Annotated in this window: 39 protein-coding genes (1 of these 39 running past the window's edge); 20 read left to right on the plus strand and 19 right to left on the minus strand. The window is 54.8% G+C overall.

From position 1 onward, the window contains the following. The first annotated feature begins 2 nt into the window (after positions 1 to 2). Both NB063_RS04675 and NB063_RS04680 read left to right on the plus strand, forming a co-directional pair. On the plus strand, positions 3 to 623 hold the full coding sequence (locus tag NB063_RS04675) for an EAL domain-containing protein (protein WP_261367216.1): 621 nt from the start codon (positions 3 to 5) through the stop codon (positions 621 to 623). Positions 624 to 637: 14 nt separating this feature from the next. Continuing rightward, entirely contained in the window at positions 638 to 1,054 is a 417-nt protein-coding gene (locus NB063_RS04680) for a BLUF domain-containing protein (RefSeq protein ID WP_250927588.1), read from the plus strand. On the opposite strand, the gene floA is transcribed toward NB063_RS04680, so the two are convergent. Both floA and NB063_RS04690 read right to left on the minus strand, forming a co-directional pair. After that, a complete protein-coding gene (gene floA, locus NB063_RS04685; protein ID WP_322975063.1) occupies positions 1,023 to 2,021 on the minus strand; it encodes a flotillin-like protein FloA in 999 nt (332 codons plus the stop codon). The genes NB063_RS04680 and floA overlap by 32 nt on opposite strands. A 135-nt stretch (positions 2,022 to 2,156) precedes the next feature. After that, on the minus strand, positions 2,157 to 2,672 hold the full coding sequence (locus tag NB063_RS04690; protein ID WP_250927589.1) for a DinB family protein: 516 nt from the start codon (positions 2,670 to 2,672) through the stop codon (positions 2,157 to 2,159). A 147-nt stretch (positions 2,673 to 2,819) separates the two neighbouring features. Here NB063_RS04690 and NB063_RS04695 point away from each other — a divergent pair, with 147 nt between their 5' ends. The 9 genes from NB063_RS04695 (at position 2,820) to NB063_RS04735 (ending at position 12,274) form a co-directional block, all read left to right on the plus strand. Then, positions 2,820 to 3,629 (plus strand): inositol monophosphatase family protein, encoded by an 810-nt coding sequence (locus tag NB063_RS04695; protein WP_250927590.1) that lies wholly within the window; start codon positions 2,820 to 2,822, stop codon positions 3,627 to 3,629. A gap of 208 nt (positions 3,630 to 3,837) precedes the next feature. Beyond that, the gene (fliP, locus tag NB063_RS04700) at positions 3,838 to 4,701 is read left to right on the plus strand and encodes a flagellar type III secretion system pore protein FliP (RefSeq protein ID WP_250927669.1); all 864 of its coding nucleotides are present in this window, start codon (positions 3,838 to 3,840) and stop codon (positions 4,699 to 4,701) included. A gap of 61 nt (positions 4,702 to 4,762) precedes the next feature. Beyond that, positions 4,763 to 5,029, plus strand: coding sequence for a flagellar biosynthesis protein FliQ (gene fliQ, locus NB063_RS04705; protein ID WP_250927591.1), 267 nt, complete (start codon positions 4,763 to 4,765; stop codon positions 5,027 to 5,029). Position 5,030: 1 nt separating this feature from the next. Next, positions 5,031 to 5,822: a flagellar biosynthetic protein FliR gene (locus NB063_RS04710; RefSeq protein WP_322975064.1), complete on the plus strand. Its 792-nt coding sequence runs from the start codon at positions 5,031 to 5,033 to the stop codon at positions 5,820 to 5,822. A gap of 3 nt (positions 5,823 to 5,825) precedes the next feature. Further along, positions 5,826 to 6,896 (plus strand): EscU/YscU/HrcU family type III secretion system export apparatus switch protein, encoded by a 1,071-nt coding sequence (locus NB063_RS04715; protein ID WP_250927593.1) that lies wholly within the window; start codon positions 5,826 to 5,828, stop codon positions 6,894 to 6,896. 357 nt (positions 6,897 to 7,253) lie between these two features. Next, positions 7,254 to 9,269: a glycoside hydrolase family 127 protein gene (locus NB063_RS04720; RefSeq protein ID WP_250927594.1), complete on the plus strand. Its 2,016-nt coding sequence runs from the start codon at positions 7,254 to 7,256 to the stop codon at positions 9,267 to 9,269. A gap of 361 nt (positions 9,270 to 9,630) precedes the next feature. Then, complete coding sequence (locus NB063_RS04725; protein ID WP_250927595.1) at positions 9,631 to 10,044, plus strand: hypothetical protein; 414 nt, start codon at positions 9,631 to 9,633, stop codon at positions 10,042 to 10,044. A 24-nt stretch (positions 10,045 to 10,068) separates the two neighbouring features. Beyond that, on the plus strand, positions 10,069 to 10,989 hold the full coding sequence (locus NB063_RS04730; RefSeq protein WP_250927596.1) for an SDR family NAD(P)-dependent oxidoreductase: 921 nt from the start codon (positions 10,069 to 10,071) through the stop codon (positions 10,987 to 10,989). 427 nt (positions 10,990 to 11,416) lie between these two features. Next, positions 11,417 to 12,274, plus strand: a complete 858-nt coding sequence (locus NB063_RS04735) for a DUF1853 family protein (protein WP_250927597.1) — start codon at positions 11,417 to 11,419, stop codon at positions 12,272 to 12,274. 43 nt (positions 12,275 to 12,317) lie between these two features. Here the strand turns inward: NB063_RS04735 and NB063_RS04740 are convergent, their stop codons facing one another. From NB063_RS04740 to NB063_RS04790, 11 genes are all read right to left on the minus strand, one after another. Then, on the minus strand, positions 12,318 to 13,856 hold the full coding sequence (locus NB063_RS04740; protein WP_250927598.1) for an NAD(P)/FAD-dependent oxidoreductase: 1,539 nt from the start codon (positions 13,854 to 13,856) through the stop codon (positions 12,318 to 12,320). After that, positions 13,856 to 14,806 carry a radical SAM protein gene (locus NB063_RS04745; RefSeq protein WP_250927599.1) on the minus strand — a complete coding sequence of 317 codons (951 nt, stop codon included), beginning with the start codon at positions 14,804 to 14,806 and terminating at the stop codon, positions 13,856 to 13,858. The genes NB063_RS04740 and NB063_RS04745 overlap by 1 nt, the downstream gene beginning before the upstream one ends. 96 nt (positions 14,807 to 14,902) lie before the next feature. Beyond that, the gene (locus NB063_RS04750) at positions 14,903 to 16,240 is read right to left on the minus strand and encodes an asparagine synthase-related protein (protein WP_250927600.1); all 1,338 of its coding nucleotides are present in this window, start codon (positions 16,238 to 16,240) and stop codon (positions 14,903 to 14,905) included. A gap of 169 nt (positions 16,241 to 16,409) precedes the next feature. Then, entirely contained in the window at positions 16,410 to 17,435 is a 1,026-nt protein-coding gene (locus NB063_RS04755; RefSeq protein WP_250927601.1) for a hypothetical protein, read from the minus strand. After that, on the minus strand, positions 17,432 to 19,843 hold the full coding sequence (locus NB063_RS04760) for a glutamine amidotransferase (protein ID WP_250927602.1): 2,412 nt from the start codon (positions 19,841 to 19,843) through the stop codon (positions 17,432 to 17,434). Before NB063_RS04760 ends, NB063_RS04755 begins: the two co-directional genes overlap by 4 nt. A 20-nt stretch (positions 19,844 to 19,863) precedes the next feature. Continuing rightward, complete coding sequence (locus tag NB063_RS04765; RefSeq protein WP_250927603.1) at positions 19,864 to 23,688, minus strand: DUF4175 family protein; 3,825 nt, start codon at positions 23,686 to 23,688, stop codon at positions 19,864 to 19,866. A 36-nt stretch (positions 23,689 to 23,724) separates the two neighbouring features. After that, positions 23,725 to 25,821, minus strand: a complete 2,097-nt coding sequence (locus NB063_RS04770) for a BatA domain-containing protein (RefSeq protein ID WP_250927604.1) — start codon at positions 25,819 to 25,821, stop codon at positions 23,725 to 23,727. Beyond that, positions 25,818 to 26,813: a DUF58 domain-containing protein gene (locus NB063_RS04775; protein ID WP_250927605.1), complete on the minus strand. Its 996-nt coding sequence runs from the start codon at positions 26,811 to 26,813 to the stop codon at positions 25,818 to 25,820. The genes NB063_RS04770 and NB063_RS04775 overlap by 4 nt, the downstream gene beginning before the upstream one ends. Next, positions 26,813 to 27,823 (minus strand): AAA family ATPase, encoded by a 1,011-nt coding sequence (locus tag NB063_RS04780; protein WP_250927606.1) that lies wholly within the window; start codon positions 27,821 to 27,823, stop codon positions 26,813 to 26,815. Before NB063_RS04780 ends, NB063_RS04775 begins: the two co-directional genes overlap by 1 nt. 49 nt (positions 27,824 to 27,872) lie before the next feature. Beyond that, the gene (locus NB063_RS04785; protein WP_250927607.1) at positions 27,873 to 28,733 is read right to left on the minus strand and encodes a DUF4159 domain-containing protein; all 861 of its coding nucleotides are present in this window, start codon (positions 28,731 to 28,733) and stop codon (positions 27,873 to 27,875) included. After that, the gene (locus NB063_RS04790; protein ID WP_250927608.1) at positions 28,730 to 31,363 is read right to left on the minus strand and encodes a tetratricopeptide repeat protein; all 2,634 of its coding nucleotides are present in this window, start codon (positions 31,361 to 31,363) and stop codon (positions 28,730 to 28,732) included. Before NB063_RS04790 ends, NB063_RS04785 begins: the two co-directional genes overlap by 4 nt. Positions 31,364 to 31,714: 351 nt before the next feature. Between NB063_RS04790 and NB063_RS04795 the strand changes: the two genes are divergently transcribed. The 5 genes from NB063_RS04795 to NB063_RS04815 all read left to right on the plus strand — a co-directional run bounded on the left by NB063_RS04795 (position 31,715) and on the right by NB063_RS04815 (position 37,481). Then, entirely contained in the window at positions 31,715 to 32,968 is a 1,254-nt protein-coding gene (locus tag NB063_RS04795) for an SHD1 domain-containing protein (RefSeq protein WP_250927609.1), read from the plus strand. A 400-nt stretch (positions 32,969 to 33,368) separates the two neighbouring features. Then, complete coding sequence (locus NB063_RS04800) at positions 33,369 to 34,472, plus strand: baeRF3 domain-containing protein (RefSeq protein WP_250927610.1); 1,104 nt, start codon at positions 33,369 to 33,371, stop codon at positions 34,470 to 34,472. A 678-nt stretch (positions 34,473 to 35,150) separates the two neighbouring features. Continuing rightward, the gene (locus NB063_RS04805) at positions 35,151 to 35,510 is read left to right on the plus strand and encodes a hypothetical protein (protein WP_250927611.1); all 360 of its coding nucleotides are present in this window, start codon (positions 35,151 to 35,153) and stop codon (positions 35,508 to 35,510) included. A gap of 366 nt (positions 35,511 to 35,876) precedes the next feature. Then, on the plus strand, positions 35,877 to 36,626 hold the full coding sequence (locus NB063_RS04810; RefSeq protein WP_250927612.1) for an SDR family oxidoreductase: 750 nt from the start codon (positions 35,877 to 35,879) through the stop codon (positions 36,624 to 36,626). 111 nt (positions 36,627 to 36,737) lie between these two features. Further along, entirely contained in the window at positions 36,738 to 37,481 is a 744-nt protein-coding gene (locus NB063_RS04815) for a haloacid dehalogenase type II (RefSeq protein ID WP_250927613.1), read from the plus strand. 195 nt (positions 37,482 to 37,676) lie between these two features. Here the strand turns inward: NB063_RS04815 and NB063_RS04820 are convergent, their stop codons facing one another. Beyond that, entirely contained in the window at positions 37,677 to 38,321 is a 645-nt protein-coding gene (locus tag NB063_RS04820) for a TetR/AcrR family transcriptional regulator (RefSeq protein ID WP_261367217.1), read from the minus strand. Between the two features lie 57 nt (positions 38,322 to 38,378). Between NB063_RS04820 and NB063_RS04825 the strand changes: the two genes are divergently transcribed. Both NB063_RS04825 and NB063_RS04830 read left to right on the plus strand, forming a co-directional pair. Beyond that, on the plus strand, positions 38,379 to 40,163 hold the full coding sequence (locus tag NB063_RS04825; protein ID WP_250927615.1) for an efflux RND transporter periplasmic adaptor subunit: 1,785 nt from the start codon (positions 38,379 to 38,381) through the stop codon (positions 40,161 to 40,163). Positions 40,164 to 40,210: 47 nt separating this feature from the next. Beyond that, positions 40,211 to 43,459, plus strand: coding sequence for an efflux RND transporter permease subunit (locus NB063_RS04830; RefSeq protein WP_407652543.1), 3,249 nt, complete (start codon positions 40,211 to 40,213; stop codon positions 43,457 to 43,459). A 175-nt stretch (positions 43,460 to 43,634) separates the two neighbouring features. Here NB063_RS04830 and NB063_RS04835 read toward each other — a convergent pair whose 3' ends face one another. From NB063_RS04835 to NB063_RS04850, 4 genes are all read right to left on the minus strand, one after another. Further along, positions 43,635 to 44,915 (minus strand): glycosyltransferase, encoded by a 1,281-nt coding sequence (locus NB063_RS04835; protein ID WP_250927617.1) that lies wholly within the window; start codon positions 44,913 to 44,915, stop codon positions 43,635 to 43,637. Between the two features lie 105 nt (positions 44,916 to 45,020). Beyond that, a complete protein-coding gene (locus NB063_RS04840) occupies positions 45,021 to 46,613 on the minus strand; it encodes an ABC-F family ATP-binding cassette domain-containing protein (protein WP_250927618.1) in 1,593 nt (530 codons plus the stop codon). 454 nt (positions 46,614 to 47,067) lie between these two features. After that, positions 47,068 to 48,240, minus strand: a complete 1,173-nt coding sequence (locus tag NB063_RS04845; RefSeq protein WP_250927619.1) for a DUF3500 domain-containing protein — start codon at positions 48,238 to 48,240, stop codon at positions 47,068 to 47,070. Positions 48,241 to 48,587: 347 nt separating this feature from the next. Beyond that, entirely contained in the window at positions 48,588 to 49,169 is a 582-nt protein-coding gene (locus NB063_RS04850; protein WP_250927620.1) for a TetR/AcrR family transcriptional regulator, read from the minus strand. A gap of 467 nt (positions 49,170 to 49,636) precedes the next feature. On the opposite strand from NB063_RS04850, the gene NB063_RS04855 reads away from it, so the two are divergent. Beyond that, a complete protein-coding gene (locus NB063_RS04855) occupies positions 49,637 to 51,019 on the plus strand; it encodes a BBP7 family outer membrane beta-barrel protein (RefSeq protein WP_250927621.1) in 1,383 nt (460 codons plus the stop codon). Between the two features lie 115 nt (positions 51,020 to 51,134). On the opposite strand, the gene NB063_RS04860 is transcribed toward NB063_RS04855, so the two are convergent. Continuing rightward, complete coding sequence (locus NB063_RS04860) at positions 51,135 to 57,113, minus strand: cadherin domain-containing protein (protein WP_250927622.1); 5,979 nt, start codon at positions 57,111 to 57,113, stop codon at positions 51,135 to 51,137. A gap of 312 nt (positions 57,114 to 57,425) precedes the next feature. On the opposite strand from NB063_RS04860, the gene NB063_RS04865 reads away from it, so the two are divergent. Beyond that, positions 57,426 to 57,671, plus strand: partial view of a cohesin domain-containing protein gene (locus NB063_RS04865; protein WP_250927623.1) — the beginning only. Its footprint extends 921 nt past the window's final position; 246 of the gene's 1,167 nt are visible here — the first part of the coding sequence; it begins with the start codon at positions 57,426 to 57,428; the stop codon falls past the right edge of the window.

The raw sequence follows: 57,671 nt of genomic DNA on the forward strand, positions 1-57,671 counted from the left end.
ACTTGTGTAGATACCAATGCGCCGAAGAGAGTGAACTGATCGTGCCGCTCGGACACTGGGTGCTGCGTTCCTCATGCCTTGAGGCTGGCCGATGGAGCGACGACATTCGGCTCGCCGTCAATCTGTCCCCGGTGCAATTGCGAGATCGAAACCTCGTCAAATCAGTTGTTGCGGCGTTGGAGGTGTCCGGATTACCTGCCAACCGACTTGAACTCGAGATTACCGAAACGGCACTCATTTCGAGTACCGAACTCTCCATCGGAATGTTGCACCAGCTTCGCGAGATGGGTGTCGAAATTGCGATGGACGACTTTGGCACCGGCTACTCCTCGATCAACTACTTACGTCGCTTCCCCTTCGACAAAATCAAAATCGACCGCTCGTTCGTTTCGGGATCTGATCGCGATGAGGAGTCTTCTGCGATCGTACGCATGATCGCGTCGCTCGGCATGACGCTCGGTGTGAAGACGACTGCCGAAGGTGTCGAAACGGAGGATGAAATGAAGTCCGTTCGTCGCGCAGGCTGCACGGAGATGCAAGGCTACCTCTTGAGCCGTCCTGTCCCCGCGGGCGAGATCGGACAAATACTCGGCAATCACTCGACGATCATGGCGACTCGGTAAAAGGTCATGTCTTGATGTACCAACGCATTCTCTACACCAGCCGGGCGACTGACCAAGTCAGCATTCGCAGCGTCTACGACATCATCCGGACCGCACACAACCGCAATAGTGAGTTTGGCGTGACGGGTGGGCTGTTGTTCCTCGACGGCTACTTCATTCAGATGCTCGAAGGAACACCCTACGCGGTCCAAACCCGATTTTCGCGAATCGTTCGAGACCCACGTCACGACCAACTCACAATTCGGTTAAACGAAAAGACACCCGAACTGATGTTCCCATCGGATTGGATGGCCCTTCGCTCGAAACCTGAAATCGCCGTCGATGTTTTCATCGAACATCGATACCAACCAGGGCTACCGAGTGATCAGTTTAGCGGTGAAGAAATCAAAGCCTTCATGGCTAGCTGTTTTTTCGAACCGGCAGTGGTGTAGCGCGTCCGATGTTCCCGGCCCGAAATGCTTCTGCCAACTGAGCCGGCACTTCGGCTTGTGCGGATACGAACGCCGCCCTGTTCTCGGTAACGAGCGCCTTCATCTGTTGCTCCAACGCCGCCGCTTCGGCGCGTCGGCCTTCCGCTTTCGCCCGCGCGATCCGCATGTCAGCATCGGCCTGATCCATCTGCAACCGGGCACCGATATTTTTACCTACATCGATGTCGTAGATGTCGATCGACACGATCTCAAAGGCGGTGTTGGCATCGAGCCCTCCGGAGATCGCACCTTTCGAAATTCTCGATGGCATCTCCAAGACATCCATGTGCGATTCGGCGGATCCGATCGCCGTGATGATGCCTTGTCCGACGCGTGCAACGATCGTCTCTTCGGTCGCACCGCCGATCAATTGGTCCAGGTTCGTTCGCACCGTCACCCGCGCACCGACGAGGAGTTCGACGCCATTTTTAGCGACCGCGCTGAGCGTTGCCTGCCCGTTTTTACCAGAGGGACAATGAATCACTTTGGGCGAAACACTGGTCTGGACGGCGAGCAAGACATCCCGCCCGGCAAGGTCAATCGCTGCGGCGCGATCGAAATCCAAATCGATTCGCGCCCGATGGGCCGCAATCTGTGCCTGGACGACGTTCATCACATCCCCACCCGCGAGATAATGCGCCTGCAACCGATTGGTGCTCATGCCGGTCTTTCGATCGATCGACAACCCCGCCTGCTTTGCCATGATCTTGGCGGTGACGATCAATCGATGCTCGATCTTGAGAAAGCTCATCACGATCAGGCTTTTCATCGTCACGTCGGCTCCCGACATAAAAGCCTGGAACCAAAACGATCCCCATCGCGCGAAAACGCTGATCACCACCACGGCGATAACGCCCGCAACAAAAACCCCAGCCAGCGCTAGCTGTCCAAGACTGGGATACTCCAACGCCAAGAAACATTGCGTCACGGTTGTCTCCTAAAAGACAATAGCAGACCACCACCTGATTCGCCGGAAGAACCATCGCTCCCGACGCAATCGACTTACGCCCGTGAACACATTGTCTTCATAGACAAGAATTCGCCGTTCGAACGTAATCCCGAACTAGCCCGGCCCGAGCCCAACCGCTCGACGCCACGCACTCAACTGGCCCATGTGAAGCATCGCGTGTCCGCCTAAATAAAACGCATGAGCAGCCCCTATCGTAGCAAACTTTGGCCGCATGCGTTCGTTAGGGTTTTCGCCGGCAAACACGGCATCATCACATGTCATCAAGACTTCGATGGCAACTTCGTGGGCCTTAAAAAATTTACTCGTGATCTCATCCATCGACGGGTAAAGCGTCCCGTCGGGATCATCCAAGCACTTTGCCGACGGTGAGAAGAGTGCCTCGAACTTACTCGAGGGAGTGATCGCGGACGCGTCGCCGCCGACTTCCGAAACCACTCGACAGGGATACAAACTCAAGTGCCCGAAAATGAAAGCGGGATGGTTCGACTCGATGACTTGCCCCCCCGCCTCTGCGAAACGTGCAAATTGCGAGGGGGGAATGTCTTTCAACATCCGCTCCGCGTACGCCACACTCATTCGGGCCGAAGCCGCAATGATTGATCCAATCATTCTTGCTCTCTTTTGCTTTTCTCAAATGGAACTTTTTTCACAACAGCCGAAAGTGAAGCACAAAACACGGGAGCCTTCAATCACCACTCGATCCAAGCGATTGACCCGATCTTCAGCCCGCCGAAGGCACATGCTACGCTGTTTCTCATGACTAATGTGCAACAAATACTTCAAACCGCCATCGCCGCTTCTCACACCGGAGGCGCTATCTTGCGTCGCTATTTCGAGGAAGGCGTCATTATGCGAGATAAATCGCAAGACGGCGGCAAATCGTACGACCTGGTAAGCGATGCCGATGAACAGAGCGAGGCGGCGATCGCGACATTGATCCGCGACGCCTACCCAACCCACGAACTGCTAGGCGAAGAATCGCTGCAGGGCGGCGACGTGGACTCCGACCATCTCTGGATCATCGATCCACTCGACGGCACCAACAATTTCGCCCACCGGATCGAGCATTTCGCCGTTTCGATCGGATACTACGAAAACGGCCAAGCGGCGGCAGGTGCGATTTACAATCCGGTTCACGACGACCTCTTTACCGCAGTGCGAGGCGAAGGTGCGTTTCGAAACGGCAAACAGGTCCACGTCAGCGATGCCGATACCCTCGGACGATCCATGATCGGTTGTGGGTTCTATTACGATCGCGGTGCGATGATGAAAGCCACCCTGGCGGCGATCGAAGATTGCTTCTCACACCATATTCATGGGATCCGAAGATTCGGAACCGCATCGCTCGACCTGTGCATGGTGGGCTGCGGGAAACTCGAAGGATTCTTCGAATACAACCTGTCCCCCTGGGACTTCGCGGCCGGATCGTTGTTTGTCACCGAAGCCGGCGGCAAAATCACCGACGCTCGCGGGGGCGAATTGCCGATCGGGAGCTCGAGTGTGGTCGCCACCAACGGTCATCTGCACAACGCATTGACCGAAATCACCCGCCGCCATCATCCCTAAGCCGAACCGGCCCGGAAAACGCGTGAAACACGCCAGAGAAAACATCTTTCGGTAAAAGTCCGATTTTCTCTAAAGTCCGAGAGGTAAACCCAACCGTGACGTCCCTCTCGTCGGTATCCGCTTCGTGCTCACCTCCCCTCCCCACAACCACGTTCGCTGCCTGCCGGTGCGTTCGCCCGCCCGGCGAATCATCAGCATATGCCTGACGATGCTCGTGTTGGCGGTCTCGACGAGCACGCTCCAGGCACAAGAAACCGACGCGGATTCGCCTTCTGAAAACGTCTCCTCCGAAGACGCCCGTTTGCCGATTCGCGTGGGCGCCGGTGATCGCCTCGAGCCGCTCGAAACACCCAAATCCGACCGCGATCCACTCGATTTCATCAACGGCGGCCCCGACAACTGGACCAGCCCCGAGGGAATGTCCGGCAGCCTGCAGATCATGCTGCTGCTCACGGTTCTCTCGCTGGCTCCGGCAATTTTGCTGATGACGACGTGTTATGTCCGCATCATCATCGTGCTCGGTCTGCTGCGGCAAGCGATCGGCTTGCAGTCGCTGCCACCGAGCCAAGTGATGACGAGCGTCGCGTTGTTCATGACTTTATTCGTCATGACGCCGGTGTGGACGCGAGTCTACGACGACGCCATCGAACCGTACACCAATCCCGAAATCGAGATGTCGCTCGAGGAAGCCTATGAAGCCGGCTCGATACCCGTTCGCGAATTCATGTCGCGGCAGATCGACGTTGCGGGAAATCACGACGACGTGCATTTGTTCTACAGCTACATGGACGCCGACGCGCCGCTGCCGAGCACGTTTTCCGAAGTTCCGATGCGTGTGCTCCTACCCGCCTTCATCCTCAGCGAATTGAAGACCGCGTTCTTAATGGGTTTTCAAATTTACCTGCCATTCTTGATCGTTGATTTGGTCGTCGCCAGTGTCACGATTTCGATGGGCATGTTGATGTTGCCACCCGCCGTCATTTCATTGCCATTCAAACTGTTGTTGTTCGTCCTCGTCGACGGATGGCGACTCGTCGTCGAGATGCTCATGAATAGCTTCGGAACGGTCTGACGACCGACATTGGTTAATAAAAGACTCCTGTCCCTAATAACTTATACACTCAGCCTGTCAGATGCTCGAACCTTCCTCTGCTGTTGATCTCATCCGCGAATCGTTGATCGTGGCGGTGATCTTGGCCACACCGATGTTGCTCGTCGGCATGGCGGCGGGGCTCGCGATCGGCCTGATTCAAGCGCTCACGCAAATCCAAGATCAAACGGTCTCCTTCGTCCCTAAAATTCTTGCGATGGCAGCCGTATTGATTGTCTGCATGCCCTGGTTGATGACCCGCATGCTGGAATTCACCCGATCCGTCTTCGAAAACGCTGGCGGCCTGTGACATGCAGCCTTTCGTTGATTGGCTTATGGAACACCTCGTCGTCGGCGTTCTCGTCTTAACAAGACTGGGCATGCTGTTGATGGCGATGCCTGCCATCGGGGTCGGCGTCCCGAAGCGGGTCAAGGCATTGCTCGCACTCATCATGACAGCCCTCTTGTTGCCGACGCTCGCGGATCGTCCCTCCATGCAAAGCCTCCCGGAGATCGACCACTTGGCTACCCTCGCCATCGCGATCGCCCGCGAAGCGTTGGTCGGAATGTTGATCGGAGCCACAGTCCAAATCGTCATTACCGGAATCCAACTCGCCGGCGAAGCGATCACCAGCACCGGCGGCATGCAACTCGGCGATTCGATCGACCCGACGACTCAGAGCAGCATGCCGGCACTGGCGCGAATGGTCGGCATGCTCGTCACCGCCGTGATGCTGCTCGGCGGCGGACACCGCGTCGTACTCGGACTGCTGGTCGAAAGCTTCGATCATGTCCCGCCGGGCAATGTGGTCTTTCACAATTCCATGATGCAAGCGGTCATCGACTGCATGAGCGGGGCCCTCGCCTCGGGTGTTCGCGTCTCCGCCCCCGTCGTCGCGGCGCTCCTGCTAAGCAATTTGGTAACCGGCCTGATCAGTCGCACGATGCCGCAAATCAACGTGCTTGCGATCGGACTCAGCGTCAACTCATTGGCATTGCTCGTCGTCACATCGCTGACCATCGGCTCCGTCGCCTGGATCTTCCAAGACGACCTCGCTGCGAACGTCGAGCGACTCTCCATGATCTGGACTCGAGGCGATTAAACCATGTCTGATGGAGACAAAAAACACTTTGCAACCGAGCGGAAGCGGAGGCAAGCACGTGAGAAAGGCGATGTTCCCAAAAGCCAAGATCTCACCTCGGCATCACTTCTGCTCGCCGCTCTCGGTGCGATGTACGTCGCCGGCGGAAAAACCTGCGCGATCATGGCGGGCGGTATCGAATCGGCCCTCTCCAATTCACGGCTGATCGCCTACACGCCCCAAGAAGCCTCCAGCGAATTATTGCGACTGAGCACCCGACTCGCGATCGCAACAGCACCCATTCTCTTGCTAATGTTCGCCGGTGCCATCGCCATCAACGTCACACAAGCAGGCCTGATTCTGTCACCTGAAAAGTTGATGCCCAAACTCAGCAACATCAGCCCGCTATCAGGTGCGAAACGCATTCTCTCCGTTCGCGGGTTGATGCGATTGCTGTTTGGCATGGTCAAAGTCGGATTGATCGGCACCGTCGCCTATTATGCACTCCGCTCACACAGAGACAGCGTCGTGGCGATGGCCTCGATGTCAGTCCCGCAAATCGCATCGACCATGTTCCATACGCTGCTCGGTGTGTGCCTGTGGATCGGTTCCGGATTGTTCATTCTTGCCCTCTTGGAGTGGGCGTTCCAGAAATGGAAGAGCGAGCAAGACATGATGATGACCGATCAAGAACTGCGCGACGAAATGAAGGACACCGAAGGCGATCCGCAGGTCGCGGCCCGTCGTCGACAAGTCGCCCGACAATTGGCGATGAATCGAGCCAGCAACGACGTTCCCACCGCAGACGTGGTTGTCAGCAACCCCACCGAACTCGCCATCGCGATCAAATACGATCCCAAAACAATGCCTGCCCCCATTGTGGTCGCGAAAGGTGCCGGTCTCATCGCTCAAAAAATTCGACGCGTCGCACTCGAACACAGCATCCCGGTGGTCGAACGCAAACCGCTCGCTCAGTTTCTCTACAAGAACGTGGAGGTCGGCCAGGAAATCCCCGCCGATCAATACCAGGCGGTTGCCGAAGTGCTCCGCTACGTCTACCAGCTCCAGGGTCGCCAAATCCCTCAAGCCGCTTAACGCAGGTAGCGGCATTTTGACGCTCAGCGGTCTGCTCATCGCGCCGTGGCGCCTGCCCTCGTCGCTGCACCAATAGCGAAATTGCCAGCAATTTCGCCGCTTGAGTCGCTGGCGAACCCACCAAATCAAGCCAATACCGCGGCCCGCCTCACCAAGTTTGATCCCCCTTATCAATCTGCGAGCACGACAAAGATGATATTTGTCGTACAATACCACCACAGAACGTACTGCGGGTCGCCGGGACAGTCCCGTCGAAGACTTCCAGCACGCTTCGTGTCATAAACGGGATGCTGTTGGCCTACGAGCCTCGCGATTGAGTTCCCGTTCTTCACCAGACGCGACCAACGGAGCGAAACCATGAAATTCAGCATCGCGATCGTATTCTGTCTAGCCATCGCGGAATGGGCATCCGCTCAGACACACGGAATCATCGACAACTCCGACAGCCCGTACGTCCAACACCGTGGCATTAACATCGGCGATTGCAGATGGACCGATGGATTTTGGGGGGACAAATTCCGGCTCTGTGAAAGCGTCATGGTTCCACACATGGGCGAGATCCTCAAAGGCGACATCGGTCACGCTTACAACAACTTTCGAATCGCAGCCGGATTAAAGAAAGGTCGACACCAAGGCTTCGCTTGGCACGACGGCGACTTCTACAAGTGGATCGAAGCAGCCACTTATCTTTACGCGATCAATCATGACGAAAGCACACTGACGGAGCTTGACGAATTGATCGCCATCATCGCTCAAGCCCAGGAGCCCGATGGCTACCTACATACCAAGATCCAGATCGAGAACATCCCGCATTTCTCCAACCGTCGACATCACGAGATGTACAACTGCGGTCATCTCTACACGAGTGCTTGCATTCATCATCGCGTCACCGGCAAAACCAATCTACTCAATATCGCAATCAAGAACGCAGACCTCCTTGTCAGCTTGTTTCAATCACGTCCCACCCAATTGTCCCGTTTCGGTTTTAATCAAACCCAGATCATGGGTCTCGTCGAACTCTACCGGACCACCGGTGACAAACGTTATCTCAACGTCGCTCAGGTTTTCATCAACAACCGTGGAAAATTCCGCGACAAAGATGACCCGAGTGTGACGGGAGAATCCACCGGCGACATGGTCCAAGAACGTGTCGCCCTACGCAAAGAAACCGAAGCCGTCGGACACGCCGTGCTGGCACTTTACTTCTATGCAGGGGCAGCCGACGTTTATGCCGAAACCGGCGAACAAGCGTTGATCGACGCACTGGACCGACTTTGGGAAAACGTCGTCGACAAAAAGATGTACGTAACCGGTGCCGTCGGCCAAGCTCACCACGGTGTATCGAGTCGACATGACAAGATCTCAGAGGGATTTCTCAATGAATACGTCATGCCCAATCTGACCGCCTACAACGAAACCTGCGCGAACATCTGCAACGCCATGTTCAGCTATCGGATGTTGGGAATCAAAGGTGAATCCAAATACGCCGATGTCATCGAACGCGTGTTGTTTAACAGTTGCCTATCGGGCATCAGCACAGACGGTACGCATTACTTCTACACCAATCCACTTCGCAAAATTAACGGCGTTCTAGACTACTCGACGATGAACACGGAATTTGCGCAGCGACAGCCCTATCTCGAATGTTTCTGCTGTCCACCCAACCTTGTGCGAACGATCGCCAAGTCTTCGGGATGGGCCTACAGCCTGACCAACGACGGGATCGCGGTGAACTTATACGGAGCCAACTCCCTGTCAACAAAGCTGCGGGACGGATCACCTATCCAACTGAAACAAGAGACACAGTATCCATGGGACGGACACGTCAAGATCACCATCGAATCGTGTAAGAATCAACCTTTCGAAATGAAGTTTCGGATTCCCGAGTGGGCAGACGGTTCCAAGCTCACTCTCAATGGCAACTCTGCGGACGTGGACACAGCGGCAGGATCGTTTGCAACGATTCGCGGGACGTGGAGTCCCGGCGATGTGATCGAACTCGAGCTGCCAATGAAAATCAAACTTCTCGAAGGGAACCCACGGATTGAAGAACTCCGAAACCAAGTCGCGGTTTCTCGCGGCCCGGTCGTTTACTGCATCGAGTCGCCAGACATCCCGCCGGGCACCGGTATCTTGGACGTGTACCTGCCGTCCAATGCAGAACTCATCCCCCGATTCAATCCTCATATACTTGGTGGCGTGACAACGATATCCGGCGACATCGCGATCCGGTCGGAACGTTCACAGCGCATGTACCAAGCGATCGATCGGCCACAATGGAACACCTCGCGTGCCCAATTCATTCCCTACTTCGCCTGGAATAACCGCGGCGACGGTGAGATGACGGTCTTCCTCCCCGTCATCTGGAAATGACGTGTCGAAGCCGCCCGATCCAAGCCACCTAAACCCTTCGCCTTAAAGCACTTATCCGGTGAAACGGAACTTCGCTTCTGTTAAAACGGACGCCTGCGCACTCAGCCCCGAAAAGTTGCGTATCAAACTCGCACGTTGCTAAAGAAATTCGCAGACGTGACGCCGTTTGGCACCGCGAGTCGGCGCCCAAAATTTTCGAAACGGCGTTTCTGCCGTGAAATTATGTGATAGCTAGAAAACCGATAGGGCAACGACGCCTCCGGTACAACCTTTGCTTCTATTTAGAGAAACGCGTTCACTGCCTAAATTTCTGGCAATGCGACCAACTATTCGCTCGAACCTTCTCTATCGATGCTATCCGATGAAAATTCGCGCAAAACGATTGCCGGGTGAGGGTCGTTCTCGACTTTCGTGGTTCCGCGTTCATCCAGGCGTTCCGCTGGACGTCACGTTTCAATTGATGAGCACGAATCGGTCATCGGTCAACTGGGTGGGACATGAACCGAGGTTCCGCATCTTCAGCCAATTCGTGGATCAACTCGTGGTGCTGGAGATTACCGATCCTCAGCGATGCGAGTTCAAACTCGGTGGCGTTTGGCGATTGCGATTAACGGCAGAGGAAACTGAATCATTGCCTCGCGGAGGTATGCGATTCACCTTAGAGCATCGCGCGCACGATGGAGACTATGTTCTGGGGCTGTTGGGTACCGTCAGTTGCTGTGAAACCACAATCAACAGCAACCACAATCGCATCTCAAGTTTGCTTCCCCGGTGATCTCACGGCAATTCGAATTGATGAATGCCTCTTAATCAAACACCGTCAAAGATCGACCCCATCAACCGGCCTCAGGTCGTTCTCGTTACGGGAGCTTCGGTCGGCTTGGGCCTCGCGATTGCCCGACGTCTTGTTCAAGAGCAGCAAAAAAATGCTCTGCACATCGTTTTAACCGCTCGAAACTCATCCCTGGTCCGTTTTCGAGAAAGCGGTATCGAAGAGCGCGATGGCCTTTGGATTCGCGCCCTCGACATCACGGACGCCCAACAACGACACGCCGTCGTGGATGAAATCGAATCGAAGCTCGGTGGCGTCGACATCTTAGTCAACAACGCCGGAGTGGCCTATCGATCCTGCGTCGAACATGTCACTGAACCAGAACGGTTGCATCAGATGAACATCAACTTCCGATCACCCGTTGAACTGACACGCTGCGTCTTACCCGGCATGCGAGCACGACGATCAGGAAAGATCATAAACATCTCGTCCGTCGGAGGCATGATGGCGATGCCCACGATGTCGGTCTATTCGGCATCGAAGTTTGCTCTCGAGGGAGTCAGTGAGGCACTGTACTACGAAATGAAACCTTGGAACGTGTCAGTCACGCTCATTCAACCCGGATTCATGCGATCGGATGCCTTTGAAAAGGTCCCTTACACAGTCAAAAGTGCCGCGGCCTCGTCCGATAGCAACGATCCCTACCACGAGCATTACTTGCACATGCAGCGTTTCATCGAGAAGACGATGCATCGCGCTCCGGCCACCCCCGATTCCGTCGCCGCCAAAGTCATCAAGGTGATCCGCCAAAAATCCCCACCACTGCGCGTCTACGGCAGCATTGATGCGCTCCTCTTCTCGTTGCTCCGCCGCCTCTTACCAAGGCGTTTCTATAATTGGTTTCTGTATCGAAACCTGCCGCGTATCCGTGAATGGGGAGTGCGCTAACGAAGGCCGTTGTGAACACACGAGATTCCAACGCCCACACCACCCGCCCCGTCATGCAACCAGCCCATCTCGATTTCAGCGGAGCAAATAAGTGTCCACACGAATCGAACAACCACGTAGGCAGGAATCATCGGGCGCAATCCTATTGCCGTTTGGGCATTCTTAGTTGTGCCTCGATTCTTAGCAGGACAGCGCCACTGTTCACGTAGCTCGGTCTCCCCAGACCGAGAATTCCGGGCAGTACCCGCTTTCGGAGTCTCGGACAGGCTGTGAAGTTATTAGTGTGGCCGTTCGCTCCGCGAACGAGCGTTCCCGTAAGCTTCGTTTGCACGGAGACATTGATTGTTTTAGTGTTCTTCTCAGCGGAACAACGAGAACCATCCGGTCCCAACTCAGGTTGGAATGCTGAGAAAGAACTACGAGAGTAATGAAAAGCGGTACGATATCGATCCATCGACAACAATTGCTTCGCGACCTTATCTGGTGTGTTAACAGCCCCAGTTTGATCACTCCCGCTGCAACGACGAAACCAATTACCGCTGACGAAATCGATGAGGAACATCTCGCGTCATTCTTCCTCGACCAAGTCCCCCGCAAAGTCGGGCATTATTTCGAACGCCTCGTGCTCTACTGGCTGACTCATGTTCGACGCGTTGAGTTGATCGCCAACACGCTCCAAATCCGGTCCGAGAATCGAACCCTAGGTGAAATCGATTTTCTCTATCGCGATGAACAGGGGCAGCTTACCCATCTCGAAGTCGCGGTGAAGTTTTACCTCTACCAGCCCGATCGCGTTGTCCATGACAGCCATTTTATCGGCCCCAACGTTCGAGACACGTTTGAGCGGAAAATGCATCGACTCTTCGAGCATCAATTGCCGCTCAGCCATAGACACTTCCCCGACGTCAAAGTTCGTCACGCCTTCGTAAAAGGACGCATCTTTTACGACGCCGACCTGCCGGCACCCGTTCATCTCCCCGCCAAAATGTCACCCGATCATTTGCGAGGAAGCATCCTTCGGCTGCAATCGTTGGATTCACTAGAAAAAACACCGCGTGCCTTCTATCGCGTGCTCGAAAAACCGTTCTGGCTATCGGATGATATTGGCGATTCCAACCTACAACCTCTGCAAGACGCATCGCAAATAAAATCGTACATCACGCGTCGCATGAGCGTACATCACTCGCCTGTCCTATTCAGCGAGCTCAATCAGCGGGGTGATTCGTTTACTGAATCCAACCGCCTCTTCATCGTGCCCGACGACTGGCCTGCCGACGCGACCTAATCCCTTTCGTTCTCAATCAGAACGCTGGGCATTCCAACTCCGTTCAGACCCTTTTCTCCAGCGGCGCGGTGTGGTGATACAGATTCTGCTTCGCCGGATCAAACAGTCCTACGTGATTGAATGGTTCGAGTTGTTCGCGAATCCAAGCGATGCAGGCAACCGTTTCGAGCGAAGAAAGTACTCCGAGTGAGTGCTTTCGACGGAGTTCAAAAACCCGCTCGGAAACACGCGCAACGCAAGCAACAAGATCGGCGGCATCGACGCTTAAGAAACCGTTGCCACCTTCTCGTTCGGCGGCTGTCACGACGACGAAGTAGGTCATCGTCGCCGCCACATAAAGCGGAAAATCGAAACTCGCTGCGTAGCAAGTTGAAACGAGCCGATCGATCCACAAGATTTCGGCTCGCACTTGACTTCCGTACGCGTGCAGACTTTCTGGCGAGGGAAACACGTCGGGACTATCACATTCCGAAAACATCGCGGCAATTTTTTCTACCGCCGCCAACGTTTGAGCAATCCCCGTGCTGTGCAGCGGATCAACAAAGCCGACCGCTGATGGAAGACTCAACCATCGATCCGCCGCTGCGGGCTCTCGCAGAAACTGAAGCCGTTTCTTTTCCTGAAGGCGGGCAGGTGCAATCAACTCAGCCCCCGCGAACTGTCTGCTCAACGTCGGATACTTTTGCACGGTTCGCCGCCACCGTTCTTCCACATCCACTCGATCGTCATCAGCGAAACCAACGTCAGCTCGATTGAAAACGATACCGCAACTCGTGACCCCGTTGTCAAAACCGAGCTGCCAAATCCAGCCCTCATCGATCAGGTGATGAACCGCAGCATGGTGACAGACATACGGGTGCGGACTAATATCGCCACCGAGTTCGACAACGAGATCATTCCAATCTCGCAAACCAGAAAAATGCCCAAAGATCGCTCCCGTGTTGCTTGCCAATAACTCCGTGACATCGTTTTGTTTGGTCACTTTCGACAGAGCCGTGGACGCCCCACTCGCGTCAATGATAAATCGACTCGTCAGTTCCACTGCGGTGCGATCTCCTGCCAAGCCAACGGCAGCGGGGCAAACGCCTCGCACTCGCCATCTTCCGCCAGAAATGATTTCGTCGATGTCGAAGTTTTCGATCATCGTCACATTTTCGCGGCTCATGTGCCGGGCGATATAGTGGTCCACCGACGAGCGAAGCCAGTGCGTATCGGAAACCGAATCATCCGTGCTCGCCGAAACGAGCAGTTCCGTCGAATGATCCTGTCGCGGCTGAAATTCTTGATCCGCAGTGTGGTGAAAATAGCTAAATCCTCGCTTCAGCCCCACCGTCACTTCTCCGGCGAGATTCTGTGCGGTGCCATAGGCACTCAGCGGCTTAAGCCAATCCAAACCGTACTCCGTTGCGATCCGTTTGAGAGTCCGATCGGCCAACGGTGTCGAAGACTCACCGATCGCGAACCGCGGATGCTCATTTTTGTCGACGACGCAAACGCGGTAACCAAGCTTCCGAAGCAGAATCCCGGTAAGGCAACCGCCAAAGCCGGAACCGATAATCAGAACATCCGAGTCAAACTCCATCAATTGATCTCTGCGGCACAGCGACGACATTGAATCGATGGCATAACCGTTTGCGTCAAATTCATCTTCGCAAGACGTGCGATCCGATCCGAAACACATTCATCACACCAAGAAAAGGACTGGGCGTCCCATAAATCAGCAAACACACGATGGTTTGGCTCACGGCCGAGCGATTCTTCCAAAACGCGTTCGAGCGAATCCAGCCGGGGCGGCGAATAGTCGCCTCGCTCCTCCAAGTATTCCACCGCACCATTGCCCGGTCGGGTTGGAATCACAGCAACGCACGAAACACCACAATCGACGGCAAAGTCGACCGACTTCACCGCCCATTCGATTCCTTCATCTTCATTCAAAAACGGCGGTTTGAGCAAAACGAATGCTCGCGCGGAAATTCCGTGCTCACACAGATAGCTCGATGCGTCTCGAAAATCCTCCAAAGTCATCTGTTTGTTCAAACGAGGTAACACCTCGGGGTGAACTGTCTCCAGCCCCATCGCAACTTCCAAGTTCCCCTTCAATAGGCTTGCGAACTCCGTGCATTGAGAATTACAGAGTTTCGGATGGTTTTCGACGACGACGGTTTCAAAAGGGTCACACAAACCAGCGATCTCGCGCCGATCCTCCTCCGGTATCGCTTTGACGTCGAAAAAATTACCGCTGTTGTAGAGCTTGAGAACACGAGCCCGAGGAAGTCTTTCGAGAGCGAATCGTATCTGTTGTGCGATTTGCCCGGTCTTCACTGAGTCGTCTAACGTGTTCTTCCAAAGATCACACATCAAGCATCGATACGGACACTCGCGGTTGGTTAGAAAAATGGTAGCCACATCAACCACCTCACCGCGCGCCGTCACTTCCGGTTCCACCAAAAATTCGTACGGCTTCGTTGGTGACACCGCATTCTTTGGACCGCGAAGTCGCAGAATGTCCGACGTGGCCAATGTCGCAATCATAAGGACATCATTCGTTCTGGACTTTCGAGCGGGTAGATGCGGTAGCAGCAACAACAAACGGCAGGCAAAATTCGTCCTAGCCGAATCGACGGTCGATTAACTGCTAAAAATTTCAGCAAACGCTTGCCGATACGCCATGGGTGATTCCGGAAACGTCGCCGAAAAATCAGCGTCGGATGCAGCACCACGTTGGAAACGCCGTTTTTCAAACACCGGCATCGCCATGCCGGTGACCGCCTTCACACCGGCCCGTGTGACATCACCTTTGAGGGCATAAAGTTTTTCGTGATCCCATTGGGTCAACTCGATGAAAGGTATCTTTTCGGCGACTTCGATAACGTTCGACGTCGCGAACGGACTAAACCCTTCAAACTGGAATTTAGCAGCAGTGGCATAAGTGCGAACATGTCCGCGACTTTGTCCTCCCGAATAGGTCTGAGAATGTTTGATTTTGTCCACACCCCATCCCTCGTGATAGAAAAATGGATTGTTCAAGACACTTCGAATGGTGAGTTCGGGATTGTCTTCGATGGGGTAGTCTCTCAAGTTTTCATCGCCACCATCCCCGTCCAACAAATACTTCCAGTCAGGATACCGTCGACGAACTTCCTTCAGTACCGCAATCCCCATCGTTGCCGCTTGGACATCCAACGGCTTGTAATCTTCAATGACCCGAATTGCTTCTTTGTAATCAAGACTCGAAGCCGAAACGTGAATCGGCTCGAGCAGGTAGTCGATGTCCAGGCTTTTCAAAAACTCAGATGCTTGTTGAAGATCTTCGCCGTACTCATTCACAGTCAACGTGAACGCCTTGAGTCGCTGCGCCGTTTGGCCACGCTTCAACAACGAATGATACGTCAACGTCAAAATCGCGCCGCTGTCGATTCCACCCGAAAACAAAACTCCGATCGGTGCATCCGCCGGCAACGAATCGATCCAGGAATCAATTTCGTTTGCGAGTGTGCCGATGTACGACTCGCCGATCGCGTCGACGTCAGCGGGTAATTCGTTCGGATAGTGATTGAGGAATCGCGTGTAAACCGGGTTGGGGTCAGGGCAACCGACAAGCGAGAGTTCCGTTATGTAGTGTGCAGGAACCATGCGTGTGTAGGATGGGTGGAATTGGTCGGCGAGCCCTTCCTTCTCCAAGTGTTCGCGAATTTCATCCATCCTCTCGGCGATGATCAATACCGGACCGGCGGCTTGTTTGGCTAAGAAATATCGCATCGGGCGACCGATCGAGCGAGCCAGCCGGACAATTCGCCCATTCTTGTGCACTAAGGCGAATTGCCCATCGATCTCGCGAACTTTGTCAGATTGTCCCGAACCAACTCTTTCCACCGCCTCCTCAACACTCATGTTGAAAATGACATTCACGTCGGGGTCTAACAAATTGACCAAACGCTCAACGGTGGCAAAGTTTTGCTCTAACATCGCAATCTCAGAAATTCGAAAATGGATTCATCGCTCTTAATGCGCATAAGAAATTGGCAGCAAGCCGTCCTCCATGCGAGCGGCGCCACATTCTGGCATGACGGCCGGGAACTAGCAACGTGCAACATGCGACGCGATTGACCGGCCTTCAAGCGTAGCCGATCAATGGCTACTCCGCCGAACCGTGGTAGATTTCGGCGAGCTGAACCATCACTCCTTCGAGTTGAGCATAGTAATCTGCTTCCGACATTTCGCCCTTCCTCGTCCGCAACGCTTCTACCTGCATTTCGAGTTGATCTCGTGTGACGATTTGCTCTTTCGTCAACGGATCCGGCTTCACACGATCCACGTCAGTCCCCACCGCCAGCGTGATGCGTCTTGCGAGATTACCGTCGATGCGGGCACCGTCTTTCGCTTTCGCGATCGCTCGTGTTCCTCGGAACGTTTCCGCTCGCGTTCCACGCCCATCCCCGTTGTCATCGATGAGCGCATGCTCGGTCGCGATCCGTGACTCGGTTTCGTAGAACCGCTGCGTTTGCTTGCTGGCGCTCAGAAACGCTTCCAATACGGAAACTTCGTCGTCATGGTCCAAGTCCGATTCGGTGGAACGCATGGCATCGGCAAAGTACTTTCCAAAACGAGCAAAGTTCTGCTCCGATCCGCTTTGGGTCGCCGTCACGATCACGCGTCCCTGTCCCGATAAAGCGTTCACGAAAGGCCCGCTCGACGAGGCGCAGTTGACGATCACGATCGAACCATGACTGGGCGAATTGTCGGTAGCAGGTTCTCGACGTTGGATCCATTTCGCGAACTCTTTCGCTGAAACATCCGGCCCCCGCAGATTGAAGTTTGTGGCACGGCTGTCGTGGGTTCCATGGCCGATCAGAATCACCCAGTGCGAAGCATCCTCCGTCGCTTGGATCGATTGCATTCGATTTTGTAGGATCTCAAAATCGCTGGTGTTTTCCTCCGACTCACCGATCACGACGAGGGGCACATCGGCGTTCTCGGCAACCTGCTTCCACTGGCTAACCCAGTTTGAGAACATCTCTTGATATTCGTCCGTCCCCGCCGCGCCGACGATCACCGTCAATTCTGTCGCGGCAGGATCGCGTCGTTCGTCTGCAACGGCCCAGGTGGACGCCAGTATCGCCACGACCCAACATCCGATTGGCAACATGCTGTGTGTTCTCATGCCAGTCCCTTCCATCGCCTTAGCCCCCACTCCGAACACAAACACGCGATCATCGCGGTCATCCACCACGCGGAGTGCCAAAGCGGATGCGTCCACGTTTCGGTAACGGGAACTTTTTTGGTGGGCAACTCGGAAGCAAACGCATCGAGTTCGTTGTCATCGACAACCCTGCCACCGGTTTGCTCAGCAATGTTCTGCAGCAGATCACGATTTAACGCCAGATGCTGAAATTCACGAACTTCGGGTTCGCTGGTCCACCCCGTTTCCGCGATTCCAATCGGCGCATCATCCGGTCCCGCCACTGAAGCCGATACCCGGTAGGCTCCCGGTTGGTCGGTCCAGTAGGTCGTTCGATACACCCCGGCCGCTTGGTCGTCCGACGTGACTTGAAGAACCAAAGATTCACCGCCGACCGGCGTTACGGTCAATTCAACATTCGCATTGTCCAGTGGCAGATATGCTTCATCTCGAACCGTGACAACGATATCGATCGCCGCCTCGGTATCGGCATTTTTTTCGATTCTTGCCTCGACGCGACGGGGCACCTCGCCGACGAGCCAATGAGCCATTTGTCGCCACATTTGGGCGGGGTCATCTCGTGCGTCTCCATCCGTCTTCGCCGCTCGATGCATTGACCATCGCCACAGATCACCGAGAGGCATCGCGGCGGTTCGGCCCTTACCAAATCGATGAGCGACGATCGCAGGCAAGGACAGCCCATCACCACGGCGCACCTCAGCCAGCACGAACGCCCCCGGTTTCACATCTCCGACCGTATTGACCGTCGTCAAATTGGGAAGTTCGTTCAGACGAGTGCTCTCATCCGCTTCATTGTCACGAAGCCGCACCCATGGTTCGAGCATGCCTTCACGAGTAATCGAAAAACGATACTCGCCCTTCATGCTTTCTTGATTCAAGCGAGGACCATAAACCGCAGACAATTCGCCGAGTGTACTCTCGGAAAACGATTTGCCTGAGAACGATTCTTGCCCACCCAGCATCAGCAAACCGCCTCCCCGCACGCTGACGAACTGCCGCAACAGAAGCAGTTGGTCTTCGGAAAAGAACTCGGGCTCGATATCGTCCAAGATAACCGCCTGATACGCAAACAATTCTTCGGCCGATTCAGGAAACCCGTCGCTCAGTTCTTCAGACGCCTTCACCCCCATACGGATCATGACGGGCTCATCGTACTGCGCCAACTCAGCCTCGCGATCGTCGACACCGCGAAACAGTGAATTCGTTTCCGAAACACCTTGATCTCGAAAACTAAACTTGGGCTCCTTGTTTGCAATCCGCATCAAACCAACCAGCTGAATCTCCGCATCGGTCGAGATCGCACGGCGTAGAAACTTGAACTCCCAATTTGGGCGTCCGGCAACATACAGAATGCGGTAGGGTCCCGCCGCACGATCCACGGCAACCACTCGTCGATTGTTCACCGCAGTCGCCTCGAAACGTGATTTCACACCCGACAGGTTCGCGACATCGCTAAACGCTTCGCGATCACGGGCGGCAAAAACGGCGGCTGTAAAGAAGCGAAGTCCCGGCTTGGTAGGCCGAAACTGAAACGTCACTTCGCCGCTGCTTTCACCTTTTTTCAACATGACCTTTTGCTCGTGCTTGGACTCAGGTTCTTCTTGATCCTGCAACACGACGACTAATTCACGTTCGCCCCCAGTACTCTCGAACTGCACTCGAACCGAAACCGGGGCGGACTCAAAATCGGTCTGGCGAACGGTGATATCACGGATGGCGATATCGGCAATGACGCCCCTTTCGCTGGGCACGACCGGGTAGATCGGAACACCGACACTCGTCCAATCAAAATCGGTAGACGACAAATCCGTGGGGTTTCCGTCAGTAAACAGCATGAGTCCCGCGAGCGGACGTCCGGAAAAACGTTCGCTGATCGAGTCCAAACTCGATTTCAAATTCGACGCATTCTCGTTTGTCGAATCCAACTGAAATTCATTCGCCGCCGCGAAGGTTGCCTTCTCGGTCCGATCGGCGAACGTGTATCCTCGCACATCAAAATCTTGCTCCATGCGGCGCAGCCAAGCGTTTCGGTTTGAGAACAAATCCTCGACGCGTTCTCGCCTTGAGTCCGATGTCGGAGTCGCCTTCAACTCCATGCTTTGGCTGCGGTCAATCAGGATCGGCAACAAATTCGCTTTCGGACGAGCACGCTCGCTGCTTTGCATCGGCTGCAAAAGACAAACCGTTGCCAAGACAATCGCCGTGATTTTGAGCCCCGCCGCGAGCCAACGCACCCATCCGACCGAAGGGCTGCGAACGTAATTCCAAAGGGTCATCCCGATCAAAAGAGTCGCCACGATCACCGCAGGAATCAACCACTCGGGCGCCCCCCAGATCACGGTCATGCCGATCGGCAACGCGTTGGACATTGGGAGAACGAAAACTGAAATCACTGCCCGCTCCCCAAACGTTCGTAGTATCGTTGAATCGCATCGCGATATTCATTGGGCACCGGATCACGATCAACGGGCACCAACGCGTTCTTCTCCGCCGAACGACGCATCCATTCTTCTTGGACGTCGCGTTGCAACTCTCGCAGCGGCTCGGCGATCATCTTTTCGACCAGATCCCATTGCGGCACTTTCGACTTCCTCAACAGATCGGCGCGAACGTCGCGCGCACGATCTCGAATCCGAGCGGCGCGGGAACGGATCTCGGGGTCATCCACCATTTCTTCGACGTCTCGCAGTTGATCACTCCATTCGCGGAACCCGTCTCCGGTGATCGGTGAAGCGGTCGGGCTGTTTTGCCCATCGGAAGCGTTGCGACTCCAACTGTTCGGACCGTTTTGCGAATTCGTTCCTCCCCGCTGCTGCCCCTCGCCTTGCCGCTCTCCTTGCCGCTCTCCTTCGCGAGGTTCACCCGGCGTGTCTGACGGTTCGTTTCCAGGTTGTGGGCTTCCATCAGGTTGCCCCGCGCCCGATTGGCCGCGACCGGTTTGCTCACGACCGGTTTGATCGCCACTCGGTTGTGACTGGCCGTTTTCGCCTTTACTCGGTTCGCCTGGAATCGATTGACCTTGCCCAGACTCACCTTGGCTCGGTTCGCCTTGACCCGGCTGAGGTTCACCCGGCTGGCCGCGGCCCGATTGTTCGTCTCCCGGTTGACCTTCTCGCGGCTGGCCTTGTCCTGCACGTTGTCCTTCGCCGGGTTCATCTTGCGGTTCACCATCACCATCGCGACGGGAGTCGTTTGGATCCGTTTCGGATCGCTGACGTTGCCCCTGAGTCGGCTCACCGTCTTGGGATTGCTGGTCCCCACCAGACTGTCCACTCTCGCTCGCATTGGCATCACGAATTTCATTCTCGAGATCGCGGCTGAGCTGTTCGAGGTTGCTGGCGGCTCTACGCAGTGCTTCGGTTTCATCCCCCAGCACCGAACCGGCAGCTTTCTCAATTCCTTCCTTCAGCTCACGAATTCCCTCGTTCGCCTCCGCTTCGGCTTCTAAAGCCTCCTCGGTAAATCCGTTCTTGAGTAATTCGGATGTTTCATCCAATCGGCTATCAACTTGTTGCTGCTGCGATCGTCGAAACGCATCGTAAAGCGTCTCGGCAAGAAGTGGTTCGGCCGTTTCCGCTTGCTCCACCGTCTCTTGCATTTTCTCTTGCAACTCACGTAGACGATCTCGCTGGGATTGAAGCTCTTCCTCGAGCTGTTTTTGTCCCTCTCCAGCCCGCAGCCCGGGTGTCGGGTCGTTTTGCTGTTGCTGCAATCGTTCAGAGATATCTTGTTGGCGCTCGTCCAGTTCCGACGCTTCACTACGCATGTCGCGAACCGCATCGTTGAACTGTCCCGCTGCCCGCTCGCGGAATTCATCTCGCATCTCCTCGAGTTCCCGCTCGGCACGCTTCCCAGCCGACAACGCTTTAGAGGCATCATTTTGTTGAAGAGCCTCGGAGGCTTGGCGAACATTCTCTCTCGTTTGCGCGAGCTGCTCGCTTTCTTCTTGCATCGACGACTGGTTCTCGGGACTTTGCATCCGTTCATCGAGCTCATCGATCTCTCGCAGCATTTCTTGCTGCTGATCGCGAAGACGTTTCAGTTGCCGCTCGATCTCTTCTTTGGTTTCTTCATCTTCCGCCATCTCAAGTGCCGATTGCAATTGAGCAACTTGTTTGTTGATATCTTCCTGCCGCTTGGCCAGTTCTCGGAGCCGACTCAACACCTGTCGCGTTTCGCGTTCTTGTTGTTCTTGAGCGCTGTCTTGCTGAGCCTGTTTCTCCGTTTCATAACGGTTTTCGTCTTGTTTGAGTTCTAGATCATTGAGTTGCTGCTGACGCTGTTGTGATGAACTCGAACTCGATTGACTTTGTTGCTGCTGTGACCGTGTGACTTCAAACTCGCGTGCCCGCAGCTTGAGCAAACCTTCGTAGCTGAGTTGTTCTGCGACGAGCGCGTCACCCAGGGCATCCAAATCGCTGTCATTCGCGGCAGCATTGAGATGACTCACCGCTAATTGCATCTGCCCCCGCGCCGCGTCGACATACTGCAGCGATTCCTCGTCTTGGAGGTTTTCAGCGAGCGTATCGAGCGATTCGATTTGTGCTTGCTGTGACTCGGCAATCAATTCCACATTGGTTTGAAATTCATCGGTGATTCCGTCACGCAATACACGCCACGTCGCGGCAATGATCTCCTTTTGCCCCTCCGCGAGTTTTTCGGCCTGTTGTTCGTTCTCGCTCGGCGGTGCCGGCTCTCCTCCGGGCGGCGGATCCCCTTCGCGGAATATTTCTTCAAACGGACGCACTTCCGCAAAATACATGTCCGCCAGAGTGCGACGCACCTCACCATCGGGACCAACGTCCTCCGCCCAAAAATAGTAGGACAACAACTGATCCGGCTCAGCACCGAGCGATTCAAACTCGACGATATGCTCAACGCTCCACTTCTTCGCGCGAGCGATATCGGTAGCCAACACGACTTCGTCAGTTTTGCCTCCAAACGTGTAGCTCAGGCCCATTCGCTCGACGCCAAAATCATCTTCGACCTCTGCCGCGAGAGCCAACTCCTGTAGCGGTGAGACACGCACGTCGCCGGCCGCGGTCGTCTTCAATTTCGGCGGCTGGTTGGGAAGCATGCGGACGATCATCTCGGGCGGATACTTGTTCTTGCGTCCTTTGTCGTCTTCCAGTTCGAGCGAATATCGCACCGACGCATTCAAGACAAGCTCACCTGAATTCGCCGTCGCAGATTCATCGTCGAGATTCAGGACGATCTCTTCGCCTTGTTTGGTGACCAACCTCGCCGACACGACAGGCTTGTTTAACTGAAACCTCCACCGCAGCTTTGTTCCTTCAACGGCGGAAACGCGACGCGTGTCCTCAATCGTCTTGTCGGCCATCTTGGTGTATGCGGGATACTGCAAAAAAACATCACTACGCACCAACGCGGGAAATTCAAAAACGTCCACCGAATACGTCTTGCTCACCCAATCATCGGTGAGCACCTGATATCGGAACGGTTCTTTGATCGAAGTGACGAGTCCGCCTAACACGGGGTCCTGCAGATTGCGTTTCATGGGCGAGCGTAATTCGCTAGTGTCAGCAAAGACGACTCGCAACTCTCCTTCGCTCGGAACAAAATCGGCAAACTTCCCGTCGAATCTTGCAGTCACCAATAGGTTGGTGCCGCGTTCGACTTCCGTGTCCCCCGGGGAAACCGCTACGTCGTGAATCGACTGCTGCGGGAGACTCGCCAATCCGGACGAACCGGGTGTCGGGGGAAAAAGCATCACGCCGAGTACGGCCATCATCAGCGCCAACGCACCCATCCCGCTCAACCGACTGAGCCAAACCTGTCGATTCGAGATTGCCTCAGTCCATGCATAACGATCGCTATGATCGCACGCTTCACGCAGCACCTGTTGTTGCAAATAACCGGCTTGTAAATCCGGATTATTCGAGACGGAAATTGCCGTAAGCAATCGCTGCTGCAACGATGGAAACTTGCTCTCTATTTTTCTAGCGATGGGAGTCGGATCGCGATAGCTACTCGCTGAAATGACAAATGCGATGAAGGACAACACAACGGCGGTCCCCAACAGCACCAACACCGTCACGGTTGCGTCGGCCTTGCCCATCGCAACGCGCGGCAGCATCGACATTCCCACGACTGCGGTAATCAACGCGATCGCGGCAACGCCCCACCACCATTGTCGTTGTCGAAAACGACGGGTGACCTGTTGCAGTCGTTGGCGAAGTTCATTCTCGAGCATATTTCATCCCTTTTGCGATAACGGAGCACCGCTTGATTAGGTTTGTCTTCGCACCAAAAGTGTTTCACCACCGAGAAAAACCAGGGAACCAATCAACAACCATTGCCATAGTTTTTGATTGCTCTCTAGTTCAATATCACGCATCTGGCGTTCTTCGGCCAACTTCACTTCCTTGGGTGTCCAATCTGCGAGGTTGATTCCGAACCGTTCGAGCAAGCTGACGTCGATCGGCTCTAAGTGACTTTCCGATTCGGCAAGATTGACGGCGAAGGAATCATCAACTCCGTCAACCTGTTTCTGATAGATCCCTGGCTCATCGAGAAGTGCCGCTTCGTCATTGGAACCAACCACACTGACTTCGCCGCTCGGCGTGACAATGGAAGCCGTGTCTGTGACTACAATTTGTTCGCCGGTCAGATAGCTTCTCACCTCGTCTTTTGCCGAAACGCTCATCCCGACGAGATTGAACATCAGTGGGATGAACTTGGTCGACAAGGCCAATTGGCTTTCGTTGGGTTGCCACCCCGCCGCCATCACCACGATTCGCCCCTTACCGACGCAGCGTTGTAAAAACGCGGGGGTATCATTGTCGAACGATGCCAACACCTCGACATCGCTGCCCACGTCCTGGAGGGTACGACACGACCAAAACCGGACCTTCGTGAAATCGTTGAACTGCGGCTCCGCCATCGATGAAAATAACGGATGACGAAAATTGATATTCGATAACATCGCATAGTCGTCGACCTCCGCTTCGGTGAGTCGAAGCGTTGGAGATGCGAGTGCGGAGGCAGTGGTGCGTTGCCATTCCGGATTCGCCGCAGTCACCACACACAGCACCGTACCGCCCGATTCAGCATACGCCTCCAATCGCTGCATTGCGGCATCTTCGAGTGGGTCAACGATCACCACCAACAGCGTTTTCTTGACATCGATTTCGGTATTCGAATCGAAGTCACCGCGTTTTACCGACACGTTGCGTCGTTCATTCCCAAGCGGCACTCGGTTGATGTAGTAAGCCAAACTATCGCGGGGGTCGATTTGGCTAGGCTCGTTCTCGAACAGCAACAGCTCGTACTGTTTCGCTTCCGCATCAACGAAATAACGGTCGTTGTCAAATCCCACCTCGTCCCCCGAAACCCGAAGAGCCACTGCAGTGTTCTCGGGACGTCGCATCCGAATGATTTGCGACTGGCCCGGCAAGACTTGAACAGACTGGACATTCATCAGCGTGCTGTCGGCTCCCACCCATGCCACGTCAAAGCGACTCCGGTCGGAAGACTCCGAGTTGGAAACGCGTACCCGAATAGAATCCGAATCAGGGCCGCCCAGGTTCGCCCCAGCTGCTGCAACGTCACGTGCACGGAGCTCGGACGAATCAGCGGCGGCACTCAAAACCAGTGCCCACGCGTTGGATGTTTCTTTCGCGGTAATTTGGCGGACTTCCAGACGAAGCGATTCCGGCCACGCAAACGATTGAAGTTTTTCGATGCCGCCCCCTGTTTGCATGTCGCTGACCAGAATCAAGCTCGCAGGCAATTCACTGACTCCCTCGGACTCTTCCGACTCGTAGGTCGAAGCAAGTTCCGCACAGAATGGAATCACCGTTCCCAAATCGGTCGATTTCCAAGTGGGAGCGATCCCCTCAAGCAACGACTGAATCAACGCAACTCGATCGGCCGACGGTACCCGAGACTGCTCGAAACTGAATTGGACTTGCGGGGTTTGATCGAACGTAACGATCGCAACCTCGTCGCTGGATGAAAGGTCAGCGACGAGTTCGTTGACGGCATTCATCGCATCGTCCCACACACCCGTTCGCTTCATACTCGCGCTGGTATCGATCGCGATGACGAGGCGTTTTCCAGGTGCCGTCAGTTCGGTCGATGCCGCGGATCGAAAAAATGGACGCGTGAACGCGGCAGCCAACAACAGCAATGCCAACGCTCGACACAACAACAACGGCCAATTGTCGAGCCGACTGCGACGGGTTAACCGTGGCGGCGTGGGCCGCAGAAACATTAGCGAACTGAAGCGAACGTTTCCCTTGGGTTGTCGCCTGATCAAATGAAACAGGATAGGCAACCCGATCGCCAACGCACCCGCGAAATAAATCGGGAACAGCAAACTCATGACACACCGCCTCCGAGTCCCGCGGTCGCCCGCGAGAGCATTCCCGAACGTGCGGTGCCACGCGTTTGGCGTTGTTTCGAATCGAGCAAATGGAACAACGAATCCTGCAACGGTTCGCTGGTCGAAATTGTGTACATGTCAACGCCGAGCGAATCGCAAACGTTTTGCAATTGGGACTGATGCTCGGAAAACCTCTTTTGATAATCGCTCTTTGCCGTTTCCGGATCGAGATAAAACTCCTGACCGGTTTCGAGATCTTGCACCATGCTCGGCGCGTCCAAGTGAAAATCCAATTCTGCCGGATCGAGCGTCCTCAGCAACGCAACTTCATGCCCCCGCGACCTCAAGTACGCGAGATTCGTTCGCAGCGATTCGATCGGCGACAAAAGGTCCGAAATCAGCAGCACCAACCCGCGGCGGTAAACAAGATTCGCGATCTGCTTGAGCGGCACGTTGATATCGGTGCCGGCTCCCGACACTGGCCGCGATAACGCAACGAGCAATTGCCGGAGATGACCAACCCGCCGCCGCGCGGGGATGTAATCCGCGATCGCTTCATCGAAAGTCATCAAACCGACACAGTCACGCTGCAACGTCAAGAAATAGGCAAACGTTGCGGCCAGCGTTCGGGCGTAATCGATTTTCGTATACTCCAGCGAACCAAAACCCATCGATTGACTTTGGTCGACAACGAGGTATCCGTTGCGGCTCGTCTCATCTTCGAATTTCTTGATGTAGTAACGATCGCTCCGCGCATAACGCTTCCAATCGAGACCACGCAGATCATCGCCGACCGTATAGGGGCGGTACTCTGAAAACTCGACCGAGGAGCCATGCAACGGACTGCGATGCAAGCCGTTAAAAAAACCTTCGACGACCGTCTTGGCTCTCAACTGCAAATTCTTGATCCGCATCACCGCCGCGGGATCAATTTTCGCGGCGAGATCCGAAGAAGATGCATTCGGAGGTGAAGTGCGATTCGGCAACACCATCAGACTTCCGTCCTGACTGTCTCTATCAAACGGTCGATCACCTTTTCAATCGTCATCCCTTCCGCTTCAGCCTTATAGCTCAATAATACGCGATGTCTCAGAGCGGGATGCGCAAGGGTTTGAATGTCCTCGATTCGCACGTGAGCATTTCCGGACAGCAACGCCCGTGCTTTGGCACCAATCACGAGCGTTTGAGCGGCGCGCAAACCGGCCCCCCAACTCACCCACTGATTGATAAAGTCGGGCGTTCCCTCACGATCCGGTCGTGTCGCACCCACCAACCGCACCGCATACGCGCCGACCTCTTCGGCGATCGGAACACGGCGAACCATCTCATGAAATCGCAGAATGTCTTCTCCCGAAAACAGCGGTTCGATCGGCTCGTTGCGTTGAGACGTTGTTTGCATCACCACCGCGAGTTCATCCTTGGGCGGCAAGTAATCAATCAGCACGTTGAACATAAACCGATCGAGCTGAGCTTCGGGAAGTGGATAAGTGCCTTCCATCTCGATCGGGTTTTGTGTTGCCAAAACAAAAAACGGTTCTTCGAGTTCGTAGCGTCGTCCGGCCGCGGTCACCTGATGCTCCTGCATCGCTTCGAGCAACGCCGCTTGCGTCTTGGGAGGCGTGCGGTTGATTTCGTCGGCCAAGATCACGTTTGCAAAAATGGGCCCTTTGACGAACGTCATTTTGCGATGCCCGTCAACATCTTCCTCCAAAATCTCTGTTCCCGTAATGTCCGCAGGCATCAGGTCAGGGGTGAACTGAATCCGTCCAAAGTTCAGGTGAAAGACTTGGGCGACACTCCGCACCAACAGAGTTTTTGCCAGTCCCGGGGCACCGGTAATCAAACAATGGCCACCCGCGAACAAACTGATCAAGAGTTGTTCGATGACGTCATGTTGCCCGACGATTGTCTTGGAGAGTTCCGTATAAATCCGATCGCGACCTTCACGCAACTGCTCGACCACCCGAGCTTGCTCTTCCATGCTGACATTGGTTGAATTCATGAAGATCAAATCCTTGTTGGTTTCGGAAAGTAGTTTTGCTACACGGTCATCAATGGGTCATGGCATAGGTAACGATATTGATTCCCATCGGATAAGCTTTCTTGACAGAGAACTCTTCGAAATACCATTGGTTTTCGCCTTCCCGTTCCCACCCATCACCCAAATCCGTGTTGTGGCAGATGAACACCACGATGCGGCCCTCATCATCAACGATCGCACGGTAGTGAGCCTTGCTGGTATCGCTGCCGTCGTTCGCGTATTCCCATGACCCGACCTGCCCACTCATCCCACGCCGGGCTGCATTGATCGCGGGCACCTGTGGTTTCTCTTTCATGTCGTAAACGTTGTGAAAGATCTCATGCTCGAGTGGCACTTCAAATGGTTGCCGGTCGGGAAAGACTCGCTCGAGTTCACGGCGCATGTTTTCGTACTGCGAATCCCCCCAGAAATCGTCGACCATTAGGAAGCCCCCGTTGAGGCAATAGCGACGAAGTGCGTCAACCTCTTCCTGACTAAAAACGAGGCTGCCTGGTTCGATGATGTAGATGAACGGGTAGTCAAACAGCCGCTCGTCCGTCAGTTCCAAGACGATCGGTTCAGGATTGACTTTCATCGACGTCAATTGCTGCAACCGCAACGAAAAATTGAGATCGCTATCGCGGTAGTCGGTCGCCCATCCACCGCCGCCTCCGCGACCGCCGTACGAATCATATTTGATCCGAACAAACGTAAACAAATCGCCGGGAAAGTTCTCATCGACTTCCCAATTGGGCACACCGTTGCGATCAGTCGTGATCCCACCGCCTCGCCACCACCGGCCTCGCTGAGCGAATGCCGCCCCGGCCACCAAGACCGCAAGGAAGATTGAGGCAAATCGAAGACTAGGACGCGCGATCGAGCGAAAATTCATTCGGCAACTTCTCCGTTCTTCGCGGTCGAAAGGGGCGTGTCAGGTGACTCTCGACTCTCCTGACTCGGTGCCGGTTCATCGCCCGCCCCGTCTTCCTGCACCATCTCTCTCAGCAACCCGAGAGCGTCGCGGAACCGCGGGGCATCCTCGAGTGCCATCAGCACATGCCGTTTGGCTAGCTCCTTTTCCCCCGCGCTATCGAGCGACTTAGCCAACCGGTAGTTCAATCCCGCCGGATCAATCGGATCGAGGGCGAGTAGTGCCTTCAACGGCGGGATCTCTCGATGCGGAGCCCCCATTGCTGACGCCGCTTTCGCCAAACTCTCGTGTCCGAGCGGCAACAACGGCTGAATCGCGAGCACATCTTCGGCGTGCGAAGCAACGTTCTCCCAATTCTCTTGGCGCAATTCCATCTCGATTAAACGCTCGAGAGCCGGTAAAGCATCGCTCGTTTGCCCGATTATTTTCAAAAGGATCTGTTTTTCCTTCTCCACATCACCCGTTTGCCGATACGCCATGGCCAACATCTCCATCGGACCACCGTGTTCACCGGTGAACACCGATAACTCTTGAAGGGCCTCTAAACGTTCAATCGCTTCTTCGTAACGCTTGGATTGCAACAACCGCGAGGCGAGCGACCGCAGCCCCCAGTAGTTCTGAGGATGCTTGTCCACAAACTCCTGCCACGCATCGAGTCCCCCCTTCTCTGGCAGCTCGTCACGGGACCAATCCGCCTCGGATGCAAAATCGTTCGCAATCTTTTTGGCATAGCGTTCGAACTCCGAATCGAGCTTTTCCATCGGCCCGATCGCCCCGATAAACGCGTCTTCGGTCGACAATCCCGCACCAAGCGAATCGAGAATCTGCTTCAGTTTTTCGAGCCCGTGTTTCTCAATGAGAAACTGAACCACAAGCGACGATTCGTAGTAAGCGAATTGCAAATGCATCGGTGACGGCGGCGCCAGAAACGCACCGCTGAGTTGACTCGGCGGTGTCAACTCCGACTGGGTTTCCGTCGTACCCAAAATCATTTCCCGGTAACGGGGCGTCATCGACTCACCCCAAGACGGGTTCTGCGTGCGCTCTTCGTAAACCGAGATCCCTTCGCTAAGCCACCGCGGCATCCGGTTCTTTGTTTTTTCGAGTGTCACAACGTGACAAAATTCATGCCACAAAACACTCTGCCAATTTGCGGGTCGCTCGCCTTGGCTTGCCGGACTGTTGGCCGTGATCACGCGACCAAAACACACGCCGAGATAGCCGGCCCCACCGGGTAGTCCGAACGTGCGAATCGCAAAGTCTTTTTGATCGGGAAAAATCTCGACCAAGATCGGTGCGTCTGGCTCGACGTCATACTTGGCACACAACACCTCGCGGGCCCGACCTAAAAGATTCAACACCGCGTCGCCATACAGATCGGCTTCACGCGGCTGCATGCGAACATGAATATCGCCCGACTGCAACGTTTCAAACGTCTTGATTCGATCATAGAGCGTGACCAAGTTGTGTGCGACGACGTTGTAGGGATCAGCGTCCGAAACTGATTGCGCCAACTTCCAACCGTCCGCTTCATCACCCAATCGCAATTGGTCCTGAGCAAGCTGAAAACGGGCGACGTGATAGTCTGGATTCATCGCGATCGCTCGCCTTTGATACGCAGCCCCCTCGGCGAACCGATATTTCTCGGACAATTTCTTGCCGATCAGATAATCGACTTTTGAATTTTTGCTCCACGTGCTCAGCGCTTTCTCGCGATACTCCTTTTCTTTTTCAGCGTCCCCGTCGAGATGAGCAAGCACAGCACGCAACGCCCATGCCTCAGGATGCTTGGGATGAATCGCAATGACCTGGTCCAAACGCTCGATCGCACGATCGTATTGCTCACGATCGATCGCTGCCTCTGCTTGAAAGATCAAACTCGGAATGTGATTCGGATTTAACTCCAATGCTCGTTCGATCGATTCATTGGCCTTCTTTGCGTCAGAAGACTCATACGCTTTGGCGGCGAGGTATGCGGTCCGCGGATCGGTTGCGTCCACACGTTCCGCCGCGGTGACCGTTTCCGCGGCGACCTGATAGTCGCCTTTCTCAATCGCGAGCTCGGCCGTCGCGATGTACGCTTCGAGATAATCCGGATCGGAATCGCGAATCCGATCGTAAAACATCTCCAATATCTTCCGAGCGTCTTCGCCACGTTCGGTGAAGTAGCGTCCCGCCGCGACCAAATTATCACGACTAACGTAGCGAAGCGTGGTGCTCTGCAACACCGAGAAAAACCGAGCGATCTCGTCTTCACTCCGCTCGATGAAATCGTTGTGCCGCAGCGTTTCGATTCCCAGCAAACGAAGAGTCAAACTCGACGGATACCGAGTGATCGCGTTTTCATACGTCGTGAGCGCCTCTGCGTATTTCCCTTGCGTCAGTTGAACGCGAAGTAGCAAGCGAGCCCATCGTTCATTCCAAATGCCCGCGTCGACTTCCGCGGCGGCGATCGACTCGGCCTCTTCGTACTTACCTGAACGAAAGAGTGACTCGGTCGTTTGCAGGTCCGCCGACTGCACCGCCGCAGCGAAAACGACCACTCCGCACCAACTCAAACTAACAGCAACGAACGATCGCACGTCGAACATAGGCGGGAGTCCACAAGCATGAACGGAAGGGGAGGGCAGACAGTTATTCTAGCGGGTCTGCAAAGGCGGGAAGGCCAAAGACGGGGAGCGTCATGCGAACGGAAACCCATTTGTCAGCTCGCCCAGACATCACGGTTGTACCCTCTTCGCCCACCCCAAACAAATTTTTCTCGCCCGCCAGTGCCGTTACTTTGCATGCAAGACGACAAAATCCGTGCTTTTTCGGCGGCAACGCGCCCACTCGACACCCAACTTGGGCCATATTCCAGACACAACCTGAAACATTGAAACTTCTCGGCGTTTGAACACGCCGATTTCAGCGTGTCGCATCTTGAAAAACGGAGCCCCTCCATGAAACCTCAACACAACGGTCGTCTCACCTACCTTCACTTGCTCGCCTTGCCCTTCCTGGCAGGTCTTTGCTTGACCTCGCCTTTGCAAGCTGAAATTTGGAGCGACGTCACGGGCAAATTTAAGATTGATGCCCAGTACGAAGGTGTCGACGGCAAGAACGTCGTGTTACGCAAACCAGACGGCTCGACCGTTTCGGTTCCGATCAGTCGCCTTAGCGAAGAAAGCCGTACACGGGCAAAACAGTTGTACATGATGTCGAAGTCCGAACAGCCGGCTTCATCAACGAGAATCTCGCCGAGCGAATCCACATACCAACCCACAAACAACCTTGCCAACATCGTCGCGCCCGCTCCGCCGAACATTGGCGAACTGGCACCGTTCCCAACCAACCCAACCTTGCAACAACAAGTCGACTACCTGCAAACGCAACTCATGGCCGGTCACCTCGAAGCAGTCTGGTACTGCCTTCCTGACAAACTGCGATCACAACTCGACACCCAAGAGTTTCGTGATCTGTATCGGCCTGCCCTCGAGGGTTATTCCGAAACCAACGCGCCGACGGAGAAGATGATTGCCAAGCTACTCGAGGTACTGACGGTCAAGAAAGAGTTCATCCTTGGCTCTTCGCTACTCGCAGCCGTTCCGCCCGATATCACGCCGAAACTGCAACAGGCCTACGATCCAGCGATCGGTGTCATGTATGAGTGGATGTCTCTTTCCAAGGGCCTCGAAGCCATTCCGGATACGACCTTTACCGAACTCGTAAACTACCACTTGCCACGGCTCGGTGCGCACGCCAAGGAACTCTTACCACTGCTTCCCGACGGTACGGTCGACGGCCTACTCAGCCAAATCGTTGTGGTACAAACCGACGCGACCACAGGAACCATCACCACGCCCAAACAAGGGGGCGAAACCGAAACGATCGAAATGACACTCTACGATGGACGGTGGCTACCCACAGAGTTCGCAGACATGCTGGCCGCCAACGAAAATGATCTGCTCGAGAAAGCAAAAGAGTCCGCAGCGGAATTCGAAAAAATCATGACCCCCGAAAGCCAAGCACAGACAGCGGCGCTGATGAATACCATCTCCACCCCCGTCACCGCGGCACTCGACAGCCTTCTGGCGGCCAACACCCAATCGGAGTTCGACCAGGCCGCAATGGGTATGGTTCAACAAGTCATGATGATCGCCGCGAGCATGGGTGGCCCCAATGCAGGCCCTCCCGGTCCTCCCGCGGGATTCTGATTACTTACTCGCGGACCCACACAAACATCACGCGACGATTGGTTGATAATCAGACAGTTTGCTCGCCATTACAACAGCATTGGTGAACGTGTTGGGGGTGACGTATGTCTCCTCTCCCGCGTTGAGTGTGGGGCGAAGCTCAAGATCGACATTTTGTTTTGACGGATGTTATGCGTCGAACTCGCCCGTTAGGAATTGCAGTCCGCCACCTTTCTTATCGCGGTCAACAACGTCAAACACTCGCAATGGCGTCCCGCAATCACGCGAAATTGCGGAAATCCCCTGCGATTCGGGGCAAGGTGATGGTACTCAACATCGCTGCGCCGTGTTGCTCGGCATCCGGTTTGCTTCCCTTGATAACACAAATGAAGCACTCCCCTCATGTAAAGCGAGATTCAAGATGTCTACAGCGATCAAAGCCGCTTCCGTCAATCGTCTCAAATCCAGCGACCTACAGAAGCTTGCCCAGATTACGGCCACACCCTGTGTGTCGATCGTCATGCCGACACACCGTTCCGGCCGCGAGACGCAGCAAGGTACCATTCGCCTCAAGAATCTCATCACCAAAGCGACGCAGCAACTCGAAGCGAACGACCAAGATGCTTCGTTTCTCGACCCGTTAAAACCGCTTCTCAATGACTCAAACTTCTGGCAGCATCAATCCGACGGGCTGGCTATTTTTGCGACGCCTGACGACTGCCATCTTTTCCATCTCAATCGAGACGTTCCAGAACACGTAAGCGTCGGCAACGACCTATTCCTCACGCCGCTCGTCCCGAATCACAACGCTCGTGGTGCCTTTTTTGTGCTCTCACTGTCGTGGGACGAGGCGAAGCTGTTTCGATGCGAAGACGGCGAACTGACGTCGGTTGAAACAAAAACACTGCCAGGGAAGTACCATGACTTCGTAGTGCCACGCGATCCCGAAGTAAGTCTACAAAACACCAGCCATCGATCCGTGGGAAACACGCCCGGTACATCCACAGCCATGTTCCACGGGCATGGTGAAGGCGAAGACAAGATCGAGGCCGACCGCGACCAATATCTCTCACTCGTTGGAGAGCAGGTCGCCGGAGAGATCTACAACACTGACATGCCCCTAATCGTGGTGGCCACAACCGAAACATGTGGTCATTTCGAATCGACAACGGATATGGAGATCGCCGCGAAGGTGGAAGGTAGTCCATCTCAGTGGAGCGATCATCAGTTCCAAGAACGAGTCATGCAAACGGCCAATGAGGAACTGCCGGCCGACACGGGAGATTTCTTACAACGCTTTGGTACCGCGGTCGCCCAATCTCAGGGATCAAGCGATTACCCAGAAATCCTCGAAGCGGCACACAGCGGACGTGTTGAAACCGTGGTGGCCTTCATCGATTCTGCAAACGCCGAAGATGTCAACAAAGTCGTCCTCGAAACGCTTCGTCATGGCGGTAAAGTAACTCGATGCGAATCCGGGTTCTTACCCGATGGCACCGACATCGCCGCCATCTTTCGCTTCTGATTCCGTAGCCCATCGCTTGCGTAAATGGGCGGTGGCCACCAATGGTGCCGCCAGAACTTCCCGCCACGTTGAGACTCGTCGATTCTCACTCAGAGGCTGTGAATCTATTCGCCGGAGGCGAAGCAATGTGGTCGTTTGCTCGGGACGTTGATTGTTTTAGTGCCTTTTTTAGCGGAACGGCGCAATCCGTCTGGTCCCGAGTCACCGGAGGGCTCGCGGGCTGTTGTTTTAGGCGTTTCGCAAAAATGAGTGAGCCGACAGCGCTAGCTGCGGGCCTCCAATGGGCACGTTCTAGCCGTTAGGCCCGCGGCTAGCGCCGTCGGCTCACAAAAACAACAGCCCGCTCGCGCCGTTCCGCTACTTTTGAAATTCTTCAGTAATACAATCGACGTCCCCCGCAAACGAAGCTTACAGGGACGCTCGTTCGCGGAGCGAACGGCCACACTAATAGCCTCACAACCTATCAGAGAGTGTTGCGACACCATGCGTCTGCACGCACTCGTCCTCGGACTCACAAGCGACAACGAATAGATCGCTGCATACGGTGTCCCTGTGAGGCAGCTCCCGTGTTCGGCACACCAATTGCGAAGATTACTGAACAACCCACAACGGTTTGCGTGTTCTTCGCGTTCAACCAACTCGCCACCTACGAAATCGAAACTCAACAAGAGCCGACTCATGAAGACAAAAATGCTGGCCGCGACGCTGTGCCTTCTCGCATGCGGATGTGAAAACGAACCGACCACCTTGCGTGACCAAGCCGAACAGGCACAAGAAAACCTCGAATCCGTCCGCGAGGAAGCCGCCGAACTGATCGCGGAATCGGAAGCAGATGCGGTTGAAAAGGTGGCAGATGCTCGGGAAGAGGCGCGCGAACAAATTCAGGACGCCAAACAAGAGGCGAGTGAATCCATCGCTGAAGCGGAAAGAAATCTCGAACGCACAATGCAAGCATTAAAAACGACCACCGTCGTCGACGAGCCAGTGCAGGAGGAGCCAGCAGAGGAGGAGCCGATAACCTCATCCAATCCCCAGTGATTCCGTCTCGCGTGAATCATTCACGCCCTTTCTTACTTCATGTCGAGGCATGCTGTCTTGAACCGGGAAAAATCAAAAAAGAAAGTCTTGACCGATTAGTCCAGACTCATACAGTGCCCCGTCAATGCAACCCATCAGCGAGCCTTTCGCAGGGTCGTTCAAGAAGACTTTGCGAGAATTTTTGAACACCGGCTGAACGAAGTCCCCTATTGGTACACACCGCGTTTAGACCGATCGTTCCAAACAATCAAAAGAACGATGACAGACTTCACGATCCACACGACTGACATCGCTTCCGCCGAAAGTAAACAGCGGCCTCAACCATTCGCTTACCGATCTTACTAACTCCCTTCCTAGGACAGAAACATGACATTTGACATTAAAAACAAGACCGTCTTGATCACAGGTGCGAACCGGGGAATCGGTAAAGCGATCCTAGAAGAGGCGATCACCCGCGGTGCGTCAAAGGTTTACGCCGCGGTGCGAGACATCGATTCCGCCGCGCCACTCGTCGAGAAGCATGGCGACCGTGTCGTACCGATTCGCATCGACGTCGACGACGCTGCCTCGATCAAGTCCGCCGCCGAAGAAGCATCGGACGTTGACGTTGTCGTCAACAACGCAGGTGTGATGAAATTTGCCAACGCGATCTCAGACGATGCGATCGAGGCGTTACAATTCGAAATGAACGTGAACGTGTACGGTCTCATGCGAATGGCACAAGCATTCGCTCCGACGCTCAAGAGCAACCGCGGAGGTGCTTTCGTGCAACTCAACAGCGTCGCCTCGGTCAAAACCTTTAGCGACTTCGCCACCTACTGCGCATCCAAGGCTGCCAGCTACGCGATCACGCAAGGGCTGAGAGATTCACTTCGTGACCAAGGCACTCACGTGCTCAGCGTTCACCCTGGCCCGATCCAAACCGATATGGGTGACGCGGCGGGTTTCGGAGACAGCGCGGGATCGCCCGTCGATGTTGCCAAAGCAATCTTCGATGGAATCGCCAACGGCAACTTCCACGCTTGGCCTGACGAAGTGGCCCAACAAATCGGCAGTGCCTATCAAAGTTTTGCCGAAAACGTTGTCGAAGCCGACATGCAAGAGAGCCTCGCGTAGGCGACGCGTTTCTTGAATGAACTTTCTACACGTCACTCGCCCCCAACCCAACGCGTCTTTATGAAGAGCTTCTCGATCCGACGAGCACTGTCTTTGGTGGCACTGCTTATAATGTCTGCCGTGCCCGTCAACGCAGAAGAACCCAAACCCGCGAAACAGTCTGAGATCAATTCCGTGACCCCCAAACCACGCCCCACTGTCATCCTGTTTGATGTTAACGAGACTCTTCTTAATCTCGCTCCACTGAAAACATCGGTCGGCAAGTCACTCGGGGGACGGGAAGACCTGTTGCCGTTGTGGTTCTCAACCATGCTTCATTATTCACTCGTCGAAACGCTGAGTGACAACTACCACGATTTCGGCGAAATCGGAACAGCTTCGCTGATGATGGTTGCTAAGAATCAAGGCATTGACATTCAATACGAAGACGCGAAAGAGGCGATCGTCACCCCACTGCGTTCACTGCCACCTCACGGAGACGTGATCGCAAGCCTCAAATCGCTTTCTCAAAACGGATATCGAATAATCAGCCTGACGAATTCTTCCGCTATCGGCGTTGAAACTCAGTTTAAGAACGCGGGTTTGACGGATTTGTTTGAAAAGCGGTACTCGGTTGAGACCGTGAAGAAATTCAAACCACATCCGGCCCCGTATCGCATGGTTCTAGACGATCTCGGTGTCGAACCGAACGAGGTTTTGATGGTCGCCGCACACGCTTGGGATTTAGCGGGCGCCAAAAACGTTGGACTCCAAACCGCGTTCATTGCCCGCCCCGGCACTTCCCTCTATCCGAACGTCGAACGCCCCGACTATGTCGTGAGCGACCTGCAAGAACTCGTCCGCGTGTTGAAGTAACGCTTGCATTCCACGGTACGGGACGTCGATTGTTTTAGTGCTTTTTTTAGCGGAACGGCGCAAGACGTCCGGTCCCCAGTTACCGGACGGCTCGCGCTGTTCCGCTACTTTTGAAATCCTGCAGTAATTAAATCGATGCCCCCTACCGTGGCAGGTTCAGAATCAGCCGTCTCGGTTTCGACGATAGCCCGGACATCAAATCGCTGAATACTGGCTTAAAAACAATTCGACGCTAGAAGAAACAATCTGCTCTCGTTTCTTTCGCGTCGGTGGAGCCTCACCGTGAAGGATCATGGGCCAGAAGGCGAACGTGCGCAAGAGCCCCAAGAACTGCATCGCCGCGAACTCGATATCCATTTCGGAAAGACATCCCGACGCCTGCGCCTGTTCGAGAAACGACTCGATACGGATAGCAAATCGTCGATGATCCACCTGCTTGCCCACTTCAGGTTCGGCCAACACGCGAGACATGCATGCTCGCGCGAGAGCTTGAACATCGTCCGATGTGATGAAGTCGACTTCCGCTTCCGCCAACTCGCGTAGCTGCTCAGCGAGGTCTCGGGTGGGATCAAATTTGGTCGTCGGAAGCCGCTGAGATCGCAAGGTGAGTTCGTCGATAATCGCGTCGAACAAGGACTCTTTGCTGTCGAAATGGTTGTAGAGCGTTCGCTTGCTCACCGATGCGGCATCGGCAATCCCGTTCATGCTGGCAGCATAAAACCCTCGGGTCTGAAACTCCTGTACCGCCGCCTGGACGATTGCGCATCGCTTGCGATCGGTTAGCCGCCCGCTGCTATCCGCCTCAAAAACTACACTTGACAGTTTACTTTTCTTAGCCATAGTTTCAAGGTACACCGCACTGTTTACTTTTCGCAAGCATAGAAATCTCTGTCGTCAATGAATATTGAAACTTTTCGCGATCTCGGGGGCAATCGTGGCTCGATCGGATCGGCAGTGATCCTCCTTCTCGCGTTGGGCGGATGCTCAAATGAACCTGACTTGGTCGAAACCAGAACGGTGCCCCCCAAGCCGGTTTCGGTTTTCACGTTGACGCGGAGTGCGCCGACGACGCAACAGGAAATCACCGGTTCAGTCGTCCCTTGGAAAACGGAGCAAATCGGATTCGAACTGGCCGGACGCGTTGCCGAAGTTGTTGAACCGAACGAGATGGTCACGCCACAAATCGGTTCGCTTCGGACATCGCAATACCCACATTCAACGCGTTTAGCACGACTCAATGACGAGGAATTGCAAATCGCCGTTGAAGCAGCGCAAGCCGACGTTGCGGTGGCGACCCTGAACCGAGACGCCAACAAGGTCACGATCGAACAACGGTTGCCCGCATTGATCAACTCCGCAAAAGCCGAGGCAACCCTCGCTGACATGGAACTCACGCGGGTCACGAAATTGGTTCAACAAAATGCGATCTCGCGATCCGAAGCCGACACCGCGAGGACTCGCGTTTCTACAACTCGAGCGAGCCTCGCGACAGCGGAAGCCGATCTGGCTCAGGCCCAAGCTCAGCAACTCGCACTTGAAGCTCAAGTCGCCCAATCTGAGCACCGTTTGTCTGAAGCGAAACGGAACTTGCGGAACGCGATTTTGCACAGCCCATTCCCGGGTCAAGTTTCGGAGGTGCATGTGGTCCCAGGAACCTATGTCAAGGAAGGAGACCCAATCGTCACAGTGCAAATGATGGATCCGATGTCGATCGAATTCGAGGTGACCTCCCGAGACTCGCGTCGTTATCGACGAGGCGACATGCTGTCCGTTCGGGTCACCGACGGCAATGGTGAGCTCCGTTCACTCAGTGGTATGGTGAACCATGTGGATTCGGTAGCCGACCCCGCGGCACGAACGTTTACCGTTTCACTGCATGTACGTAACGAGTTCGACGACGTCCGGGTCCCCGCGTCCGAATCAAACGAACCAATCGCTTGGACCGAGCAAATCGCGCCGCTCAACATCGGTCCCATCATCACGAATGATCAACGTCTTCTCGTCGAGATTGACTCTGTCCACAACATCGGTGGCGAAAACTTTGTTTGGAAGGTGACCAATCGGCAGTGGGGCACACCTTCGCTCACGAGCAATCGGGTACTCACCGTTGAGAAAGTCCCCGTACGAATCACCAGCGACATCATTCCGTTTCTCGGTAAATGGAAATTCGTCGCAATTGAATTCGCAGATCCCAATTCCCAAATCGACATGGATCGCGATCTAATCACAGGCAAACTCTTCTTCAAACCTACCGCCTCCCCGGACACCAAATCCTCACCCGAGCATCCTGAGTCGTCGCCCACGTTGGAGACATGGAAAGGCAATCGCGTGATGGTCGATGAACAGCGTTGGCTGTTAAGGTCGGGCGACGTGGCGCAGGTATCGCTCATGCCGAGCGAACCGCACGACGGATACTACGTGCCCATGAAAGCAGTACGAGAAGAGCGTGACGAACGATTCATTCACGTCGTTGAAATGATCGAAGGGCAACCGACCGCCAAGCGGATCAATGTCGAGATTGCCGAAGACAATTCGGTCGTCGACGAGTCCGTCCTCCTGCGTCTAAAAGCGTCTCCGCAAAACCGATTGCACGAAGGAATGCAGGTCGTCATGGAAGGCACTCACTACTTGAATGATGGCGACCTCGTCCTGATCACGCCCAGCACAGGAGGCCTCCGGTGAGCAGCCTTCCTGAACTGGCGGTAAAACGACCGACCATCACAATCACAATGGTGTTGTTATTTGTGGCGTGGGGAAGCGTCAGCTTTTTCACGATGCCGCGACGCGAGGACCCCGAGTTCACCCTCAAAGTTGCGGTCGTGACAACACGATGGGAGGGTGCCTCGGCCGAACAGATTGAAAAACTAATCACCGATCCACTCGAAGACACCATCGACGGCCTCGAAGAGGTTCGGTTGATCCGATCGACGTCCAGCAGCGAGATGTCCGTCATCTTCGTTGAATTAGAGGATTGGGTTCCCGGCGCTCGCGTTGACGACGCGTGGGATCGAGTGCGTGCCAGGATTCGTAACGTCGCGATGCCGGATCCCTCGATCTCGCCCTTCCTCTATGACGAATTCGCCGACACCAGTGTTTTGCTATACGCCGTGCATCAACAACCCGTTGACGGTCAGACGCACATTGACCCGAAATTCACGTACTCCCATCGCCAATTGGATCTCTTTTCGGAACGGATACGAGACAGTTTGCGTTTGCTCCCCGGCGTGTCCCAAGTTGCACGATTTGGCGTGCAAGACGAAGCGATCTACATCGAAACCGATGAAGGAACGTGGTCGAGAATCGAACTAACGACGAATCAGATCACCAATCTCGCTCAAACGCAGAATATTGTTGCACCGGGGGGGCGTATCGACGCAGAAGACGGCCGATTTTTCGTCAAACCGAGCGGTGACGTTAACGCGGTCGAAGAACTCGACTCTCTCGTCGTCGGTGTGGTTCCCGCGGCGGCAGGCGTGAATCAGGTACAACTCAAAGATTTAGGCCTATCGGTTCGTCGAGGCTATACCGATCCGCCTCAACGAATTTGTCGATACGGAACACCTGACCTGGAAACTTCAACGATCGTCTTAGCCGTTTCGATGAAGTCAGGCGCCAATATCATCGACATTTGCAGCAACGCCAAAACCAGTGTCGCTCAACTGCAATCTACGGGCGTCCTGCCGCCCGATTTGGCGGTGTCAATCATTTCCGATCAATCCGACAGCGTTAAGAAGCGTATTCGCGAAGTTGGCGTCAACATCATCGAAGCGATCCTCGTGGTTGTCGTCTTGGTCTACCTCGTTGTCGGATTTCGAACCGCCGCGGTGATGGCCGCCAACATCCCGTTTGTTGTGATCTCGTCGCTAGCGATCATCACGCTGTTTGGCGTTCAACTCGAGCAAATGTCGTTGGCGTCCATGATTATTTCGCTGGGGCTGTTGGTCGACAATGCCGTTCAGGTCTGCGACCAAACCCGCACCAACCAAATCGCCGGCATGGCCCCACGGGAAGCCGCCGTCAAAGGCGCGGAAATGTTGGGCGTGTCCATGCTCAGCGGTACCGGCACAACCATCGCAGCGTTTATTCCGATGTTGATCGCGATGGACGGCGCCAACCGTGAGTTCATCTACAGCCTGCCAATCACCCTATCAGTGATGCTCGCGGTCAGTTGGCTGTTGGCAATGACGTTTTGTGTCATCCTCGCCTCGTGGATCATCCGCCCACCCAAAGACCTGAATCATCCAACTGCGCCGCTTCCATGGCTGATGAAGAAACTCGGTTCCATCACTTGGTTGCCGAAACGAAAGCGGCAGGCATCCTCCGACCCATCACCGAACGAGTCGGTGTCAAGCAATGCCACGCAAGGAGTCTTCTACCGCCTGTACGGGACGACGCTGCGTTGGGCGCTGCGTCACCGAGTCGCAACGATCGTGGGCGCCGTTGCCATCTTTTTGCTCTCTACGCAGTTGCCGGTCTCGAGTGAGTTCTTTCCGTTGACCGAGCGTGATCAGTTTGCCGTGGAAGTGTGGTTACCCGAATCCGCATCGATCGAACAAACCAACGAGGTCGCACGACAAGTCGAGGACATGATTCGCACCCTGAGTCCGTATGTCGATGAACAAGGTCGCTCACGAGAACGACTACTTAACATGCGAACGATCGTTGGCGGAGGCGGGGCACGCTGGTATCTCGCCTGGGAACCCGAATCGGCAAAACCGAACTACGCGGAGATATTGATCCACACAACGGATGGGAAGGTGACTCATGAATTTTCCGAACGCCTTCGTGTGGTCGCACGCGAAGGTGATTCAGCGCTGGGGTTGAGCCCGATTGCAGGCGCCCGCGTTGTTCCGATCGAGTTGTCTTTAGGACCGCCTGCCGATCCGGTTGTTCTGCGCATCGTTGGTAACGGACTTGCCGACATGAATGAACTCCGTTCCGCCGCTAACCGCGTCAAAGAACTCGTTGCCGCCGCACCCGACACATGGGACGTCAACGACTCGTGGGGTGTTCCCTGCCGACAACTTTATGTGGACGTCGACGCCAATCGGGCGAGCCTCTCAGGCATTCGCAATTCAGAAATCGCCTCGACGCTCGACGCCTATTTTTCCGGAAAACTGTTAACCACCTATCGTGAGAACGACCGACAAATCCCCGTCTACTTTCGGCTTACTCCCGATAGTCGGAAGTCGCTCGGCACGATCAATGATGCCCACATCGAGAGTCAAATCGGCAAAACGTCACTCGCCGCAGTCGCCAGCGTCAGCCCGCAGTGGCGTCCGGCATTCATCGATCGACGCGATGGCAACCGAACGATCGAGGTGCGATCACGGATCAACGTGGGAGCATCAGGAAATGACATCACCAATCAAGTTTTCAACTCTGAATCAATGAAGGAACTCCAAGCTCAATTGCCACCCGGATTTCGTGTTGAAATTGGCGGTGCACTCGAGGAATCGATGAAGGCACAGTGGAAAATGTTCAAATCATTTGGATTGTCGTTTGTCGCGATCTTCATCCTGCTGATCCTGCAGTTCAACAGTATTGCCCGGACGTCAATCATCATTGTGACATTACCGTTAGCATTGGTTGGTGCACTGACCGGATTATGGATGACCGGAAATGCATTCGGATTCATGCCACAACTCGGCGTGCTGGCACTGTTTGGAATCGTGCTTAACTCCGCAATTCTCTTTGTCGAATTTGCGGACATCGTTACCAGTCAGAAAAGCGTTAGCCTGGGTCGCAAATTGACGCGTCAGGAATTTCAATCAGCGATCGTTGAGGCAGGACAACAACGGTTGATGCCAATCTTCTTAACCACCGCCACGACCGTTGGCGGACTGATCCCGCTCGCACTCGGCGGCGGGCCACTTTGGCAAGGATTGGCGTGGCTGTTAATCTTCGGTCTGACGTTCGCAACAACGTTGACGTTGTTGTTAATCCCGGCGCTCTATTCGTTCCTGTCGCCGAAATAAAAGGGGCACCTGAGAAAGACAACCGCGAAAGCATCCGTTTTTGCCCGGTGGACTGATCGATTCGTCGTCACAACGGACGACTAGCACAATTCTTAAAAAGATGCCGCCAGACTTCGGGGGCTGTATTTTGGCAAATCTGGCTCATGTAAACGGGCATGTCATCCGTTGAGATGCACTAGTTTGGAACACGGCAGACCTGTCGGTTGCTCGATGCCGCCAATTCGACGATATCGGCGGCTTGGGTAACGCCTCCGCAACGCTCAATTGCCACATGCATCTTGCGTGCGTTTTCTCGGTAAGACGGATCGTGCAGAATTTGAGAAATCGCCTTTCTAAGCGTGGCAACCGAAACTGACTTTGCAGGAATCGACTCGCCGCAACCTGACCATTTTACTCGCGATCCGATCCCAGGCTGATCATTGGCTAGCGGGATAACCACCATGGGAATCGCGTTGGTGAGACATTCGAGTGTCGTGTTCATTCCACCGTGAGTGATCGTCAACGCGGCTCGTTTTAGCAGTTCAAGCTGCGGCGCGTATCGAACCGCGATCGGTGATCCCGGGAACGTCGGGATGGCTTCATTCTCCATGGATCGTCCTAGCGAAATCACGAGCTGTACATCGAATGTCGCACAAGCTTCTGCAATTTCGTGAAATAGATGCTTCGCGTTTCCATGGATCGTTCCCAAACTGGCATAGACCAGCGGTTGATCCGTCAGACGATCGAACGGAAAATCCGTTTGTGGTCGACCGACATTGTTGTGAAACGGCCCCGTGAAGTGAAAATAATCGGGCAGGTCAGTACGAGGAAATTCCAGCTCGGCTGGCTGCTGGCTAATCTGTGCAAGCTTTGAAAACCGATCGTTTGCAGCGACGTGCGCAGGCAGATTCCACTGTCTTCGTTGGCCATCAATCGTCCGCATCACCGGCTTCAATAGTCGACGCGTGACTCGATATCCGATTCGATTCCGCAACCGCCCCAAGAAGGACGGGTTGTCGTGCCAGGGAGTAAATGGCGACGGAACGAGATCATCCCGATTTAAGATTGCGGCACTACAAAGATTCACAAACGGGATTCCGAGATAATCTGCAACCGAACCGGCCTCGGGAGTCGCCTGGTCAACGATCAACGCGTCAACGCCAGATCGACGTAGAACCTCGGGAGCATCACGCAAAAAGACGCTTGCGTTTTCGTTGAACAACTGGACCGTGTAGGCCAAGGCAGCACGCCCCTGAAGCCGGCCGAGCTGCTTCAACGCGTTCTCCACGCTCCCACGCGGAAACTCGGCCTCCCCAATTGCGACGAACCCGATCCCGGCGTTCGCTACCGCCTCCTCCGCATCCAGTTTTCCAAATAACGTGACGCGATGACCGCGGTTTCGGAGTTCTTTCCCGAGAGGAAGGATCGTATTGAGATGGCCCGTGGTCGCGGGGCAAACCAATCCAAAATGTTTCATCTGCAAACTCCCTGACAACGTTTTGACACCGCGTTGCACGCCACATCACGGGCCACAGAGACCGGATCAACGAGCAAATCGAGGAGGCTTTGGCTTTGTAATGTTTTAGGATGCGGTCGCGCCGAGGTTGATTTCGCGGGTGATCGAAATGGACTTCAGGAATGCCGCGTCGTGGCTGATGACGACTAACGCACCGTCGTAGGCTTTTAAACCGGCTTCGATGGTGTCGATCGATTCGAGGTCGAGATGATTCGTGGGTTCATCGAGAATGAGCAAGCGCGGCGGGGCGGGTCCGCCCAAAACGCAAGCGAGCCCTGCTCGAAGCAGTTCGCCGCCACTGAGAGTGGAAACGTCCTGCAACGCCGCATCCGATCGGAATTTGAATCGGGCCAGTGCAGCGCGACACTCATTCTCAGTCGAGGTCGGATTGATCCGCAGATAATTCTCGCGTACGGTTCCGTCCGGCCCCAGAAAACGAACGGTTTGATCGAGGATTGCAAACTCGGTTCGTCGATCGATCGAACCACTCCATGGCTGGAGATTGCCAGCGATGAGGTCGATCAATGTTGTTTTTCCGGACCCATTGGGTCCTGAAATCACGATTCGTTCTGGTCCCGTGACCGTCATAGTAAAGTTGCAAATAAGCGGACGCTCAGGGTCGAAACCAAACGTGACATCGTCAATCTGCAAGATCGTTTTCGACGGGTGCAGATTCGTGGATGACAATTCGACTCGAAATGGATCGATGACCTCAATCTTCTTGCGAGCATCATTGAGCAGCTGACTCGCCTGTTCTCGAAAACGAGCGGCTTCGCGTCCTTTGTCTGCGGTCGTGAGTTCACTCCGCTCCTTCCGTGCACCGATCAAGATCCGCGGCATCCCACCTTTCGCAGCCGATTTTTTCCCGGCGCGATTGCGCCGAGATTGCCGTTCAACTTTCTCTTGCCCCACTTTGGCTAGCTGCGCCGACCTCTTTTCCGCCTCTGCGAGATCTCGCTGCGCCGCCGAGAGTTCTTGTGACTTGAGCGTTTGGTATTCGTCCCAATTGCCGCCATAGGATTTGGCCCCCAGCGAAGTGAGCTCGACAATGGAATCCATCAATTCGAGAACTTCGCGGTCATGGCTGATGACGAGTGCACCCGATTTCCAGCTCTCCAGGAATTCAAGAACCGTTTCTCGCCCGTCACGATCCAAATGATTGGTAGGTTCATCGAGGAGCAAGAAGTCAACTTCGGAAAACAACAGTGACGCGATCCCAACCCGCGTACGTTGCCCGCCCGACATCAATGCAATCCGGCGGTCGGCTGGAAAATCGAGCCCAAGACGCCCGAGCGCCGTCGCGATTCGCGTCTCCAGCGTCCAGTCGGCGTTCGAAAAGTCAGACTCCGTTCCAATGCCCTCCGCAATGCGTTTCAAGATCGCAAGCTCTGCCGAGACGCTGAATACATCCGCGATCGTCCGTTGCTCATCCACGTGAACAAGCTGGTCCAATACCGCGGTTGTACCGACAACCGAAATACTTCCTGAGTTTGGTTGCAGCTCACCCCGGATCAGTTTGAATAGCGTGGTTTTCCCAACGCCATTGCGACCGACAATTCCAGTCCGAAGGGCACCGAAACTGACGTGGAGATCGGTGAAAAGTGGAGCTCGGTTAGGCAGGCGAAAGGTGACGCCGGTGACAGAGATTGATTTGGCCATGAGTGAAATTCGTCCAGCTTCGGAGACACGTCTGACGTGAATAGATACCGTTTGAGCTAGTCGAATTCTTCATTTCATTTCTCTACATTGCTATCAACGCGAGGCCCCCTGGATTCAGGGCAACTCAGCTTTTGAAACTGGGGCGTCGGGCTCGTTTTGGGTTGCTCCACAGTCCATCGTGTTTCGCACATTGGATTGACGGAGCTGTGTGTTTCGATGTTGGATCGACGGAGCGATCCACGACGATTGGGTTGTATCGGTAGGGTGATCTACGACATTTTTTGCTTCCATTGGAGCAGTTCGCGACTACACGACACGAATCGGTCACGTCAGGTTCAGGAGAAATCAAAATTTCTCCATTTCCTATCGAACGGCAGGCAAATCACCGTACTGCCGCGAAACGCTTTTTCGGCGAATGGTGCACAGGCACTTGATCTGAATCCGCCAATCTTTTTCAGTGCGGATGGCTGTGGTAGTGCTGACGCAGAAGGTCTTTGCCATAGTCGTTTCCGTTGGGAGTTCGGATGACGGTATGGATATGGTCACGCGTCGGCTCGGATGTGTGAAAGGGAGCGACACGACGTTGGTGGTCGAACTCGATCAGGATCACGGGGCTGTGGACGCGATAGTAGTACACGCTCTGGTCAGTCGTGCCGCCGATCCACGCGAAGTGCGTGTCGTCGAGATGCTTCTCGACTTCGGACATCCGCACCTTAGCGTGCCCTTCGCGAATGTTGCCGACATACTCTTCGATGAGTCGCAGCAACGCCTGTTTCTGCGCGTCGTTGAGTTTCGATCCGGCAATCCCGGCGTAATCCAGAACCACGTTGTCCTTGTAGGCTTCGGTCAAATTATTGTTGCCGTTCTTGCGATTCATGATGATCGCCTCGGAACGTTGTTCGTCATCTAACATCGTGATCAGATCCAGGCCCTTGTCCTGTTCGTCCTGCATCACGATGGTGCCTTTAAATTTTCCTCCCTTCGCTTCGACCGGTTCGGATCCCATGAAGACGGGGCTCATCACGACTTGATCGCCCATGACAAAGTAGTTGATGACGACATGGTGCCCATCAAGTTGCCATCCCCAAGGCTCCGTCTCCGAAGGCTGTCCCATGATCGTGATCCAGTAGAGCCACTCGCCATATTCATCAAAATTATTCGCCAACTCGGCGAGCGTTCCGTTGAGCTTCATGATGTCTTGGGTTTTCTTGAGTCCCTTGGCGCTGAGGCTTTGCCCGAGCATTTCAAAAGCGAGCGCTCGTTGAGTCTCGGTCATTTCATCGAACCCCACGCCCTGGCGTTTGCTGCGATGGCGGTTATCCCATTGCCGCCATTCCGTATCGTCGACCGGAAAAACCGTTCGCTCACGTTGCTCGTCGGTTAGTCCAGCCAAAAATGCATCGGCGGCGATGCGTACCGGTTCGGTCGTGACGCCAGTGGACTCGATGCGAAACAAATCTTCTTGCACACCTTGCGACGTCACGATACCGACGAAGGGCTCGTCGATCACAGGCGCCCCCCGACGACCGCCCGGTCCTTGCGAATAGGCAACCAGGATCACGGTGCAACAAAACAGCAACCCTGAGGCTCCCGCAATCCAACGGGCGATACGTGAAAAAGTGTTCATGATGTTTTGGAGTATTCGTCACAAGAAGGTGAGGGTGATCGTTTACCAAGTGCTCTTTATAACTCACCTGCACCGTTATTGCTTGGCAACATTTCCGCCGGAATGATGCTTTCTCTGGTCGAGCACGTCAGATGAACAAGCAGGCTGGATCAATGAGCAACGCGGCGAAGCCCCGGCAATGCACGGGGGTAGCAGGCTGACAATGCAAATTCACAAGGTGTGCTATCCGCAACCGACGGATTGTCTTGCCCCACATTTCTGAGCCGTTTAGTTGGCACTTGCATATTCATGCAGCGCCGGACTCGGCGCGTGTTTCACTTATACACAAAGCAAAGAACTCTCGCTGGCTAGGAAACCAAACGCAACGCTTGCTTAGCAACCTGATGCAACGCGGGCTTGTCGAATCCGCCACGTCCCATCACTCGAATTCCAACGACCAAGGCAAATAAGGCTCGGGCGGTCGCGCGGACGGGGACAGTGACGGGGATTTGTTCTCGCTGTTGGCCCAGCTTGATTTGTCGCGCGAAAAACTGAGTGAACTCCTTCAAAGCGGTTGAGACGAGTGCCTGCGCTTCATCGTCGTGCTCACTGAGAGTTAATGAGGTGTTGATCAAAAAGCACCCTTTCTTCTGTGGGTCTTCCATCGACTGCTGCACAATCGCATCAAATAACACTGATATCGCTTTGAGCGGATCATCAATTGCCTCAAGCCGCTTGAGCAACACGCATCGCTGCTCGCGGTCGTACTTCTGCAGTGATCTGAGAAACAGCTCCTGTTTGCCTGAGAATGCGTTATAGAGACTACCGCGTTGGATACCCGTCGCCGCAGTCAAATCAGAGATCGAGGTAGCCATGTAGCCCTTCTGCCAGAAAACATGCATCGCTTTATCGATGACTTCTGATTCGTCGAATGATTTTTCCCAGGGCATCTCTGATCTTTGGTTTGGAGGTTAACGGCTCATGATACCGTGTTTTGACCTATCGGTCCAATCAATCCAGCGCCGCGGGATGCGGGCGAGTTTCGCAACTCGACAAGCCGTAACGACGCCAAACAACAGCCAATGAAACTGATCGTGAAACTGAGCAACCCAAAAGGGCAACGACGCTGAACATTCGCTAAGGCGTTTCGGTCAATCGAGTCACTCAACTCAAGAAAGAACAACGCTGTGTCGTGAATCCGCTCCAAATTCCACCAGACACTCTTGTTGGCAACGCTCACGGAAGTGTAAAGCATATATCCAGTGATCCCATCTCGCGGGATTTGACACTGGGGTTTGAGTACGAGTGGTGCGCACCTGAACTCCCTAAAGCCGTAGGCGATTGCCCCGGTGACCTTCGCACTCAAACCGGATCGCTCGCGGTTAGAAAATCACGCTCGCCCATCAGCTTCGCTTTTATGAAAACTCCTAGATTCCTACGGTTGCTCTCGCTCCTTTGGATCGCGATTGCGTGCGCGAACGGTTCGGCCGAAGAAGCGAGGGGTCCGCGTAGCCGTGCCGAAGCTGCCCAGTCGACACAGAAGATGACTTGGCGTCCGGTTTCGATGAATGGAAAATCCGTCGATTCCAGCGCTGAGACGACCGACGAACCAGACGACATCGATTCGGTGTCATTTGAGTACGAAGAATATTCACCCGCCTACGGTGAACCCGTCTACGGAGACCAAGGGTGCGGCGCAGAGATCGCTTGCGGTGCAGAGGTCGCGTGCGACGGTGGCTTCACCCACCCGCCAGTTTGTGGGTTTTGGGTTCGTGCCGAATATTTGCTGTGGGCGCTCGACGGCATCGACTTGCCGCCCTTGGTCACGACCAGCCCCGACGGAACACTGCCAGAAGACACGGGCGTGCTCGGCCAGACGGGCACGATTATCTCGTACGGCAACGAATCAATTCTCGATTCAATGCGATCAGGACTGCGAGTGACGCTCGGCTGGGCCGACGACAGTTGCGGTAATGGATTCGAGATGAGTGGCATGGGCATCTTCGAAGATGACGAGTCATTCCAAAGCAATGCCGACCTGCTCGCACGCCCGGTTTTCGATACCGATTCGGGCTCAGAAACATCGATGCTGATCGCTCATCCCGACTTTTTGTCGGGTAGCGTGAACGTGCGTGCCAGCAATCAACTGGCATCGTTTGATGTCAGCCGTCGTCAACTGCTGTCATCCCGAGCCTGCCAGTCGCTCAGTCTGCTATTCGGATATCGGTATGGGAATCTCGAAGAGATGCTGCGTGTCGAGCAATCGTCGGTCTATACCGCGGCACAGGGACAGATCATTTCGGGCACGACGGTGGACTTGTTCGACGACTTCCAAACAAAGAATCAATTTCACGGAGCACAGCTCGGCCTCCACTACAAACAGTGGTCCGCCCACACCACACTAGACACGTACGCCAAAGTCGGACTCGGTATCAACCACGGTGAAACAACCATTGCCGGCCAAACCGTCAACACGGTTCCAGGAGGCGGATCCGCAACGTTCGAAGGAGGATTGCTGGCGCAGACCACGAATATCGGAGTCTACGACGACACGAGCTTCATGGCACTTCCAGAAATCGGACTGAACTTGACCACACAAGTTCAGCACAACATGAAGCTAACGATCGGTTACAGCATGATGTATTGGTCCGACGCCGCTCGCCTCGACGATGCCATTAGCCGGAACGTATCACAGTTTCCTCCCGAAACGCCTACGGGGACCCGTGAGCCTGCTTATGAGTACCGAACGAGCAGCTTCCTCGCCCATGGATTGAACATCGGCGCGGCGTTTACTTTCTAGCGGGACAGCGTCACTCTTCACGTAGCTCTATCTCTGAGAGACCGAGCTACGTGATAAGCAACACTATCCAGTTAGATCATCGATCCAAGCTCGGACGCGTCCATAAGACTGCAAACTAGAGCACAGGAACTTCGACAGTCAGAACCTGTTCAAACGACAATCCATAGCGATCCTGAGCCAACACTCGGATACTGTAAAAGGATTGCGTGATGGCGTTCGCAGTGAACTTCGTTTGCAACTTGCCATCGACAATCTCGAAGGACGCGTTGTCGGTGTCACCGGTTCCAGAGACCAACGAGAACGTGTGTTCGTCAAACGTGTTCGCGTCTGTGGCCAACAACGTTCCCACGACCGTGCCAACCGGGGAACCGTCGGTGACCGAATTGTTATCGAGCTCAATCGCCGTCGGTGCGACGTTGGTTTCGGTAATAATCAGGTCAGCAGTATCCTCAAAGAACAATCCTCCGGCGTCTTCCACGCGAACGCGGATCGAGTAGAGGGCTTGGATCGTTTGGTCAACAACCTCCGCGGTTCGCAGCTCTCCGTTGGTAATCGTAAACTTATCGTTGTCAAAGTCTCCTTCGCCGGAAACAAACGAATAGGTAAACGTCTCGTTTTCGTCCGGATCGACGGCGCCAAGCTCACCGACCAAAGTGCCGACCGGCTCACCGCTGGCGATCGCGGGGAACGCCAACAATATCGAAGTCGGTGCTTCATTGACGTTGGTAACCGTTATCGTAAACGCCTGCTCAGTCGATTCTCCCGCCAAATCGGTGCTTTGTACACGAACCGAGTACGACGACTGGCTCTCGAAATCAAGCGTTGTCGCCGTCACCAGATTGCTACCATCGATTGCGAAGGACGCATTGTCATCATCGCCATCACCGCTGACGAGTGAATACGTAAACGTGTCCGAAACGTCAGCGTCTGTCGTGCTGAGTTCTCCGACAACCGCCCCCACCGTAGCGTCTTCAGAAATACTGCTGTTGTCGATCGCAATCGCGGTAGGTGCTTGGTTCGCTTGCGTGACCGAGATCGTGAGGACTTGCTCAACCGATGCTCCCGCACCATCCGTGCTTTGTACACGAATCGAATAAGACGACTGCGTGTCAAAGTCCAGCGTGGTCGCTGTGACGAGGTTACTTCCGTCGATTGCGAACGAAGCATTGTCGGTGTCGCCTTCACCACCGACCAGCGAGTACGTGAACGTATCCGTTGCATCGTCATCGGTCGTGCTCAACTCACCCACAACCGTTCCGACTGATGCGTCTTCAGAAACGCTATTGTTATCCAAGGCAATCGCGGTCGGAGCGTCGTTCACGTCCGTCACCGTGATCGACAACACTTGCTCGAACGATGCCCCCGCAGCGTCAGTCGTTCTGATACGAACCGAATACGACGACTGGGTTTCGAAGTCCAGCGTGGCCGCCGTGACAAGGTTACTGTCGTCGATTGCAAACGAATCGTTGTCCGTGTCTCCCTCGCCAGCGACGAGTGAGTACGTGAATGTGTCGGACGCATCCGCGTCCGTGGTACTCAGGCCACCAACAACACTGCCGACCGCCGAGTCCTCAGCAACACTGCTATTGTCGATCGCAATCGCCGTAGGTGCTGAATTGCCTTGTGTGATTGAAATCGCAAAGACTTGCTCGATCGATGCACCCGAGGCGTCGGTGCTTTGCACCCGAACCGTGTACGAAGATTTTGCTGCAAAATCAAACGTGGTCGCTGTCACAAGATTACCGCCGTCGATCGCAAATGATCCGTTGTCGTCGTCACCATCACCGCTGATGAGTGAATACGTGAACGTGTCCGACACGTCGGCATCGGTTGTACTAAAACCGCCCACCACAGTTCCGAACGTCGCATTCTCATCAACCGCACTATTATCCAAAGTGATCGCCGTTGGTGCGTCGTTGACGTCCGTCACCGTAATCGTCAGGACTTGCTCAAACGATGCCCCTGCCGCGTCGACGGTCTGCACACGAACCGAATACGACGACTGAGTTTCGAAATCCAGCGTCGTCGCCGTCACGAGATTGCTGCCGTCGATTGCGAACGAAGCATTATCGGTGTCGCCTTCGCCATCGATGAGGGAGTACGTAAACGTATCCGATGCATCCTCATCAGTCGTGCTCAACTCACCCACAACGGTTCCGACTGATGCGTCTTCGGAAACGTCACTGTTATCCAAAGCAATCGCCGTTGGCGCGTCGTTGACGTCCGTCACCGTGATCGACAACACTTGCTCGAACGATGCACCCGCGGAGTCAGTCGTCCTCACACGGACTGAATACGACGACTGGGTTTCGAAGTCCAGCGTCTCCGCCGTCACCAGGTTACTGCCGTCGATTGCAAACGAATCGTTGTCCGTGTCTCCTTCGCCAGCGACGAGCGAATACGTGAACGTGTCGGATGAATCCGGATCCGTGGTGGTTAAGCCGCCGACAACACTGCCGACCGCTGAATTTTCGGAAATGCTGCTATTGTCGATCGTGATCGCCGTAGGTGTTTGATTGCCTTGTGTGACTGAAATCGTAAACACTTGCTCGATCGAGGCGCCCGCAGCGTCGGTGCTTTGCACCCGAACCGTGTACGAAGATTTTGTTGCAAAATCAAACGTGGTCGCCGTCACAAGATTACCGCCGTCGATCGCAAACGCTCCGTTGTCGTCGTCACCATCACCGCTAACGAGTGAATACGTGAACGTGTCGGACGCATCAGCGTCGGTAGTACTGAATTCGCCCACCGCGGTACCAACAGCTGCATTCTCATCCACGCTGGTACTGTCTAGGGTGATGGCCGTAGGTGCATCGTTTACGTCGGTCACCGTAAAGGTGAAGACTTGCTCGATCGATGCCCCTGCAGCGTCGGTCGTCTGTACGCGAATCGAGTAGGACGACTGAGTCTCGAAATCGAGCGTGGTTGCCGTCACGAGGTTGCTACCGTCGACTGCAAACGAAGCATTGTCGGTGTCGCCTTCTCCGCTGACGAGCGCATACGTAAATGTATCTGAAGCATCATCGTCGGTCGTGCTAAATGCCCCCACAACGGAACCGATAACTGCGTCTTCGGCGACGCTGCTATTATCGATCGTAGTCTCAGTCGGCGCGTCATTCACGTCGTTGACCGTAATCGTAAACGTTTCGACAACCACCAACCCGAACGGATCGCTGCTTTGGACACGAACGGTGTAGGACGACTTGGATTCGAAATCGAGCGTCGTCGCCGTCACAAGATTGCTGCCGTCAATCGCGAACGAGTCGTTGTCGGCGTCACCTTCGCCACTGACAAACTCATAAGTGAACGTGTCGCTCGAATTGGCATCCGTCGTGCTAAGCGTGCCGACCACCGTTCCGACATCAACATTCTCGTCAACGGTCGCGTTACTGAGCGAGATGTCTGTCGGTGCGACATTGGTTTCAGAAACGGTGATGGTGAACGACTGCTGCGTCGCTAACCCTTGCGAGTCTTGGGCAAGAACACGAATCGTGTACGACGCCTGTGTTTGCTGGTTCGCCGTGAACGCCGTCACCACTTGATCGCCCGAAATCACGAACGAAGCATTGTCTGTGTCTCCAGTGCCTGTAACGAATGAATAGGTAATCGTATCGCCTACATCCGGGTCGTCCGTTCCCAACGATCCGACTACCGTGCCGCTGGGCTGGCCGCTGGCGACGTTTGTTCCCGACAGGGTAATCGTCGTCGGAGCTTCATTGATGCTCGTAACGGTAATCGTAAACGTTTCTTCGATGAACTCGCCTGTCGAATCGGTGCTGCGGACTCGAACACTGAGTGTCCCATCGGTTTCAGCATCAAGAGACGCAACCGTTTGCAACTGCGCACCCGAGATCACAAATTTCGCGTTATCGTCATCGCCGTCACCAGACACTAACGTGTATGTGAACGTATCGCCCGACGTCGGGTCCGTTGTAGTAAACGTACCGACGACATTTCCGTCAGCTCCGTTCTCAGCGATTGTGGCATCACTCAGCGACAACGCGGTCGGTCCGGCGTCACTTTGAACGATCGTAAATGTCTGTTCAAACGTTTCACCTGCCGCATCGGTTGTTCGCACCCGAACGCTGTAGCTGGTCTGCGAACTGAAGTCGATCGTGGTGTCGGCGCGCAGTTCGTCGCCAACAACCGTGAACGAATCATTGTCGGTATCACCAGTTCCAGATACGAGCGAATAGGTAAACGTATCGGACGCATCCACGTCGGTCGTCGACAGCGTTCCCACAACGGTTCCCGCAGCCGAAGCATTCGCGATCGCGTTGTTACTGAGCGTCAGCGCGGTCGGAGATTCGTTGGCGTTGAGCACTGAAATGGTGAAAGTCTGATCGACCGACAATCCGTCTTGATCGGTGCTGCGAATAACGACGGTGTAACTGCTCTTGGTTTCAAAATCGAGTGAGCCGGTTGCGACTAAAGAACTGCCTGAAATCGCGAAGGTGGTGTCGGACGTGCTGCCATCGACCGAAACGAGACTGTAGGTGAACGTATCATTCACGTTGCTATCGGTCGTGGACAATGTCCCGACAGCGGTACCAGCCGCCTCATTCTCCGTGATGGATTGGTCGCTGAGTGAAATCGCGGTCGGCGCGACGTTCGCGTCCGTTACCGATAGCGTGAAGACTCGCTCAAACGTGCGACCGGTCGAGTCCGTGGTGCGAACGCGAATTGTGTAGCTGTCCTGAACCGATGCGTCGAACACTTCCGCCGTGAGCAACGTGTTGCCCGAAATGGTAAATGCGTCGTTGTCGGTATCACCGGTACCGGCCACTAACGAATAAGTGTGCGTATCACTTGTATCGGGATCGGCCGTCGTGAAGGTTCCGACCGTCGATCCGATCGCAAGATCCTCAGCCACCGTCGAGCTCGACAGAGTCACGTTGGTCGGGGCCTGCGCGTCGGGCAGACTCGGGATATTGGGCGTCGACAGCCCGACGACTCGTCTGAGCAAGTCGCTGGCGTCGAGTGGGCTGAGTCCATCAACCCCGGTTACATCACCGAGCAACACCGGGTCGATGGCTGCGAATGGAACGTTTGCCGCCGCCACACTGGTTGAGCTATTGGCGACAAATCCCGAATCGAGACCGATACCGACGCGCGCGACCAACCGTGCGTCTTCGGCGTCATAACGTCGGTTTGCGTTGACGTCCCCGGGGAAGGCAACAACTTGAATCGCGTCATCGGTGGTGGCGGTCAGGTCACCGGCATTGACCTCAACCGAACTGATTTGCAGCGTCTGAACCGTTCCATAGGGGGCGTCTTCCGGTATCGACGCGATGATGTCAACGATGTCCGCCTGCCCCGCCTCCATCGGCGTGAGGCTGAAGAACGAAATGGTGATCACACCAGGCGTGTCCAAATTCGCTTCGACTTGGCTGCCCGTTGGTGCGTCCGCTCCGAGTTGCACGCCCGTGACATCGAGCACATTAGGATCGTACTGAATCGTCAGTGTGACCGAGGTAACTCCGTCGGCGTCGCTTAATTGAATCGGCAGTCCAGCCGGCAGCCCCACGCCGCTGCCGTTAGCGGGAACCTGAACCGCTTGGCTAGGCCCCCGAACGACGTCAGGCAACCCCACCACCAACGATGAATTATTCGAAACGGTGAAGGTCGTTACGAAGTTGCCACCAGCGGTACCGTCATTGTCTCCATCGAGGAGCTCACCATCGGCGAGGTCCGTAAACGCATCGCTCGCACTACGCAGCGTTGCGGTATAGGTGTCCGCAGCAAGCGGTCCGCCCGATGCAATGAATGTAACGGTTGTGCCGTTGACCACGAGGGATCCGCGAACGCTGCCTGTCGTGGCCCCTTGCAGGGTTACGTCCGCCGCGCCGGCGACACCACCTTCAGTATCATACAGGCTGAGGTTTTGCGTGCTGATTTGTTCACTCAGCTCCGCGGTAAACCCAGAGGAAGTGGGAGTGAACGAAGCGATTGTCGCCGCCAAAACACGACGGGACTCAAGCGATTCGAGCGTTAATCGTCGATCGTTTGAAACCGAGGAGCGGGATTGGTAGCGGGGGGAACGTTTTTTCTTGCTAGTAAATCTGGAAAGCAAACGCTGTACGGCTGGTTTCATATACCTTGGACCTTTTCCGACCAAAGTCGGAGACGAAGCAAATGTGTCATCCCTGCAAATGAGTCTTTGCCGCATGATCCTTTGCGACAACTGTATGGCCTTAGCCCGACCCCTGTGACTAAGACGGAGTATGAGCTGATTTCGTCACACGGCATTCAATATTTTTCGAGAATATTTTTTCGGCGCAACGACTTGGAATTATCGTTGAGTGTGACATCCCCGAGGGGGTTTCCTTCTTAGAAATCAGACTATCCTTTCCGTGTCTTCGCGAGGATAGTTTGCGATGCCCCGAACTCAATTCCAGCCGCCTTTATGAAATCTTCTCTTTCTCGTCGCCTCTCGTTTCAAACCTATGAAGACCGGCGTCTACTCGCCGCCGTCGACATTCCAGACGACCTTTCCGCAGCACCTGCGGCAATCGTCTCGGCACCAGTGAACATTGACACAGCGTCTGGCGTGCGTGCGGCCGAGATTCGTCTCAGTTACGACACTTCGGTACTCGATCTTGATCCCGACGCGATCACTTTGGGAAGCGTGTGGGGAACCGGCACCGACGCT

The sequence above is a fragment of the Aporhodopirellula aestuarii genome (genome assembly GCF_023701485.1).
In the GTDB taxonomy this organism is placed as follows: domain Bacteria; phylum Planctomycetota; class Planctomycetia; order Pirellulales; family Pirellulaceae; genus Rhodopirellula; species Rhodopirellula aestuarii.

Excerpts from the sequence above, each read along its gene's own strand:
- NB063_RS04680 (WP_250927588.1), top strand. The coding sequence starts at position 638 with ATGTACCAACGCATTCTCTACACCAGCCGGGCGACTGACCAAGTCAGC.
- NB063_RS04690 (WP_250927589.1), bottom strand. The coding sequence starts at position 2,672 with ATGATTGGATCAATCATTGCGGCTTCGGCCCGAATGAGTGTGGCGTAC.
- NB063_RS04695 (WP_250927590.1), top strand. The coding sequence starts at position 2,820 with ATGACTAATGTGCAACAAATACTTCAAACCGCCATCGCCGCTTCTCAC.
- fliP (WP_250927669.1), top strand. The coding sequence starts at position 3,838 with ATGCTCGTGTTGGCGGTCTCGACGAGCACGCTCCAGGCACAAGAAACC.
- fliQ (WP_250927591.1), top strand. The coding sequence starts at position 4,763 with ATGCTCGAACCTTCCTCTGCTGTTGATCTCATCCGCGAATCGTTGATC.
- NB063_RS04710 (WP_322975064.1), top strand. The coding sequence starts at position 5,031 with ATGCAGCCTTTCGTTGATTGGCTTATGGAACACCTCGTCGTCGGCGTT.
- NB063_RS04715 (WP_250927593.1), top strand. The coding sequence starts at position 5,826 with ATGTCTGATGGAGACAAAAAACACTTTGCAACCGAGCGGAAGCGGAGG.
- NB063_RS04720 (WP_250927594.1), top strand. The coding sequence starts at position 7,254 with ATGAAATTCAGCATCGCGATCGTATTCTGTCTAGCCATCGCGGAATGG.
- NB063_RS04725 (WP_250927595.1), top strand. The coding sequence starts at position 9,631 with ATGAAAATTCGCGCAAAACGATTGCCGGGTGAGGGTCGTTCTCGACTT.
- NB063_RS04730 (WP_250927596.1), top strand. The coding sequence starts at position 10,069 with ATGCCTCTTAATCAAACACCGTCAAAGATCGACCCCATCAACCGGCCT.
- NB063_RS04735 (WP_250927597.1), top strand. The coding sequence starts at position 11,417 with ATGAAAAGCGGTACGATATCGATCCATCGACAACAATTGCTTCGCGAC.
- NB063_RS04740 (WP_250927598.1), bottom strand. The coding sequence starts at position 13,856 with ATGGAGTTTGACTCGGATGTTCTGATTATCGGTTCCGGCTTTGGCGGT.
- NB063_RS04745 (WP_250927599.1), bottom strand. The coding sequence starts at position 14,806 with ATGATTGCGACATTGGCCACGTCGGACATTCTGCGACTTCGCGGTCCA.
- NB063_RS04750 (WP_250927600.1), bottom strand. The coding sequence starts at position 16,240 with ATGTTAGAGCAAAACTTTGCCACCGTTGAGCGTTTGGTCAATTTGTTA.
- NB063_RS04755 (WP_250927601.1), bottom strand. The coding sequence starts at position 17,435 with ATGAGAACACACAGCATGTTGCCAATCGGATGTTGGGTCGTGGCGATA.
- NB063_RS04760 (WP_250927602.1), bottom strand. The coding sequence starts at position 19,843 with ATGTCCAACGCGTTGCCGATCGGCATGACCGTGATCTGGGGGGCGCCC.
- NB063_RS04765 (WP_250927603.1), bottom strand. The coding sequence starts at position 23,688 with ATGCTCGAGAATGAACTTCGCCAACGACTGCAACAGGTCACCCGTCGT.
- NB063_RS04770 (WP_250927604.1), bottom strand. The coding sequence starts at position 25,821 with ATGAGTTTGCTGTTCCCGATTTATTTCGCGGGTGCGTTGGCGATCGGG.
- NB063_RS04775 (WP_250927605.1), bottom strand. The coding sequence starts at position 26,813 with ATGGTGTTGCCGAATCGCACTTCACCTCCGAATGCATCTTCTTCGGAT.
- NB063_RS04780 (WP_250927606.1), bottom strand. The coding sequence starts at position 27,823 with ATGAATTCAACCAATGTCAGCATGGAAGAGCAAGCTCGGGTGGTCGAG.
- NB063_RS04785 (WP_250927607.1), bottom strand. The coding sequence starts at position 28,733 with ATGAATTTTCGCTCGATCGCGCGTCCTAGTCTTCGATTTGCCTCAATC.
- NB063_RS04790 (WP_250927608.1), bottom strand. The coding sequence starts at position 31,363 with ATGTTCGACGTGCGATCGTTCGTTGCTGTTAGTTTGAGTTGGTGCGGA.
- NB063_RS04795 (WP_250927609.1), top strand. The coding sequence starts at position 31,715 with ATGAAACCTCAACACAACGGTCGTCTCACCTACCTTCACTTGCTCGCC.
- NB063_RS04800 (WP_250927610.1), top strand. The coding sequence starts at position 33,369 with ATGTCTACAGCGATCAAAGCCGCTTCCGTCAATCGTCTCAAATCCAGC.
- NB063_RS04805 (WP_250927611.1), top strand. The coding sequence starts at position 35,151 with ATGAAGACAAAAATGCTGGCCGCGACGCTGTGCCTTCTCGCATGCGGA.
- NB063_RS04810 (WP_250927612.1), top strand. The coding sequence starts at position 35,877 with ATGACATTTGACATTAAAAACAAGACCGTCTTGATCACAGGTGCGAAC.
- NB063_RS04815 (WP_250927613.1), top strand. The coding sequence starts at position 36,738 with ATGTCTGCCGTGCCCGTCAACGCAGAAGAACCCAAACCCGCGAAACAG.
- NB063_RS04820 (WP_261367217.1), bottom strand. The coding sequence starts at position 38,321 with ATGGCTAAGAAAAGTAAACTGTCAAGTGTAGTTTTTGAGGCGGATAGC.
- NB063_RS04825 (WP_250927615.1), top strand. The coding sequence starts at position 38,379 with ATGAATATTGAAACTTTTCGCGATCTCGGGGGCAATCGTGGCTCGATC.
- NB063_RS04830 (WP_407652543.1), top strand. The coding sequence starts at position 40,211 with ATGGTGTTGTTATTTGTGGCGTGGGGAAGCGTCAGCTTTTTCACGATG.
- NB063_RS04835 (WP_250927617.1), bottom strand. The coding sequence starts at position 44,915 with ATGAAACATTTTGGATTGGTTTGCCCCGCGACCACGGGCCATCTCAAT.
- NB063_RS04840 (WP_250927618.1), bottom strand. The coding sequence starts at position 46,613 with ATGGCCAAATCAATCTCTGTCACCGGCGTCACCTTTCGCCTGCCTAAC.
- NB063_RS04845 (WP_250927619.1), bottom strand. The coding sequence starts at position 48,240 with ATGAACACTTTTTCACGTATCGCCCGTTGGATTGCGGGAGCCTCAGGG.
- NB063_RS04850 (WP_250927620.1), bottom strand. The coding sequence starts at position 49,169 with ATGCCCTGGGAAAAATCATTCGACGAATCAGAAGTCATCGATAAAGCG.
- NB063_RS04855 (WP_250927621.1), top strand. The coding sequence starts at position 49,637 with ATGAAAACTCCTAGATTCCTACGGTTGCTCTCGCTCCTTTGGATCGCG.
- NB063_RS04860 (WP_250927622.1), bottom strand. The coding sequence starts at position 57,113 with ATGAAACCAGCCGTACAGCGTTTGCTTTCCAGATTTACTAGCAAGAAA.